The following is a 57,436-nucleotide window of genomic DNA, read 5'->3' as shown; positions in this document are numbered from 1 at the left end:
AGATCTTCGCGCACCGCGCGATAGTCCATCACCGCGTAGCCGCCGTCGTTGTCGCCCGGCCGCGGTCGAAGCAGCGGCATCAGATGCAGGTAGGTGACACCCAGATCGGTCAGGTGGTCCAGTCGTTCACCGACTCCGCGCAGCGTCTCGCCGTAACGGTCCACATAGCAGGCGTAGCCGAACATGTCCGGCTGCTGAAACCAATCGGGTTCGAGCAGTCGACGCTGATCGAGTCTGTGCAGATCCTCGGACCGCTCCGCGTACGCCCGGGCGGCGATCTCCACGAGCGTGGCAGCCACTGCATCAGGCTCGGGGTAGACCGCCGTGACGGCGTCGTGCAGATCGGGAAACCACTGTTCGAGGCGAAGCTCGAACGTCTCGCGTCGATGGGCGGGCAGTTCGGCGAGGATGTCGCGGGTGACGTCTGAGACCGTGGTGTGCGCCATGGACTCATCATGGCATCGAGCAGTCTCGGCCGACGCGCATACATCCGGACTGCCTGGGGTGCCGGCGCAGCATGTCATTGCCGAGCCGCCCGGTGGACACGATTCTCGACAGAGCCGTCGTGCGAGTCGACCGAAATCGAGATCTGACGTCGTTTACGGCTCGACTGCCGACCGCTTTCGCCCACCGACCACGTTCCGAACGAGCATCAGCAGAGTCAAGCTGGTACCCCAGCCCAGCATGCACAGAATGACGCCCACACCTGACTGCCCCGTGACGTCGGTGCTCGCGTCGACGCAGAACGCCGTCGAGAACCCAGCGGTCGTACCCAGCGCAGCGACGTGTCCGCCGGTATTCGCCCATCGCGACAGATGCGCGGCCAGCAGGCACAGCAACACCACCGTCGCCCCGCACGCCGCCACTTGCCAGGACGGGAACGCATTCGGGGCCGGGAGACCCGGCCCACGGAACTCGCCCCGGTAGTCGGCAGACCAACTCAGCCACCCTGCACACGCGACGAAACCCGCTGCGACAGCAATCGATCCGGTGGCCCATAACCCCATCGATCCCTTCCCCGGCCCCTCTCGCAGTCTCGAGAACAGAGCCCACAGAAGGAGCGCCCAGAAGGTCGACGGCACGCCCACGAAAACGAAGACTATCCACAGAAACTGAGACCAGGAAAAGTCGACTGCCATGACCCGACGCTATCCGACTCGGCGCGCGCCTGGCCGATGCGAGGATGCCGATCGACATCACAGACCCAACAGGTCGGCCGATCTGCGCAGTCGCATCAGAACCTGAAGATCGAGAGCATTGTCGGGGTCGCGCCAGTGCGTTCCGATCAGACGGTCGATCGCGTCGAGTCGTTGATAGAGCGTGTTGACATGCACCCCGAGAGCCGACGCGGTTGCCGAATGATGGCGTCCACGCGCCAGATACGTCGAGAGTGTCTCCATCAGCGGAACCCCGCGCTTGTTCTGCTCGGCCAACAGCGGACCCAACTTTTCCTGCGTGAGTTCGTCGAGATGTTCACGCGCCAAGTGGCTGAGCAGAATTCGATAGATTCCCAGCCCACGCGCCGAGCAGGCTTCCCCCTCGCGGCCGAGGGTGACCAACACGTCGACGGTCTGCCGCGCTTCCCGGTAGCCCTTTGCCAGCGCCTCGGGCCCGATGCCCGGCTCGGAGATTCCGACGGTGGCACCGCCGAGGAACATCGGCGTGACCGTCGCAGAATCCTGCGCAGGCACCACCACGATCAGGCTCGAACCTTGCTCCGCGACAACAGATCCTGCCGGAAATCGACCGAGTTTCGCTCTCGACGCACCCTGTGCGACGGCGACACAGTAGGACGTGTCGGGGGCAAGTCCGGCCAAATGGAGTTGTCGCCGTTCGGCGTCCGGAGTGGACGCCGGGTGCGAGAGCAGGTCCACCAGAAACGCATCCTGGGCGCGCCGCGCGGAATCGGCGGCGGCCCGCTCCTCGGCGAGTGACAGGGCCACTGCAGGCGCGGCTCGATCGAGCAGCAGACGCGTCCTGGCATCGTCCGGTCCGATCGAGATCAGCGCGCCGAGGAATTGACCGGCTGCTGCCACCCGATGAGCCGTCATCGACGTCAACGACACGGTGTCCTTGCCGTCGCCACACATGCGTAGCAGTTCGTCGACTTCCGCCGAGTGGACGGCCAGTGCCGCGGGAACCGCAGCGGCATCCGGAACGAAGTACGCCGGACGCTCGGTCAATACAGCAATCTCGCGAACCAGTGTTCGCACGCCGCCGCCGCGAAGGACCACCTGGGTCAACGTTCGGTCCCACTGCAGTGTCTGTTCGAGTTCGGCTGTGCGTTCGGATAATTCGGCATTCAGCGTCTCGAGCCGGTCGATGGTCCGTACGTTCTCGATGGCGATGGCCGCGTGCGCTGCCAGCGCCGAGAGCAGGGCGATCTCACTGTCTGCGAAGTCGCGTTCCTGGCGCTTGCATGCAAACAGTGCGCCGATCACTCGATCGCCCACTCGCAGCGGCACGCCCAGCAGACCGCGCATGTTCTCCGAGCGGGCCGCGCTGTCCGCACCGGTGATGTGCTGGAACGCCGGTTCGCTCTGGTAATCGGGAGTCCACGACGGCGACGCACTTCGCACGATGAGTCCGACGAGCCCCGCGTCCTGTTCGAGCCGGAGGCCGACGAGTCGGGGAGTCATGGCTCCGCTGGTGACGTCGATGACGAACTCGTCTCCCTGCACAGATCCCATGTAGGCGAGGTCGACACCGAGAAGCCTGCGTGCCTGATCGACGACCTCTTGGAGAAGAGCACGGTTGTCGCGCACCGTCGTCAGTCGCACGGCGATGTCGTTGAGTGCCGCCAACTCCGTGCTGCGTTGACGTCGCTGATCCAGCAGGGCGCGGAGCCGCAGAGCTGCGTGCGCCTCGGCACCCGGAAATGCCTTCCGGTGCTCGTCGAGACGATCGATCGACGCGTCGTCGAGCAGAAGTTCCATCCATGACTTCTCCGCAGACATAGAGAGAACCTACATTGGCCGAGACCCAGCTCACAGCTAGAGTCGAGAACATGACGCTCGTCGAACAACTGTCCGCGGCCTTGCCCACCGATCGCATCGTGGTCGACCCGGACGTCATCGCCTCCTACCAGCACGACGAGGCGGAGTGGGCCCCGTATTCTCTGCCCGTTGCCGTGGTGCGTCCCCGGACCGCCGAGGAGGTTCAGACCGTCGTTCGAGCCTGTCTCGCCCACGGAGCGCCCATCGTCACTCGCGGGGCGGGTACCGGTTTGTCCGGCGGAGCCAACGCCACCGAAGGCTGCGTCGTGCTCGCGCTCGACGGGATGGACACCATCAAGGAGATCGACCCACTCGAGCGCTATGCCGTCGTCGAACCCGGAGTCGTCAACGATCACCTCAGAGCAGCCGTCGCAGAGCAGGGCCTGTGGTATCCGCCGGATCCGGCCAGTGCACCGTGGTCGACGATCGGCGGAAACGTCGCCACCAACGCCGGTGGGCTGTGCTGCGTCAAATACGGCGTCACCCGCGACTACGTCATGGGAATGCAGATCGTCACCGGTACCGGAGAATTGGTACGACTCGGGCGTAAGACCGCGAAAGGCGTTGCCGGCTACGACCTTGCGGGTCTGATGGTCGGATCCGAAGGCACGCTCGGCATCATCACCGAGGTGACCCTGAAACTGCGTCCGCTGCAGGATCCGCAACGGACCGTTGCCGGGTACTTCGATTCGATCGTTGACGCCGGACGTGCCGTGGCCGCAGTGGCCGCCGCCGGATTGACGCCGTCCGCGCTCGAGCTGATCGACAAGCAGTGCCTCATCGCCGTCGACGCCTGGAAGAACATGGGGTTGTCCGTCGAGGCAAATGTGGTGTTGCTCGGGCGGATCGACGATCCGGGCCTGATCGGAGACCAGCAGGCCGAGAAGATGCTGACGTGCTTCGACGAGGCCGGAGCCACGTGGTCTGCGGTATCGACCGATCAGGAGGAGGCCGACGCCCTGTTCTCGGCTCGGAGGTTGGCCTACCCCGCGATGGAACGACTGGGACCGGTGTTGACCGAGGACGTCTGTGTGCCGAAGAAGCATGTGCCCGAAATGCTTGCGCGTATCGAACAGATCGGCCTGCGATACGAAACGACCATCGCCAACATCGCCCATGCGGGCGACGGAAACCTGCATCCGCTGCTCATCACGCCGCACGACGACATCCCGGCCCGCGAGCGTGCTCAGGCCGCCTTTGCCGAGATCATCGACGCTGCACTGGAACTCGGAGGAACCGTCACCGGCGAACACGGCGTGGGACTGCTCAAGATGGACGGACTGGCGCAAGAGCTGGACCCCGTTGTCCTGGACATGCACCGCTCTGTGAAAAAGGCACTCGATCCACACGGAATCCTGAACCCGGGCAAAGTATTCGCGTCCTGACATCGCTGGTTCCCAGCCCCTGGGACGATAGACCTATGACTACCAAGATGACCATGAACTTCGGCTCGAAGTTGCCCATCGGGTGGACCGAACTCGACCGAAGCGTGACATCGGAGCATTGGTCGCTGTTCGACCGCAAGTTCGGGTTTCGGCCCGGGACCGAACCTGATGCGTGGCCGGCCATTGCCGAGCCTGCCCCTTCGATGACATTCGACCTCGACGCACACTCCGTTCGCACGATGGCCTCATGGTCCGCGAGAGTCGACGCAGTCAATGCGGAAGCCCTGCGCTGCTTCGTCACCGAATTTGCGGACGACCCCACATTTGTGGTGCTGGACTGGCAACACCCTTGTTACAGCTTCGATGCCCAAGCGCACGCCGCCGCGGCCGAGAACGCCGAGTGGCGAGTACCCGTCTACCCGGACGGCGACTACTACATCTTCGCCCGCGACGAATTGACCGAGGGGACCTTCGGCCACCCGTGGGAACGCACCTTGTGTGTCTTCGGAACCCGCATGGTCGCCACCCTCGGGCGCACCTTGGCGACGTGGCTCCCCACGATCCGGGTCGACGGGCGACGGGTCGCGGATCGATAGCACGATTCGCTCGGCGTCGAGACGAGTTGCCGCCCCGGATCCACTCGGTCGTCAGTGCGAGACCGGTGCTGTCACATCACTGCTCGTGCTGTCGTCCACCGTGCGACGGTGCAGCGCCAGCACCAGCCCGACGGCCACCATCATGACGCCGCCGACGACCCACAGTCCGGCGCGGGCGTTTCCGGTTGCGTCGAGTAGCCAGCCCGTCACGTACGGCGCGCCGAAGCCGGACAGGTTGCCCACCGAATTGATGATCGCAATGCCCGCGGCCGCACCTGCCCCGGTGAGGAATGCACTGGGCAGATACCAGAACACCGGCAGCGCGCAGAACACTCCGACTGCATTGACCGTCACGGCGATCATCGTGGTGAACGGTGAATCCATATACAGCGCAACGGGGATGGAGACCGCGCCGATCAACGTGGGGATCGCGACATGCCAGGTGCGCTCACCGGTCCGATCCGAATGTCTGCTCCACAACACCATGGCAAGGGCACCCACGGCGAACGGAACCGCGACGATCAACCCGGTTGTCACGAGAGAGAAGTCGGTATCGAACGTCTTCTTGAAACCGGCGACGATGCTGGGCAGAAAGAAGCTCAGCGAGTACAGGCCGTAGGTGATCCCGAAGTACACCAGCCCGAGCATCCACACTCGTGCGTCGGTGAGAGCCCGCTTGACCGAGCCGGTGACGTGCGCGCTCTTCGACGACCCCTCGGACTCCAGTTCCGCTGTCAGCCAATTCTTCTCGTCGTCGTCCAGCCATGCGGCCTGCGACGGCCGATCGGTCAGGTAGAACCAGGTGATCACACCGAGAACGATTGCCGGCAGGCCCTCGAACAAGAACATCACGCGCCAGCCGGAGAGTCCGAACAGTCCGTCCCAGTACTGGATGATCGCGCTCGACAAAGGCGCACCCAGCGCCGAGGAGACCGGCAGAGCCAGCATGAACAAGCCCATCAGCCGAACTCGGTAAGCCCGCGGGAACCACATGGTCATGTACAGCAACACACCGGGGAAGAAGCCCGCTTCGGCGATGCCGAGAACGATGCGGAGTCCGTACAGCCAGCCCGCTGTGGGTACGAATGCCATGGCGGCGGCCACGATTCCCCACGAGACCATGATGCGTGCAATCCAGCGGCGCGCACCGAACTTGTGCAGGGCCAGGTTGCTCGGCACCTCGAACAGCAAATAGCCGATGAAGAACAGCCCGGACGCCAATCCGAACATCGTCTCGGTGAGCCCCAGCTCGTCGCTCATCGTGAGCTTGGCCAGACCGATGTTGGTGCGATCGAGATAGTTGACGAAGTAGGCCACTCCGAGGAACGGAATGATGCGTCGGGCGACCTTCTTGACCACCCTCGTTTCGATCTCGGGCTTCGTCGTGACTGCAGGCATGGGCTCGGCTTTCCCTCGAACGACGGTGACCTGTTTCACACTATGGACCCATCGGGCAACGGTCTATGGAGAAATCACCCATCGAGCGCGGATATTCGAGGGCCAAGTCTCCAATGCTCGCGAAGGGTTGCCGTGTTGCAGTCGAATGCCCACGCTGCGATCCTGTGCTTGTGCGAGTAGCTCTCATGGCCGATATTCACGGCAACATCGCGGCGCTCGACGCCGTCCTCGAAGACATCGAACGGCAACGCGCCGATTCCGTGGTGAACCTCGGCGATCTGCTCTCCGGCGGACTGCATCCGCGTCGAACAGCGGATCGATTGATGGCACTGGGTTTCCCCACCATCGCCGGCAATCACGATCGCTACCTCCTCGAGCAGGAGCCCGATTCCATGGGCAGTTGGGATCGGCACGCCCACGATCGACTCGACGACGAGCATCGACGTTGGCTGGGTTCGCTTCCTTTCTCGCTCGAGCTGGGTAACGGAATCCTCGCAGTACACGGAACACCCACCGATGATCAGCAGTACTTCCTGCACTCGGTGGACCCCCACGGCTCTCGCGAGGCAACCGAGGTCGAAATCATCGAAAGGGCAGCAGGTTTCACGGACCGATCTGTCATCGCCTGCGGCCACACCCATCTGCAGCGCCAGTGGACTCTCCCCAGCGGCACGCTCGTCGTGAATCCGGGTAGCGTCGGCGCGCCCGCGTACGACGACGATCAGCCCTACCCCCATGTCATGGAAGCGGGGTCTCCACACGCCCGGTACGCGGTGCTCGACGATCACGGCACAAACAGCTGGACGGTCTCCTTCGAGCGCGTCGAGTACGACCACGTCGGCGCCTCCGACGATGCCCGCGCACACGGAATGACCGATATCGCCGACGCCCTTCTCACCGGTTTCGTCGGCCCCGCTCCCCGCGAGCAGTCACACTGAGCCCGTGAAGATCACCGACGCCCAGCGGCGACAACGGCTCGTCGCGCAGCACTTGTCCGACGCCTCGAGTGCCGAAGGCGTGGTGTCGTCGTTGCTCGCGTTGCATGCCACCGATCCGGCCACGGTGTATCTCTCGGTGCTGGCACGCGCTCGATCGCTGGGACTGTCGGACGTTCGTGACGCGATGTACGAACGCCGTTCCTTGGTTCGCCTGATGGCGATGCGTCGCACGATGTTCGTCGTCGCGCACGACGACGTTCCGATGATCCACGCTGCCGCCAGCCTCGGAGTTGCCCGTACGATGCGAACCCGGTTGATCAAACAGGTGTCGACGCTGCCGACGGAACCGGTGATCGACGACGTCGAATCCTGGCTCACAGCAACCGAAACCGAGACCGATGCCGTGTTGCGCTCGATGGGCACGGCGACCGGGGCGGAGCTGTCCGCAGCAGTTCCCGGACTCAAAACCGCTCTGCTGCCGACCACCGACAAGGTGTACGACGTCAAGCGCTACGTGACCTCGGAAGTCTTGGTGATGATGGCCGCGGAGGGAAAACTGGTGCGGGTCGAGCCGCGCGGTGCATGGACGTCGCGCCGACACGCCTGGGCACCGATCGAACAGTGGTGGCCCAACGGGATTCCCGAGTTGGACGAGCCCTCCGCCCGAGCCGATGTGGCCCGGCGCTGGCTCGACGTGTTCGGACCGGCGACCTTGGACGACCTGCAATGGTGGACGGGATGGAACAAGACGCAGACCCGCGGGGCGGTCTCCGGGCTCGACACCGTGGCCGTCGAACTGGCTGAGGGTGACGGAATCATGTTGACCGACACAGTGTTCCACGACTCCCCATCTCGGGTGATGCTGCTTCCCGCCCTGGACCCCACGCCGATGGGCTGGAAGCACCGACACTGGTATCTCGGCGAACACAAGGCCCCACTGTTCGATACGTTCGGAAACATCGGTCCGACCATCTGGTGGGAGGGGCGCATCGTCGGCGGATGGGCCGTCGATTCCTCTGGTTCGGTGGTCACCGAATTACTCGAGGATGTCGGATCTGCGGTATCGAATGAGGTTGCAGCAGAGGCCGGTCGAATCACCGCCCTGCTCGACGGTACCTCGGTGGTCCCGTCGTTTCCGACGCCGTTGGAGAAGAGACTGCGCGGAAAGTCGTAGTCACATCGGTCGCGGGCCGACAGTCGAACTGTGTGTGTAAACGGCGGTGCCACACAACCCTTCGAGATACGTAACCCCCGCTCCTACGGTTGGGATGCCTGACCAAACAGCACTCGCATTTCGTTGTAGGGTCACAACGTGCCTATCAGTATGGTTTCCATCGTCCTCCCCGTGTACAACGGTTTGCCCGAACTGAACGAGCAGCTCCACGCGCTCGCTGCGCAGGACTACACAGGCGATGTCGAGCTCATCGTCAGCGACAACGGCTCGACCGACGGCCTCCGCGCACATCTCGAAGAACTGTCTCTACCTCTGACGATGCGTACTATCGACGCCTCCGCCAAGCGTGGCGTCTCCTACGCCCGCAACGTCGGCGTGGAAGCCGCGCGGGGCGACATCATCGCCTTCGTCGACCACGACGACGTCGCTGCTTCGACCTGGTTGTCTGCGATGGTGCGCGCGCTCGACAGCTACGACGCCGTGGGCGGCGCGATCGAACACGATTCCCTCAATCCGCCGGAGGTGACGGCGTGGCGAGACAGCCCGCCGCGCGGGACTCTGTTTCCCACTGGCTACCTGCCATATGCCCCGGGAAGCAACTTCGCGCTGTGGCGGCATGTCTTCGACAAGGTCGGGGGCTTCGACGAAGATCTCGTCGGCGGTGCCGAAGACGTCGACTACTCGTGGCGGCTCCAGCAGGCGGGATTCACCCTCGGTCATGCCCCGGATGCGTCGGTCGCGTACCGCATCAGAACTACGGTTCGTCGATCGTTCTTGCAAGGCCGCGCTTACGGACGCACGTCGTACCAACTGTCGACCAAGCACCGTGCAGCGGGCTGCCCTCATCCGTCGTCTCTCGCCCGGATTCCCGCGCACACGGGGGCCATCTTGTATCTTGCGACAGTTCGTAATCCGTGGCTGCCGAAGATACTACGACCGATGCCCAGCGGATTGTGGGCCCACTACATCGGAATCCACTACGGTGCACTGCGAATTCGAGTGGCCGCGCTCGGCCGACCACTGCGACGGAGCCCCCGATGACACGCGAGGTAGTCGACGCGATACGCGAAGAAACCATGGCCGTCCTGCGGCAACATGCGTCACCCGGAGATCGGGTGGCACACTTGGACTTTCCGAATCACTTCAATGCCGGCGACTCGCTCATCTACGCCGGTGAGGTCGAGTACCTGAAACAGTTGAACATGCAGGTCGACTACGTGTCCGATCCGTTCACCCACAACGACGATCTGCTCGAACGACGAGTCGGTGATGGGACCCTGTTTCTGCAGGGCGGAGGGAACTTCGGCGACCGCTGGCCGATGGACCAGAAGTTTCGTGAAGCAATTGTTGTGCGGTTTCCTCGCAACAAGATCGTGTGCCTTCCCCAAAGCATCGACTACTCCGACTCCGACGCCATGCACAGGACCGCGGCCCTCTACGCACAGCACCCGGACCTCACCCTCATGCTGCGTGAAAAGCGTTCGTACGAGCTGGCGCTCGCCCATTTCCCGAACAACCGCGTCGAATACTGTCCGGACATGGCTTTCGGTGCCGAGATCGCACACAGCGCCGAAGGCTCTGCAGTGGACGTCGTGAAACTCGTGCGCGAGGATTCCGAAAGCCTCGGTCATGCTTCGGTGAACGTCGACGCGTCGTCCGTCCAGTACGACTGGGGGTTGCACGGAAGGGATCTGGCGATCTCGAAGGTGGTGACGCTGCCGACCCGAATCGCATACAACTTCCCCAAAGCGAATCGTCTGCTGTACTCCGCTCTCGTTCGCTCGTACGAGCAGACAGCGAAGCTCAACCTCCTTGTGGCGCAGCGCATTCTGAATCTCGCGCCCGTCGTGCTCACCGATCGGCTGCATGCGGCCGTATTGGCCGCGATGATGGGTAAGCGCGTCGTGGCGATGGACAACGCGAACAGAAAAGTATCCGGCATCTACGACGCCTACCTGCACCGGTTCGACAACGTTCAGTTCGCAGCGACACCCGATGCGGCCGCCGACATGGTTCGGCAGGCCGTGTCCGACAGTCGACGATGAACGCTGGTCGACACCCCGTCCGTTTTCAGAAGGGGTAACGGCCCTCGGCCCAGGCACGCGCGGCGGGAGGAGTCACCGCGTCGACGGGTTCGCCGTCGCGAAAGTAGTTGGTGTGCAGGATCCGACCCGCGTCGACTGCCTCTTGCCAGGCCTGCGTCGGGCCTTCGCCGAACCAGAGCCACGGCGTGATGTCGTCCATGATGACGACCGATTCCGGGGTGGCGAGCGCACGGAGATCGTCGAGGTCTGCGCGGGCACCTTCCACAGAATGGTCACCGTCGATGAAGATGACATCGAAGCGCGCGTCCGGGTGTTGCTCGGCGTAAGCCTTGACGGTGGTGTGCGAGTCTCCCTGGATCAGGGTGTGTCGGCCCGGGAAGTGTTCGTCGACATGGGCTTTCGCGGCATCGCTGTAGGCATATGCGGCCAGATCGAAGGATACGACGGTCACGTCGGGAGAGGCTTCGAGGAACGCCCAGCTCGAGAAGCCGGCATTGAAACCGACCTCGCAGATCGACTTCGTGCCGGTCCTCGCGGCCAGTGCGGACAGGTATCCGAGTTCCGACTCGTCGGCTCCACGCTCGAAAGGCTCCCCCGCTGTGGCGGTTCGATGCACCAACGACTCGAGGTATTCCAGGCCCATCCATATCCTCCTGTTCGACTGCTTCGGAGCGTAGTCGACAGCCGATCGTGCGCGCAGACGACAACTGCCACCTGGCCGACACCGATACCTGTAGCGTTCGCACCGAATGACTTTCCGCACCTTGTTTTTCATACCGTGAACGGGGAACGAGTCGATGACCGTAGATCTCACCAAAGGTGACAACCGCGCAACCGAACCGGTCAACCCGTACGCTGTGATCTCACTGATCGCGGCGCTGCTGGGCTTGTTTCCCGTCGCGATAGTGTTCGGAATCCTGGCTTTCTGGCGACCTGCCGGTCGTGGAATTGCCATCGCGGGCTTGGTAATCGGAGTGATCGAACTGCTCGTGGTCGCAACTGTCGTCTACGGTTTCGGTTCTCTCACGCCGAGCAGGTCGGCATCCGTCGAGACACTTGTTCCGTACTCCTTACCGGCTACCGCACTCCTCACGGTTCCTCCCACTACGGAGCCACCGACTCCGGTCGAGACCACTGTCGACGCGACCGAGGCCCCCTCGGCCGCACTGCCCGAGGTGGACGGACCATGCGATCCGGGCGTCGACAATCACGGAACCTCCGCCGATGGCACGTTCCTGAAGTGCACCTATGCAGGGTCGACTCGCGCGCATTGGGTGCAGTCGGCACCGATCATCGACGGCAATGCGGAGGCGGGGTCGGAATGCGACCCCGCAGCGAGAGGAATTGCGTTGTCGCCGGACGGATTCGACATGTTCTGCGTCTCCGACGGCGCGAACGGTGGCGGCTATTGGTCACCCGGACCGTAGGCGGTTGATCGGTTCGCGTCGTCCCGCGAACCGGAGTCTCATCGATCGAGGACCAGACGGTCAGAAGCGGCTACGCACAGACGACGCGGCCGAATGGAAGTAGCTGCGGCGAATGGCCTTCCGCAAAGCCTTGCGCACGCCGGCGTCGAGATTGCCCGAGTTCTGCATCGCCGCAAGACCGTCCCGCAGTTGGCGTCGGTCCCAGACCATCAGTTTCATCCGACGCGCAGCGTCCTCGTCGATTGTGCCCGGGAGCGTCACGCTCTCGGCACCTGCAAGTGCCAACCCGACTTTCGTGCGAGTGCATTTGCCACAACGCCCGCAATTGAAGCTCCCGTCGGGGTTCTCCCAGCAGACCCGCAAGTGGTTCATCGCGGTCTCGTTCCCGCCGATGCGACGGATCTTTCCGTAGCGGTCTTGCTCGAGCTCATGATGCTCGAATGCAACGGCACCACTGGACCACAGGGGGTCGAGATCCGGATGGGACCCCCATGGATGTAACTGCCGGTAGCTGTAGGACGACGGGATGATGACCGTGCTCAGGTGCTCCGACAATGCCAGACCGACATGCGCCAGCGCGGGGCCGTGAAAGACCCCGCCCCATTCGAGCTGCAGGGGATCGCCCAGCGCCGACCTCACCGTGGTCTTTATTTCGATCAACGGTTTGCCCAGATCCGCAGCCGCTTCTCGGGCCCCTGCCAAGGCTTTCGACGCCAGCTCCTCGTCGTCGATGTGGATGTCGAATCCATGCACGAAGATCAGGTGGGTGATGCGTTCGGACTGGGTGATCGCCGAATAGAAGCTGTCGACGCCTCCGCTGAAGAAGCAACCGACGCCCTTAGCCTCGGAGACGCTGTGTACGGGTTCTGCCGCAATCGATATCTTGTGAAACCGCCTCGGGTACCAGCTGCGAAGAACACTCTGAGCCTTCGACGCATTGCGAAGTGCCACCGAGTCCACGGGAGCGTCGAAGTCGACGCCCCACTTGTGCCGCATACCTGCTGCCAACAGCGGAGGAAGCCAGGGAGTCACGGAATGGTCCAGGCTGTAGTTCGACTCGGTAGTCACGCAAATCTCAGCGCCGGATGGTGTCTTCATCCGCGCTGAGATGCAGTTGGGACCTGCGGCTTCGGCGTGGAGTGTCAGCGACCTGTTCACCGCCGAGAGTGTGCCACAAGCCGGGTTTGTCCCGATTAGAATCGAGCCACCACTCGAGCAGAGCTACACGTTGAAGCGGAACTCCACCACGTCGCCGTCGGTCATCACGTAGTCCTTACCCTCGATGCGCACCTTGCCGGCAGCCTTGGCCGATGCCATCGAACCCGCGGCGACGAGGTCGTCGAAGGACACGATTTCGGCCTTGATGAAGCCGCGCTCGAAGTCGGTGTGAATGACGCCTGCGGCCTGGGGTGCGGTGTCACCCTGATGAATTGTCCACGCGCGAGCCTCTTTCGGGCCTGCGGTGAGGTAGGTCTGCAAGCCCAGGGTGTGGAAGCCGGCGCGCGCCAACGCGTCGAGGCCGGGCTCGGTCTGACCGACGGATTCGAGCAGTTCTGCTGCTGATTCCTTGTCGAGTTCGAGCAGTTCCGACTCGATCTTCGCATCCAGGAACACCGCATCTGCTGGAGCGACCAGGCGAGCCAGTTCGCCGATCTTCGCGTCGTCGGTCAGCACCGACTCGTCGGCGTTGAACACGTACAGAAACGGCTTGGTGGTGAGCAGCTGGAATTCACCGAGCAGCTCGAAGTCGAGCTTGGCCTTCGCCGAGAACAGCGTCTTGCCGTCGTTCAGAACGGCCTGCGCAGCCAGAGCCGCGTCGAGCGCCGGCTTGCGGTCCTTCTTGATCCGCACCTCTTTCTCGAGGCGCGGGATCGCCTTCTCGAGGGTCTGCAGATCGGCGATCGCGAGTTCGGTCTCGATGACCTCGATGTCTGCGGTCGGGTCGACGCGACCGTCGACGTGGACCACGTCGTCGTCGGCGAACACGCGCACGACCTGGCAGATGGCGTCGGCCTCACGGATGTTGGCGAGGAACTTGTTGCCCAGGCCTGCGCCCTCCGACGCGCCCTTGACGATGCCGGCGATGTCGACGAACGACACCAGCGCAGGCACGAGCTTCTCCGAACCGAACACCTCGGCCAGCTTCTCGAGCCGGGGATCCGGCAGCGCGACCACGCCGACGTTGGGCTCGATGGTCGCGAACGGATAGTTCGCAGCCAGCACATCGTTGTTGGTCAGTGCGTTGAAGAGGGTGGACTTGCCGACGTTGGGCAGTCCGACGATTCCGAGGGTGAGGCTCACGGTCTATGGAGTCTACTTTGACAACACGGCCAGCTCGGACAGTGCCCGGCCAGCGTCTGCTCGACGGCGTGATCGGCCGTGCCGGTCATGTGGTGATCGCCGAATTCGGGTCCCAGCTGGCCAGGATCTGCAGGACGTGCGCGGTACTGGAATTCTCCTCGACTGTGTAGACGATCAGACTTTGATTCGGCGCGCTCGGCGAGGTCAGGAACTCGATTCCGAATTGCAGGGTCCCCGCCGCCGGGTGCTGAATGATTTTCGTTGCACCTGCGAATTCGGCGACCTCGTGATCTCTCCACCATTGCTCGAAACAGGGCTCGGTCGAACGCAATTCGTCGATCAGCGCCGTCAAATCCGAATCCCCTGGCCTTCGGGCAAGCTCGCGGCGCAGCGCGGCAACCGAGGCCGCCGCGAACTGCGACCAATTGACGATTCGCTCGCGCGCGATGGGATTGCGAAACAGATAGTGGAACAGCGAATCCCCAGCGGACGACTGCAGACTCAACACCGCACGAACCAGCGCATTGCTGGCCAAGATGGTTCCCGAGCGCCCGAGCAGTAGCACCGGCACGTGATCGAGCGCCCGCATCACCTGCAGCAATCCCGGATCCGGTCGCTCCGGGGCGCTGCCGACCGGCACAGCCGGAGATGCGAGATCGAGTAGATGCGCGGACTCCACCTGGTCGAGCTTCAACGCCCGGGCGATCGCTCGCAGCACCTCGGGTGAGACGTTGGCCTGGCGACCCTGTTCGAGCTTGCTGTAGTAATCCGGGCTCACTCCGGCCAGCGCTGCGAGCTCTTCGCGCCGCAGGCCCGGTACCCGTCGCGCACCGGGATAGGTCGGTACTCCAGCCTCGGCGGGAGTGATGCGGTCGCGTCGATCACGCAGAAACGCACTCAGCGCCGACCTGTCTTTGTTCACGAAATCCACAGTAGCCACGCGAGCGATCGCGAACCTGGTCATGACAGACCTAGGTCGAACGACGCCTGGTCCGCTCGATTCGGCGACCGTAGACATGGCGTCATGACATCTTCCAGTTCCACACATCTCCATGGACGCACCGCCGTCGTCACCGGATCGACCAGTGGGATCGGTGCGGCCATTGCCTCGACCCTCGCCACCCACGGGGCATCGGTGGTCGTCAGCGGCCGCGACGCCGAGCGCGGCAAAGCCCTGGCCGACCGCATCTCGGAAGCCGGCGGCACAGCGGCATTCGTCGACGTCGATCTCTCCGGCAGCTACGACGAGCTCCGTGAGTTCGCCGCCCGCACTACCGACGCCCTCGGCGGCCGCGTCGACATTCTCGTCAACAACGCCGGTATCTATCCGGCCACCGCGACAGCCGATCTTCCCGACGATCAGCTCGACGCCATGCTCGCCGTCAACGTCCGAGCGCCGCACGTGCTGGTCGGTGAGCTCGCACCGGCCATGGCCGAGCGCGGCAGCGGAGTCATCGTGAACATCGGGTCGTGGATGGCCAAGATGGGCAGTCCGTTCGCTGCGATGTACTCCGCCACCAAAGCCGCCGACGAGCAGCTCACCCGCAGCTGGGCCGCCGAATTCGGCCCACGCGGTGTGCGAGTGAACGCCCTCGCGCCCGGAGCCACTCTGACTCCGGGCAACGAGGATGCACGCCAGGTCCTCGACGCCATGACGGCCGGAACCCCGGCAGGCACGGTGCTGTCGCCGCAGAACATCGCCGACGGTGTGCTGTTCCTGGTCTCGGACGATGCCGCGATGGTGCACGGAACCACGCTCTACGTCGACGGCGGTATTTCGGTCACCCGCGGGTGAGCACACCTCCGTCGACCCGTCACATGTTCGAGACGACCAAGCCGATGAACGCCAGGTAGAGAACGATGAAAACGCCGAAGATGATGAGGGACAGCTTGCCGAAGAAGGCCGCACGCTGGGACGAGTACTGCGCGCCCTGGAGATCACCCATCGACCACAGAGGATGAACCTTCAGCGCGTGATTGAACGCGGGGATGGCCAGTGGCCAGAAGAAGATGACTGCAACCACTGCCCACCCTGCGTTCGACGCCGGCAGCACGGGTGCCTGCGCGAAGGGCTGCGCTGCGGGAAAGGTCTGCTGATGAGTTTGCTCGTACGGTCCCGACATGTGGTGTTCCCCCCGAATGAATGAAGTGATGACACCCGGTACGACGCACCCCGGGACCATCCGGTTCCAGGCCGCCACCACTCGGCGCACACGAATGACCGCCGGGCGCATCACGCAGTGTCGATTCGAGGACGTGCAAGTGCGTCACGCATAGGGTGATCGCAGTCACACCTGCGACCATGGAGACCCCACACATGTCACTGAAAGCGGCCGACGATCCACACGTCGAATTGCTGAAGACGGATCCCGACCTACCACCTGTCGGAGTCGTCGATTCCCATCCCATGACGCCGATCAAGCGTCTGATGCTCGTCGTGATCGGCCTGCTCGGCGGCGTCGCCTGGACGATCATCGCCATCGTGCGCGGGGAGAACCCCAACGCCGTCTGGTTCGTGATCGCCGCCGTCTGCACCTATATATTCGCGTTTCGCTTCTACGCCAGGCTGATCGAACGCAAGATCGTCTTTCCTCGCGACGACCGAGCCACGCCCGCCGAGATCTTGGAGAACGGCAAGGACTACATGCCGACGGACCGTCGGGTGCTGTTCGGCCATCACTTCGCCGCGATCGCCGGAGCGGGCCCCCTCGTCGGACCGGTTCTGGCTGCCCAGATGGGCTACCTGCCCGGCACGATGTGGATCATCATCGGCGTCGTGTTCGCCGGGGCCGTCCAGGATTTCCTGGTGCTGTGGATCTCGACGCGCCGCAACGGCCGCAGCCTCGGCCAGATGGCCCGTGACGAACTCGGAGCAGTCGGCGGAACCGCCGCGCTGATCGCGGTGTTCGTCATCATGATCATCCTGATCGCCGTTCTTGCTCTCGTCGTCGTCAACGCGCTCGCCGAAAGTCCGTGGGGCGTCTTCTCCATCGCGCTGACCATCCCCATCGCCCTGTTCATGGGTGTGTATCTGCGCTACCTGCGGCCGGGAAACGTCACCGAGGTCTCGCTCATCGGCGTCGTGCTGCTGCTGCTCGCTATCGTCGCCGGCGGCTGGGTCGCCGAAACCGAATGGGGCACAGACTGGTTCACCCTGTCCAAGGTGACGGTCGCCTGGCTGCTCATCGGCTACGGCCTGCTCGCCTGCATCCTGCCGGTGTGGTTGCTTCTGGCCCCGCGTGACTATCTTTCGACGTTCATGAAGGTCGGCACCATCGCCCTGTTGGCCGTCGGAATTCTCATCGCCCGCCCCGAGATTCAGATGCCCGCCATGACCACCTTCGCCACCGAAGGCAACGGACCGGCATTCGCAGGCTCACTGTTCCCGTTCCTGTTCATCACCATCGCCTGCGGTGCGCTCTCGGGTTTCCACGCTCTGATCTCCTCCGGCACCACGCCGAAGTTGCTCGAGAAGGAAAAGCAGATGCGCATGATCGGCTACGGCGGCATGCTCACCGAGTCGTTCGTCGCCATCATGGCGCTCATCACCGCCTGTGTTCTCGATCAGCACATCTACTTCGCACTCAACGCACCGGCGACGCTGACGGGCGGCACGCCCGAGACTGCTGCGGAGTACGTCAACGGTCTGGGACTCAGCGGCGGCGACATCTCGGCCGGCGAATTGAGCCAGGCCGCAGCCGATGTGGGCGAGGAATCGATCATCTCCCGCACCGGTGGCGCTCCGACGCTGGCGTTCGGCATGTCCGAGGTACTGCATCAGGTGTTCGGCGGCGAATCGCTCAAGTCGTTCTGGTACCACTTCGCGATCATGTTCGAGGCACTGTTCATCCTCACCACGGTCGATGCCGGCACCCGCGTCGCACGCTTCATGCTCTCCGACAGCATCGGCAACCTGCCCGGAGCCTCGGCCAAGAAGTTCAAGGACCCGTCGTGGCGTCCCGGTGCATGGATCTGCTCGCTCATCGTCGTCGCAGCCTGGGGCGCAATCCTTCTCATGGGAGTCACCGACCCGCTCGGCGGCATCAACACCCTGTTCCCGCTGTTCGGTATCGCCAATCAGTTGCTCGCCGCCATCGCCCTGACGGTGGTCATGGTGATCGTCGTCAAACGAGGCCTCTACAAGTGGGCATGGATCCCCGGCATTCCGCTTGCTTGGGACCTCATCGTCACGATGACGGCCTCGTACCAGAAGATCTTCTCCTCCACCCCGGCCATCGGTTACTGGACGCAGCATTCTCAGTTCCGTGACGCGAAGGAGCAGGGCCTGAGCAGCTTCGGCAGCGCGAAGACCCCCGAAGCCATCGATGCTGTCATTCGCAACACGTTCATCCAGGGCACGCTGTCGATCATCTTCGCGGTACTCGTCCTGGTCGTCGTCATCGCCGGAGTCATCGTGTGTGTCAGGGCCGTTCGCGGAGCAGACCTCCCGGACAACGAGGAACCGGAGGTGCCGTCGAAGATCTTCGGTCCCGCCGGATTCGTCCTCACCCCCGCCGAGAAGCAGATCCAGGCCGAGTGGGACGAACTGATCGATGCGGGCACCGTTCGACGCCCCGGGTCGGCGCACTAGATGCGCGGGCTGTGGTGGTGGATCACCTCGGTGATGGGTGATCACGATTACGACCGCTACGTCGCGCACCTGGCCCGGCACCACCCGGGCCAGGAGCCACCGACCGTGCGGCAGTACTGGAAAGACCGGCACGCGGAAGCGGACCGAAACCCAGGGGCTCGATGCTGTTAGGGCTTCGCCCTCGTGCGCGTTTTGCGTAGCTGGAGGTACGCAAAACGCGCACGAGGGGCGCAGCCCCGTCCGATTTCCGCTAGCACTGGCGGGATCGCGCTGACACAGTAGGAGCATGAGCAGCGAACGGCAGGTGCAAGAACTGGACTTCGATCGGTGTTATCGCGCGGTCTCCTCGCGTGATGCACGGTTCGACGGCCAGTTCTTCACCGCCGTCTCCACCACCGGCATCTACTGCCGACCCTCCTGCCCGGCGCGCACCCCCAAGCCCGGCAACGTCTCGTTCATGGCCACGGCAGCAGCGGCCCAGCAATCCGGCTACCGCGCCTGCCGACGTTGCCAGCCCGACGCCACTCCCGGTTCCCCACGATGGAACATCCACTCGGATCTCAGTTCTCGCGCGATGCGGCTGATCTCCGACGGAGCCGTCGAGCGCGGGGGCGTCGACGGCCTCGCGAGCACCCTCGGCTACTCGAGCCGCCAACTGACCCGCGTTCTGACGGCAGAAGTGGGTGCCGGACCGCTTGCGCTGGCTCGTGCCCATCGCGCGCACACCGCCCGCACGTTGATCCAGACCACCGATATGTCGATGGCCGACATCGCCTTCGCCGCGGGCTTCTCGAGCGTCCGCCAATTCAACGACACCATCAAAGAGGTCTTTTCCGTCGATCCGACGACCCTGCGGCGAGAAGCGCACCGCTCGGCCGTAGCGACTGCGGGTGGAACCGTCACGCTGCGACTGCCGTACCGCGCGCCGCTGGACCGCGGCTGGGTCGAGTGGTTCCTGCGAGGCCATGTGGTCGAGGGCATCGAATCGTTTTCCGACGACGGCGAATACGTGCGTTCCCTGCAGCTCCCGCACGCTGCCGGACTGGTGGCACTGCGCATCCTGGATGGATTCGTCAGCGCCGCACTGACTTTGCAGGACATGCGCGATCTCGCTCCCGCCGTGGCCAGGATCCGACATCTGCTCGATCTCGACGCCGACCCACTTGCCGTCGACGAGGCCCTGCGCGCCGACCCGCAGCTCGCACCGAGCGTCGGCGCCCATCCGGGTATCAGGGCCCTCGGGGTCGTCGACGGGGCGGAAATGTTGCTGCGCACCGTCATCGGGCAACAGATCTCGCTGAAGGCAGCGGCCACCCACACCGCCAGGCTCGTCGACGCGCTCGGGGCACCACTGGATTTCGGCGACGGACGCGTCGGACGGCTGTTCCCCGACGCTGCCGTCATCGCCGAACGCGGCCACGAGGTCCTCACCGGCCCGGCGGCTCGGGTCCAGACCGTCATCCGCGTCGCCGACGCCATCGCGTCGGGAACGGTGACATTGCACCCCGCGCGGGAGGGCCCGGATCTGGAACGAGAACTGCTCGCGCTCAAGGGAATCGGGCCGTGGACGGCCCGCTATGTCGTCATGCGACTGTTGGGTGACCCCGACGTTCTGCTCGACACCGATCTCGTTGTCCGCCAAGGCGCGCAGGCGCTGGACATTTCTTTGAAGAACTCCCAACGCTGGGCACCGTGGCGTTCCTACGTCTCGATGCACCTGTGGATCACCGCACTGGAAAGAAGGCAGGCATGATGGCCACCTCCGCAACGCAGGACACCCCTATCGGTCCGTTCACCACCATCGTCGACGCCGATCAGCGCGTGCTGGCGTCGGGCTGGACCGCCAATGTCGAGGAACTCCGAGTGTTGATCCATCCGACGTTGCGACCTACCGATGTCCGCTCGGCGGCCGACCTCGGTGCCGTCACCGCAGCTGTCGACTCCTACCACCGCGGCGACGTCGACCGCATCGACGACATCGACGTCGCACAACGATCGGGCGAATTCCTGATGCACGCCTGGGACGTGCTGCGCACTGTCGAACCCGGAGCGCCGGTGACGTACTCCGCGTTCGCGGAATTGTCCGGACGGCCGACGGCGATTCGCGGTGCCGCGTCGGCGTGCGCGCGCAATGCCGCCGCCCTGTTCGTACCGTGCCACCGAGTGGTTCGGATCGGCGGTGCGCTCGGTGGATTCCGTTGGGGACTGCCGACGAAGAAGTGGCTGTTGGCCCACGAGGCGCTCTGACCGACACCGCGTCGGAGTGGGACGTTAAGGTTCTTCACGAACCGCCACCCGCCGAATGTGAGGACCCACCGTGACCGAATCGGCAGTTCCCGGCAGTACTGCGAAGCCCGCGAAGTCCGGACGAGATCGCGGGGACCTCATCGGAATCGGTGGCCTCTGGCTGGCGAAATGGTCGCTCATCCTGATCTCCATCGCGGCCGGCGCGTGGGTGTTCGGTTGGCTGATCGGTCATCTCTGGGTGATTCTGCTACCGGTTCTACTCGCGGTGATCGTGGCCACGGTTCTGTGGCCACCGGCGAAATTGATGATGCGCCTTGGCTTTCCGCCTGCGCTGGCATCGTCCGTGTCGCTCGTGGTGTTCTTCGTCGTGATCGGCGGGGTCATCACGCTGATCATTCCGTCGGTGGCCGAGCAGGCTCCCGAGTTGGTCGATCAGGCGTCGGGCGGCATCGGTCAGGTGCAGGACTGGCTCAAGGGACCGCCGCTCAACATCGGCGACGACCAGATCGACAATGCGGTATCGGCCATCGTCTCGCGGCTGCAAGACAGCGGCGACGTCATCGCGACCGGCGTGTTCAGCGGCGTCTCGGCAGCCGGTTCCATCCTCGTGACCCTTGCCCTGGTGCTCGTGCTGTCGTTCTTCTTCGTCAAGGACGGCCCGAAGTTCCTGCCGTGGCTGCACGGATTCTCCGGCGGCCGCGCGGGACGCCATCTCGGCGAAGTCCTCTCCCGCATGTGGGTGACGCTGGGCGGTTTCATCCGGACCCAGGCCATCGTCAGCTTCATCGACGCGTTCTTCATCGGGCTCGGATTGGTGATCCTCGGTGTCCCGCTGGCATTGGTGCTCGCCACCCTGACGTTCCTCGGTGGCTTCATCCCCATCGTCGGTGCGTTCGTCGCGGGCGCTCTCGCTGTGCTCGTCGCATTGGTGGCCAACGGTCTGACGACCGCGTTGATCGTGCTCGCGATCATCCTCGCGGTGCAGCAGCTCGAAGGCAACGTGCTGCAGCCGATCCTGCAGAGCCGCAGCATGAATCTGCATCCAGCGATCGTGCTGCTGGCCGTCACCGGAGGCAGCTCGCTGTTCGGGATCATCGGCGCGTTCCTCGCAGTGCCCGCTGCCGCGGTGGCTGCTGTGCTGATTCGCTACGTCTCCGAACAGATCGACGAGCGATCGAACGAGCCCGATCAGGACGAGCTAGAGGATCAGATCCCCGCACCCGAGGGACTGACCGACGAACAGGCCGGCCTCGAAGATGAGGACGAGGACGAGGACGACAAGCAGGACGAGAAGGCTACGACGGAGAAGAAGTAGCCCCGATCAGGACGCGACGACCTGCAATGTCGAGCCCGCGCGTCCACGCTTGACGTAGAGGCGGCTCGGAATGCGCTGACGCATTTCGTCGACGTGACTGACGACTCCGACGACGCGGCCGCCCGCACGTAATTCGTCGAGCACGGCCATCACCGATTCCAGCGTGTCTGCATCCAGCGTGCCGAACCCCTCATCGATGAACATGGTGTCGAGCACGACCCCGCCGGATTCGGCGGCCACGACATCGGCGAGACCCAGCGCGAGCGAGAGCGACGCCAGAAACGCCTCGCCGCCCGACAACGTCTTGGCCGACCGCACCACACCGGTGTAGTCGTCGCGGATGTCGAGACCGAGTCCACCCCGCTTTCCGCGAACGCCGGCCTCGTCGGAGTGCACGAATTCGTAACGACCGGAGGACATCCGACGCAAGCGTGCCGATGCCGACTCGGCGACGTCCTCGAGACGGGACGCAAGCACGTAGGACCGCAGCGACATCTTGCGTGCATTCTGCCCACGCCCGGCGACCACATCCGCCAGGTTGGCGAGCTCGTCGAACTCGGCGCGTTGCGGCGCGATGGCCGCAGCCGCGACGAACAGTTCGGCGACCAACCGCTCGAGATCGTCCGCGCGTCGGCGACACTCGGCCACCTCCCCCGCGGCAACCTTCGCCGCGCCGTCCAGTTCGGCGAACCGGGCACGCAGCGGATCCAGGTCGATCGGCGGTTGCCCGCTCTGGGCGACGATGCCGGGTTCGAGCAGCACGTGTTCGGCGTGTGCCCGACGCTCCTCTGCCAGACGAAGCTCGGTCTCGATCTGCTCGACGCGGTCCTTTGTGAGAACGGCATCTGCTGCTGCATCGGCGGAATCGAAGTTCGATGCCGATACCCGTCGATCCAGTTCGCCGCGCAGCGCGGCATGCTGCTCGCTGGCGTCGAGCCAGGCGATTCGCGCTTCCTGCAGTCGGCGGGCACCGTCGATCAGCTTCTCGCACTCGGCAATTCGCTCGGTCAACGACGTGCCTTCGGCAATTTCCTCGGCTACCGACGCTCGCATCTGCGCCACCGATCGCTCGGTGGCTGCGATGCGTTCGTCGAGCGCGCTGCGCCTGGCGACGAGATCCTGCAGCGTGACCGCCAACGCATCCGACTCGGCGCGCAACCGGCGCAGCTCGGCCGTCGCCGGGTCGAAGTCGGCGACCCTCGCTCGAGCGTCTCGGACGGCACTCGTCGCCGCATCGAGGGTGTGAGCAAGCTCCGCGGCGGAAGCACCGCCCGTCCGGTCGTGCAGCAGATCCACCGCACGACTGGCGTCGGCAACGGCCGCGATCGACCGTTCCAACTCGGCAGCGCACTTTCGCTCCGCAGCGGCAGCCTTGTCCTCCTGCGCTTTCGTGACCGTCGACGTGGCGGCAGCCGCCGGATTCGGATGCTCGGCGGACCCGCACACGACACAGGGCGCACCCGGCTCGAGGCGGGCAGCCAGCTCTGCGGCCATACCGTCGATGCGGCGTTCGCGCAGCTCGAGCAAATGTTCCCAGGCGCTGTTGCGCGCGGTTGCGGCACGGTCCCTGACGCGTTCTGCCTCGACGAGAACGGCTCGGGTCCGCACCAATTCGAGGGCCGACTCGGCGACCGCCTGAGCGCGGGCGCACCGCTCGTCCAGTCCGGGCAGCTCGGCAGCGGCCGCAGCTGCGCGCGCCACCCGCGCTTCGACGGCGGCGAGGGTCTCGGGAAGTGTCGCCCGTTTCGACGCCGTGCGCTCGATGGCAGCAACGGTCTCGGCGCGCTGTGCGCGCTGTTCTTCGAGCTCGTCGTCCAGCCGGTCGGCCTCACGGGCGATTCCGAGCAGCGACTGCAGCCGTGCGACATCGGTGGTCCACGCTCGCACGAACTCGGCAACCACAGCTCGCTCGTCGACCGGATCGGTCTGTGCCGGCGGCCAATGCAAGGCGTCGTGGAAGCGCTTGCCCGCCGCGGATGTCGGCAGTGCCTGTTCCGCGGCGGTCAGCGCTGCGGTGGCCGCATCTGCGGTGGTGGCTGCAAGGCGCAGATCGGCAACGGCGTCGGCGATGGGACCCGCAGCAGCAGAGTCGGCAAGTTCGGCGCGTCGCGCTGCTCGGGTGGCCTCGCCGTCCCGGTACTGCGCGAGTTGCTCTTCCGCGATGGCGCGTCGGCGCTGCAGGTCCAGGGCGCTGGTGGCCTCGGCCAGCGCGGCGGACGCACGCCCGGCCGCCGCGTCGACCAGCACCGCACGACCCTGGGCGAGAGTTCTGTTCTGCCGTGCACCGTCCAGAACTCGTGCCGCCCATTCGAGGGGATCCGGGGCCTGCTCACCGGGCGCGGCGTCGGTGGACGGCTCGGGTACGCCAGCGGCCTGGGACACTCTGCCCAGCATGATGTCGATGGCCTGGTCGGCGTCGGCAAGACCGGCTGCCAATTCTCGACGGCGCTCGGCAAACCATTCCTCCACGTCGCCGAATCTGCCTGTGTCGAAAAGTCTTTCGAGTAGGTTTCCTCGCTCGTCGCTGTCTGCTCGCAGAAACTTCGCGAACTCGCCCTGCGGCAACAACACCACTTGAAAGAACTGGTCGGCACTCATTCCGAGCAACCCGTTGACCGCGTCGCCGATCTCGTTCAGCCGCGTCAGATTCTGCCCACGCCCGTCGAGCCAGGTGAGACTCGCCTTGGCATTCTGTTTGGTGGTGCCGGCAGTCCTGAGCTTGGGGCGCAGAAACTCCGGACTGCGCACGATGCGGATTCGTCGTCCGCCGAGCGTTGCTTCGAGGGTCACCTGGGGGACGGCACCTGTCGCCGCGTGGTCGGACAGCAGCCTCTTGCCCTCCCGCCGTGCTCCGGGAACGGTGCCGTAGAGCGCAAAGGCAACGGCGTCGAGCACCGTCGTCTTCCCGGCTCCGGTCTGGCCGTGCAACAGAAACAGCCCGTCGGCTCCCAGCGCGTCGAAATCGACCGTCTCCGTTCCCGCGAAGGGGCCGAAGGCGGTGATCTCGAGTGAATGCAGCCTCATGCAGCGCCGCGGTCAGCGGTGCTCGCCGGTGTGCGCGTGGATTCGGCCTCGCGCTGCACGGAAGCAAGAGCGCGCTCGAAGAGCGCGGACTCGGCTGCGGTGGGCGCGCTACGCATGTCCGTCAGGAACGACGTCGCGATCTCGAGGTCGCTGCGGCCGCGGACACGATCGCGATACCGAAGCCCCCCGCCGTCTTCGGGTCGACGCCACTCGAGATGGATCGCGTGCCGAAAACGCTGTTGCAGCAACCGCATTGCATCGACAGGACGTACCTCGTCGGTCAGCACCGCCGAGACGTAGTGATCCTCGTAGTCGGAAAAGGCTGCGTGAGTGGTCAATTCCTCGACCGTGCCCTCGATGCGGGCGAGACCGCGAACCACCGGCAAGTCCACTCGATCGACGCTGCCGAGCCCGTCGGCGTCGAGTTCGAGAATCCACACGGCCTTACGGTGCGAGCGTTCGCCGAACGAGTACGGCAACGGGGAGCCGGAGTACCGGACCCGCTCGGTGAGTGTCTGCGGAGAATGCAGGTGCCCCAGTGCCACGTAGTCGACACCGTCGAATGCCGATGCCGGTGCGGTTTCGATTCCCCCGGACGAAATCGATCGCTCCGAACCTGTCGCTTCGCCGCCGACGATGAACGCATGCGCGAGGACGACGGACCGAACAGGCTGCCCTGCTTCGTCTCTCGCTGCGAGGTCGGCGCGCACCAGGTCCATGGCAGCATCGAGCACCTCGGCGTGCGTCCGTGCCGCCGGAACGTCGAGTTCGACTCGGGTGGTCTCGGGCTCGAGGTACGGAATGCCGTAGAACGCAACCGATCCGTGCTCGTCCTCGACGACCACCGGGGTCGCGACGCTGCCGACCTTGGTCATCAGATGAAGTCCACCGGCCGAGGCGAACGCAGCTCCGGCACCCAACCGAGCAGGCGAATCGTGGTTCCCCGACGTCGCGACGATGACGGCTCCGGCGGCTCGGATCGCTTCGAGTCCGCGATTGCAGACCACTACGGCATCCGCGCTCGGCACAGCGCGATCGTAGATATCGCCCGGGACGACGACCACGTCGATCGACTGTGCGGCAACCAGTTCCGCGATGGACTCGAGCACTGCGCCCTGATCGGCCAACAGGTCGACACCGTGAAAGGTGCGACCTATGTGCCAGTCCGAGGTGTGCAGGATTCTCATGTCGACGACGCTATCGGCAACCACCGACAAACTATTCGAGGCTCGTCGGCCTGTCGGGCGTGAGCATCGACCCACAGCTCGCCTCGCCCGAACTTGTCGGTGGCGTACTGCATCATCGGCACCATGAACATTCTCACCGCGCTCGGCCTGCTCGTCGCCCTCGCCATCGGCGGCGTGGTGGGGTGGCTGTTGCATGCCTCTCGGGTGGGTGATCGGGCCGTACGAGCGGAGGCACAGCTGGCGGCTCTACGCCAGAACGAGGCGCTGCTGCGCCAGTCGCTGAGCGCGGTGAACGAGGATTCCGCGCGGCGCAATTCGACGGTCATCGGCCAACAGGTGTCCCATCTGGTGGAGCCACTGCACGACGCCGTCGACGCCCTGGCCGAGCACGTGCGAGAAGTCGAGCACCACCGCATCAGGGCGTACGCGGGGCTGTCGGAACAGGTCACCGGAATGCATCGCGCATCGATGCAGCTCTCCATGCAGACCGGACAACTGGTCACCGCACTGCGCGCACCGCAGATCCGAGGTCGGTGGGGCGAGATCCAGCTCGAACGGGTCGTCGAACTCGCCGGAATGGTCAAGCACTGCGACTTCGACACTCAGGTGAGCAAGGACGGCTTTCGACCCGACATGATCGTTCGCCTCGCCGGCGATCGGCAGATCGTCGTCGACGCCAAGGTGCCGTTCGCGGCCTACCTCGACGCCGCGCAGGACGAAGATCCCGGTGCTCGCGACAAGCATCTGCGCCGCCACGCCAAGCAGTTGCGCACCCACATCGATCAACTGGCCGACAAGGCCTACTGGGAGGCATTCGAGCCGACTCCGGAGTTCGTCGTCCTGTTCGTTCCCGGAGATCCTTTTCTCGACGCCGCGCTGACGTCGGATACGAGCCTGCTGGAGTACGCCTTCGGCCGGAACGTGATTCTTGCCACCCCGACCACTCTGGTCGCTCTGCTGCGTACCGTCGCGTACACCTGGAAGCAGGAGTCGATCGCCGAGGACGCGGCGCGGATCCACCAGCTGGGCCGCGAACTGTACGGCCGCATCGGAATCGTCTCGACACATCTCGACAAGCTCGGAGCCCACCTCGGCAAGGCCGTGGAGTCCTTCAACTCCACAGTCGGGTCGGTCGACAGCAGGGTGGGTGTCACCGCACGCAGGCTGCACGAGCTCGAGCTGTTCGACGCCGAACCGGTGGAGATCGCACGCGTGGACGAGCGCCCCAAGCTGTCCGATTCGTCCCGCTACCGGCACGACTTCGGTCATGTCAGCGATGCAGTGGGCTGAACTACGGCTAACCTCGAGGGGTGTCTACCTCCCAACGTGCCCGATCCGGGGTACCGCTGGATCACCGATCCATCCTCGCGACCCTGCCCGGCGTACCAGCGTGGGGTGCCGTTGCGATCGCCGCAGGGCTGACCTTTCTCGGATTCCTCATCGACGCCGCGCGTGGAACCGAGCTGACCGGTGCGTTCGCGTTCCTCTACATCCTCGGCTGCATCGCGGCGGTATTGCTGGTCCGCTACCGCGGACTGTTCACCGCGATGGTCCAAGCCCCGTTGATTCTGTTCGTGGCGGTGCCGCTGTCGTACCAGTACTTCACCGACAACGCGGGCACCAGCCTCAAGGACATCATCCTGAACGTGGCGATTCCGCTGGTCAACCGATTTCCGCTGATGCTGCTCGGCACCCTCGTGGCCGTCGGCCTCGGCGCGGTGCGCATCGTGCTGAAGCGGCAGAACACCCACGCGCCCGCAGTTCGACGCAGCACGAAGACCGCCGACACTGCTCGGCGTCGCACGAAATCGGAAGACACCCCGCGTCGAAGCACCAGAGTCGGCGAATCCGCTCGCCGAAGCCCCACCTCCGAGGACGACACACTCACCCGGGCACAACGGCGAGCGCAAGAAGAACGTCCTTCACGCGCACGTAGCCGTCGAGCTGCGGCGGACCGTGACGACGTGTCCGCGGTCGAGGCCACCGATATCGTGCCCGAGCCGTACGTGGGCCGACGAGGAGCCTCTCGCGCCGGAACCGACTCCGGTGTCGCGCCACGTCGGCCGGCCACAGCACCCGGAGCGACGCCCGGGTACGCACGGCCGGCGAGTCCGCAGCCCGAGTACCAGCGGCCCTCCCGCTCCCACGCCCAGTACCCGCAGGATCGCACGCCCCCGCCCGGCGTAGCGCGCCCATCGCGGCCGCAGCCGTCCGAGGCACCGTATTCGACGGAACCTCGCCGGGAGCGTTCACCTCGGGTTCAGCCGCCACGCGACGCCGTCGACCCGTACTCCACCGGCGGTCGGCCGACAACCGAACCGGTCGTCGACGATGCGCCTCGGAACGTGCGCCGTGACGACATTCCTCCGCATCCGGTGCCGCAGGTTCGATACCGCGACCGCCACGCAGACTGACCCTACCGACACCGGCCGGTCATGGACCGGTCAAAAAGCGTGCGGGGCGCAACTCGCGGGGCAGGGAGAAGACCAGGGTCTCGTTCGCGGTGGTGACGGGCTGCACGTCCGCGTATCCATGCTCGGCGAACAGGTCGATGACGCCCTGAACCAGGATCTCCGGCACGGACGCTCCCGACGTGATGCCGATGGTCTCGACGCCGTCGAGCCACGCCAGATCGATCTCTTTCGCGTAGTCCACCAGGTAGCTGGCCCGTGCGCCGGCACCGAGGGCGACCTCGACCAGACGCACCGAGTTCGACGAGTTCTTCGAGCCGACGACGATCACCAGATCGCACTCGGGTGCCATTGCTTTCACCGCGACCTGACGGTTCTGCGTGGCGTAGCAGATGTCGTCGCTCGGCGGATCCTGCAAGGTCGGGAACCGCTCACGCAGCTTCGCGACCGTCAACATGGTCTCGTCGACGCTCAGCGTCGTCTGCGAAAGCCAGATGACCTTGTTCTCGTCGCGCACCGTGACGCTGTCCACCGACTCCGGGCCGTCCACGAGCTGGATGTGCTCGGGTGCCTCACCTGCGGTGCCCTCGACCTCTTCGTGGCCCTCGTGTCCGATCAGCAGAATATCGTAGTCGTCCCGGGCGAACCGCTTGGCTTCCTGGTGCACCTTGGTCACCAACGGGCACGTGGCGTCGATCGTGCGCAGGTTCCGCTCGGCGGCAGAAGTGTGCACCGCAGGCGAAACACCGTGCGCCGAGAACACCAGCAGAGAACCCTCGGGCACCTCGTCGGTCTCCTCGACGAACACCGCGCCGCGATCGGACAGCGTCTCGACCACGTGCTTGTTGTGCACGATCTCTTTGCGTACGTACACCGGCGCACCGTGCTGTTCGAGTGCCTTCTCGACGGTCTCGACGGCGCGATCCACGCCCGCGCAGTAGCCGCGCGGCTCGGCGAGAAGCACCCGCTTACCCCCGGTATGCGCGGTCGTGTGCGAGCCGGCGGAGTGTGCGATACCAAGATTCAGAGGAACGGCCGAAGACATACCTCCTAGGATACGTGTACCGCAGCAACCGGGTCATTCCGCAGGCCCTGGCCTGTCGGCTACCCAAAGGCGACGACTTCGGGCAGTCTGGTGTGCATGACTCGACTCCCCTTTGCGGCGCGGGTGGCTGCAGGCGTCGCCGTGACCGTCGTGGAAGAGGCCCGCAAGCTTCCCGGTTCCGCGTTGATGTTGCCCATGACCGTCGTCAGCGAGGCGTTGGCACGCGGCATGCGGCTTCAGCAGCAGGTGACAGCCCTCGCCATCAAGGGCGATCTGGTCATTTCGGCTCTGCCGGTGATCGGAACTCCGCGCGAGGAGCAGCCGTCGTGGGCGAGTTTCGACGAGGACGAGGACGACGCGTACCCCGCCGCATCGAGGTTCGACTCCGCAGCAGTCACCGATGACGTAGATGTTCCCGACGCACCTGTGGCCGAGCCCATCGCAGCGAATGGACGATTCGCCCTGTACTCGACGCCTCCGCTGGACGAACCGGTGCAGGACACGTCGGCGAAGCCCGCAGCAGCTGCGACGAAGCCCGAGATCGTCGAGATGATCGACTTCGACACTCTTGCCCTGGCTCAGTTGCGCGCACGGCTGCGCACGCTGTCCATCGAGGACTTGGAAACCCTGCTCGAGTACGAGAAAGCGACGTCGGCTCGTGCACCGTTCCAGACCATGCTCGCCAACCGAATCACCACCGCCAAGGCGAAGTGAGCACTCCCCCCACTCAGTCCGGCCCCGCTCCATCCGGTGCGAGTACCGCCGAACAACCATGGCCGGTGCGCACCGTCGCGATGAAGGTGGCCGGTTGGATCGACAAACTCGGCAGCATCTGGGTCGAGGGGCAGCTGACGCAGATCAACGCCCGCCCCGGCACACGCACGGCATTTCTGACTCTGCGTGATCCGTCGGCAGACATGTCGTTGTCGGTGACGTGCTCGCCGCAGCTGCTGGATCGCTCGCCCGTCCCGCTGACCGAGGGCGCGCGCGTCATCCTCTACGGCAAGCTGTCGTTCTTCACCGGCCGCGGCACCATTTCGCTGCGCGCCACCGACATTCGCGCTGTGGGTGTCGGCGAACTACTGGCCCGCATCGAACGGCTCCGGGCTCTGCTGGCGGCCGAAGGACTGTTCGACCCGCGACTCAAGCGTCCGCTGCCGTTCCTGCCCGGCACCATCGGGCTCATCACCGCCCGCGCCAGCGCAGCCGAGAAGGACGTCCTCACCGTCGCGCAGAGGCGTTGGCCCGCAGTGCGATTCGAGGTACGGAACACTCCGGTTCAGGGTCCACAAGCGGTGCCGGCAATCCTGGACGCACTGAAGGATCTGAACGACGACCCGCGCGTCGACGTCATCGTCCTCGCCCGCGGCGGCGGTAGCGTCGAGGATCTGTTGCCGTTCTCCGACGAGGCACTGTGCCGAGCCATCTCACGTGCGACGACGCCGATCGTCAGCGCCATCGGACACGAGCCCGACAGTCCCCTCAGCGATCACGTCGCCGACCTACGTGCTGCCACCCCCACCGATGCCGCCAAGCTCGTGGTGCCCGACGCCGTCGCCGAACAAGCGTTGGTCGCGGAACTGAAAGCCAGAAGCGCTGCAGCGCTCCGCAATTGGGTGGAACGGGAGGCGCGCGGGCTGGAGATGCTGCGGCATCGACCCGTGTTGGCCGATCCGTTGGCGGCCCTCGAACAGCGTCGCGAGGAAGTTCGGCGACTCGCCGACGCAGCTCGACGCGACGTGCAGCGCGAGCTGACCACCCAGGACACGCTCGTCGAACATCTGCGGGCGAGGCTGTCGACGCTGGGGCCTGCTGCCACACTTGCTCGGGGCTATGCCGTCGTACAGCGGGTGGTGCCGGGCGCCGATCCCGAGGTATTGCGTTCGGTCGAGGACGCGCCGCCGGGTACACAGATCAGGGTGCGGGTGGCCGACGGTGCCGTCACCGCCGCAGTCATGGGCCGAGTGAAATGACGCCGAGTGAAAAGACAGAGGGAGATTCGATGAGCGAGAACGAAGACAAGCCGGTATCCGAACTGGGCTACGAGGAAGCCCGCGACGAGCTGGTCGGAGTGGTGAAGATCCTCGAGCAGGGCGGGCTCGATCTCGACGCATCCCTCGCTCTGTGGGAGCGCGGCGAACTGCTGGCGACGCGCTGCGAGGAACAACTGGCAGGTGCACGTAAGCGCATCGAGACCGCGCTGGCGAGCACCGAGAACGACAGCTAGGGCGCGAGCGGTTCGGTGGCCTCGACCGCAGCCGCGAGAGTGGTGAATTCCTCGGTGTTCGCCGTGCCGCCCAACAGAATTCGTACGTCACCGAAGTCCGAGACCCAGTAGATGCGCGAGCCTTCCTCGCCGTACACGACCCAGTCTCGACCCGAGACGTTCTGCGCGCCCGACGCGTACACCGTCTCCCCGGCCACGAACGGCACCACCAGTTCCTCGGACGCAGCCGTCTGAGTCAGCTGCAGGTACGCACCCGATCCGGTGATGTATCCGACAGTCGACGCCGCTCCACCGCTATCGCCGGAAATGGTCGCGCGACTCCCCGAATTGGGCGTCCATTCCTCGGGAACGACCGGATTGCGCACCGGGAAACCGATTTCCGCCGCGTCGTACTGCAGAGCGGAGTTCACGTCGAAGTTGGGAATGGGTCCCTGCTTGGGTCCGCCGGGGCTCAACGAGCACTGACTGGCTACGCCTGCGATCAACAAACACGCAATGACCAGCGGAATCAGCGACCAGACCATGTCGCGGTTGTTGTTGAGAATCCGAGGTTTGCTGTTTGCCACATCTCCAGTATCCCCTCTGCGGCGCAGTGCTCGGTCGGCGCGTACCTCACAGTCGACCCGACCCCACCGCGGGCATCACAGAAATGAGATAATCCTGCCTGGGTAACACCCCACCAACCAGGAGGCTACAAACCGATGACGGCCAGCACCGAGTCCACTCGCGCCATGGCGCCAGATCGCAACCTCGCACTCGAACTCGTCCGCGTCACCGAGGCCGGTGCGCTCGCCTCGGGTCGCTGGGTCGGTCGCGGCGACAAGGAAGGTGGCGACGGAGCAGCAGTCGACGCGATGCGTCAGTTGGTCAGCTCGGTCTCCATGCGCGGCGTCGTCGTCATCGGCGAAGGCGAGAAGGACGAAGCGCCGATGCTCTACAACGGCGAGCAGGTCGGCAACGGAAACGGACCCGAGGTGGACTTCGCCGTCGACCCCGTCGACGGAACCACCCTGATGGCCAAGGGCATGCCCAACGCCATCTCGGTACTCGCCGTCGCCGAACGTGGCGCGATGTTCGATCCCTCGGCCGTGTTCTACATGGAGAAGATCGCCGTCGGACCCGATTACGCCGACGTCATCGACATCACCGCCCCCGTCGCCGAGAACATCGCCCGCATCGCCAAGATCAAGAAGGGTTCCGCCTCCGACGTGACGGTGTGCATCCTCGATCGCCCCCGGCATGCCGAACTGATCCAGCAGGTACGCGACGCCGGGTCACGCATCCGGTTGATCTCCGACGGTGACGTCGCCGGTGCCATCGCCGCCGCCCGTCCCGACTCCGGTACCGACATGCTCATCGGCACCGGCGGAACACCCGAGGGCATCATTGCGGCCGCCGCGATGCGCTGCATGGACGGTGCCATCCTGGGCCGTCTGGCACCCACGGACGACACCGAGAAGCAGAAGGCCATCGACGCCGGCCACGACCTCGATCGCGTCCTCGACACCAAGGACCTCGTCTCGGGCGAGAACGTCTTCTTCACCGCCACCGGCGTCACCGACGGCGACCTGCTGCGCGGCGTTCGCTACGCGGGCGGCGGAGCCCACACCCAGTCCATCGTCATGCGCTCCAAGTCCGGCACCGTGCGCATGATCGACGCCTACCACCGCCTCGAGAAGCTGCGCGAGTACTCCTCGGTGGACTTCGACGCCGACGAATCCGGCCAGGCACCGTCCTTCTGATCCCCGAAACCACGACTGGCAAAGTAAGGCTCATGACGCAGACAGACGAACAGCAGTTCCGGATCGAACACGACACCATGGGAGAGGTTCGCGTCCCCATCGACGCACTCTGGCGTGCCCAAACGCAACGTGCGGTGGAGAACTTCCCCATCTCGGGCCGCCCGCTCGAGCGCACCCAGATCCGCGCGATGGGCCTGCTCAAGGCAGCCTGCGCGCAGGTCAACAAGGATCTCGGTCTGCTCGACGGCGCATTGGCCGATGCGATCATCGCCGCAGCCAACGAAATCGCCGAGGGCAAGCACGACGATCAGTTCCCGATCGACGTCTTCCAGACCGGCTCGGGCACCAGCTCCAACATGAATGCCAACGAGGTCATCGCGTCGATCGCCAAGGCCAACGGCGTCGAGGTGCACCCCAACGACCACGTGAACATGTCGCAGTCGTCCAACGACACGTTCCCGACGGCAACGCACGTCGCCGCCACCGAAGCAGCCGTCACCTCCCTGGTGCCTGCGCTTCGGCACCTGCACGAAGCTCTGGTGACCAAGGCCACCGAGTGGAAGCACGTCGTCAAGTCCGGACGCACCCACCTGATGGATGCCGTCCCCGTCACTCTCGGTCAGGAATTCGGCGGCTACGCCCGGCAGATCGAGGCCGGTATCGAGCGCGTCGAAGCCACCCTGCCGCGTCTGGGTGAACTGCCCATCGGCGGCACCGCCGTCGGCACCGGCCTCAACGCACCCGACGGCTTCGGCCCGAAAGTTGTTGCTGCTCTGGTGAAGTCGACGGGCATCGACGCCCTCACCGCTGCCAAGGATTCGTTCGAGGCGCAGGCCGCTCGCGACGGACTGGTCGAGGCATCCGGCGCGCTGCGCACCATCGCAGTGTCACTGACCAAGATCGCCAACGACATTCGCTGGATGGGATCGGGACCGCTCACCGGACTCGGCGAGATCGCACTCCCCGACCTGCAGCCCGGCAGCTCGATCATGCCCGGCAAGGTCAATCCCGTTCTCCCCGAAGCAGTCACACAGGTTGCCGCACAGGTCATCGGCAACGACGCGGCAGTGGCATTCGGCGGCGCATCGGGCGCATTCGAGCTCAACGTCTACATCCCGATGATGGCGCGCAACGTGCTCGAATCCTTCAAGCTGCTCGCCAACGTCTCGGTGCTGTTCGCCGACAAGTGCGTCGTGGGCCTCGAAGCCAACGTCGAGCACCTCAAGACCCTCGCCGAGTCCTCGCCGTCCATCGTGACGCCGCTGAACTCCGCAATCGGCTACGAGGAAGCGGCCGCAGTCGCCAAGCAGGCCCTGAAGGAAAAGAAGACAATCCGTCAGACCGTCATCGACCGCGGACTGATCGGCGACAAGCTCAGCGAAGCAGAACTGGACAAGCGCCTCGACGTCCTCGCCATGGCGAAGGTCAAGGACTAGCTTTCCCGTTCGCCCCGAAACGCGTGAATGGTCCATTGCACCGCCGAGACGTGTGCAATGGACCACTCACGCTTTCGAAAGGGGCCGAAACCTCAGGCCAGGTGCGCGAGTTCTTCGCGTGCCTTCAGGCCGTCCTCACCCAGATCGGTGCGGTCGAAGATCTTCCAGCCTGCGAGCAACGGCTTGAACACCTTGTCGCGTTCCTGGTCGGCGTCGTAGATGCCGGCTTCGGCGAGAGCGGCGACGCTGCTGCCGCGGTCGGGTAGCTCGATCTCGGGGATCTTGAATCCGTTGATGCGGTCGGCCACTGCGCGCGCAGCCTGATCGGGTACGACAGCGAATGCCTCGTCGATGATGTTGGCGTAGAACGTCGACTGCAGCTCGTCGTCGTCGGCAATTTTGCCGAGGATGGTTGCCAGTACCGGATCCTTGCCGAGGGCGATGGTGTTGCGATTACGAAGGGCGGCGGCAGCTTCCTCGATGGCGAAGTGCGCCAGGATGTCGAGCAGCCGCTGGCTGGGGGCGTCGAATCCGAGGGTCATGTGCTCCATCCGAACTCGCTCGAGGGCGACCGGATCGACAGCGCGGGTGAGCACGAGGAAGTTGCGCAGCACGATCGACTGTCGGTTCTCCTCCGACGTCCAGCGGCCCGTCCACTTCCACCAGGCACCGAGGCCGGTGAGGGCGTGGGCCAGTTCCCGGTGGTAGGCGGGGAGGTTGTCGGCTACCAAAACGCCCACCGTGGCGGACAGAATTTCGACGTCGCTCAGGTGCGACTGCTCGGGCGACCAGTCCTCGCCGCCGAGGAACGCGAAGTTCTTGCCGTCGTCGAACGGCGCGAGCTCATGGGGGTGCCAATCACTCGCTGCCTCGATATGGCGTCGTAGATTCTCTTCGACCGCGGGCTCCAAACGGACCAGCAGATCACCGTCGGACAGGTTCGTAGACATGTGGTAACCGTAGCGCCTGCCGCCGAGCGACCGACGCCGTGCCCCTGACCTCTGTGAATTCTCCCAACGGTTCGACATTTTGGCCGAGGCCAACCGGCCATCCAGGCGTTTTCACCCCGGGGACGGTGTCATGTTCGCGATCGAACCGTCCCGCGAGAGTGCATCCGACGTGCAATTCGGTCACACTCGGGTTCTTCGACGGGGATGGATGGAGCGAATCACCACATGACCGATACACAGCAGGCAACCGAGATCGTGGAAGAGCTGTTCGACGCGCTGAGATCTCGCGACACCGATCGTGCGATGACTCTTCTCGACGACCGCGTCGTCTGGCACAACGTGGGACTTCCGAAGGTGCGCGGCACCTCGAACGTCGGACGGTTCCTGGCGCTGCTCGCCAAGCCTGCGTTCGGGTTCGACGTTGTCGTGCACAACATCGCGGCCGACGGAGATGTCGTTCTCACCGAACGCACCGACGTCCTGATCTGGCGTCGGCTCCGCGTCGAGTTCTGGGTGTGCGGATCCTTCGAGCTGCGCGACGGCAAAGTAGCTGTGTGGCGCGACTACTTCGACAACGTCGACTTCCTGAAAGCCGTTGTGCGAGGGGCACTCGGGGCTGCGCTGGGCCGGTGACCCCATGTGAGTGGAACTTCGTAGTGGGCTACGAAGTTCCACTCACGAGGGGCGTCAGGCCCCTGACGGACCGAATTCTTCGAGCATTTCGGTCACCAGTGCGGCGATCGGTGAACGCTCACTGCGGGTGAGGGTGATGTGCGCGAAAAGTGGGTGCCCCTTGAGCTTTTCGATGACGGCAGCAACGCCGTCGTGTCGGCCGACCCGCAGGTTGTCTCGCTGCGCGACGTCGTGAGTGAGTACGACACGTGAACCGCTGCCGAGCCTGGAGAGCACCGTCAGCAGCACGTTGCGCTCGAGCGACTGCGCCTCGTCGACGATCACGAACGAATCGTGGAGCGAGCGACCGCGAATGTGCGTCAGCGGCAACACTTCCAGCATGCCGCGGGCGATGACCTCCTCCATGACCTCCGGGCTGGCCAGTCCTTCGAGGGTGTCGAAGACGGCCTGGCCCCACGGGCCCATCTTCTCGCTCTCACTACCGGGGAGGTAGCCGAGTTCCTGACCACCGACGGCGTAAAGAGGCCGGAAGACAACAACTTTGCGATGTGAGCGACGTTCGAGGACGGCCTCGAGTCCGGCAGTGAGAGCCAGAGCGGACTTACCAGTGCCGGCCTTGCCGCCGAGCGAGACGATGCCGATGCTCTCGTCGAGCAGAAGATCGAGCGCCACGCGCTGTTCCGCCGAACGGCCGTGCAGGCCGAACGCCTCACGCTCGCCGCGCACGAGCTGGAGCTGCTTGTCAGGGGTGACGCGACCCAGCGCACTCTGCCGTCCGGCAAGCAGTCGAACTCCGGTGTGGCACGGGAGGTCTCGGGCCTCGACGAGATCGATGACACCGTCGTTGAACAGGGTGTCCACGGCATCGGAGGGCACCTCGAGCTCGGTCATACCGGTCCATCCGGACGGAACGACGTCGTGAGCGTGGTACTCGTCGGCGGGGAGTCCGACGGCTCCGGCCTTGACGCGCAGCGGGATGTCTTTGCTGACCAACACCACGTCCTTGCCCTCGGCCGCCAGATTCAGGGCGCACGCGAGGATTCTGGAGTCGTTGGAGTCGGTACGAAAACCGACGGGAAGCACCGAAGGATCGGTGTGATTGAGCTCGACTTGCAGTGTGCCACCGGACGTTCCGATGGGAACCGGCTGATCGAGCCGGCCGAATTCGACGCGAAGGTCGTCGAGCATGCGCAAGGATTCCCGCGCGAACCATCCCAGTTCGTGATGGTGGCGTTTGCCCTCCAACTCGCTGATCACGATCAACGGAAGTACCACATTGTGCTCGGCGAACCGGATGACTGCCCAGGGATCCGACAGCAGGACCGAAGTATCGAGCACGAATGTCCGAAGAGGGGCGGAAACGGAGCGTGAAGTGGTCACGTGGGGCTCCTACGTCTGCGCGGCACCGCGCAAACTCTGTCGCTCGGCCGGTCGGGTCCGATGTGTCAGGTGACACGAGGACCGGGTACCGGCCCTCTCGCGCTCACTAGCTCAGTCACGTATCAGAACCTCCCGCACAGACAACTTCCCCGCTGCCTGTTACTGCCGACGGTACCGCCGAAACCCGGGTTCGGCTTGCTAAGAGTCTGGCGTGTCGGTGAACAACGCGTTACGGCCGATTCGGCCCAGGTCAGCGGAAGATCGTGTGCCGAAACGGCCCTCCCCCGTCGGATCGATGTGGCTTTGTTGCAGTCAGATCGACTGGAAGCCACATTGATCCGACCGGGGGCCAGCGTGAATGAACCACTGCATACGTCCGAGCGGTGCAATGGTCCATTGACGCGACCGGGGTGGGGCGGAGCCGCAACAACGGGGCCAGGGTCAGCCGAGCAATCCCCAGTCTTCGAGGCCCTCGTACAACGGCTTGCTCTGTGCCAGTTTCACGACGCGTTCTTTCAGGGCGTCGGTGGCCTGACCGGTGGCCAGGGCGGTCGCGATGATGTCTGCGACCTCGGTGAACTCGGCCTCGCCGAATCCGCGGGTGGCGAGTGCGCCGGTGCCGATGCGCAGGCCGGAGGTGACCATGGGCGGGCGTGGGTCGAAGGGGACGGCGTTGCGGTTGACGGTGATGCCGACCTCGTGCAGCAGGTCTTCGGCTTGCTGGCCGTCGAGCTCGGAGTTGCGCAGGTCGACGAGGACGAGGTGCACGTCGGTGCCGCCGGTGAGGACGGAGACGCCCTTGTCGGCGACGTCTGCACCGGTGAGCCGCTCGGCGAGCAGCGACGCACCGAGGAGGGTGCGCTCCTGGCGTTCCTTGAACTCGGGCGTCGCGGCGATCTTGAAGGCGACGGCCTTCGCGGCGATGGCGTGCATCAGCGGCCCGCCCTGCTGGCCGGGGAACACGGCGGAGTTGAGCTTCTTCGCCCATTCCTTCTTGGCGAGGATGATGCCGGAACGCGGTCCACCGAGGGTCTTGTGCACGGTGGAGGAGACGACGTCTGCGTAGGGCACGGGTGAGGGGTGCACGCCAGCGGCGACGAGTCCGGCGAAGTGCGCCATGTCGACCCAGAGCAGCGCGCCCACTTCGTCGGCGATGGAGCGGAACGCAGCGAAGTCCTGGTGCCGCGGGTAGGCGGACCAGCCGGCGATCAGCACCTGGGGCTTGGCGGCGATGGCCTGCTTGCGTACCTCGTCCATGTCGATCCGGTGGTCTTCCTTCGACACACCGTAGGACTCGACCTCGTAGAGCTTGCCCGAGAAGTTGAGCTTCATGCCGTGGGTGAGGTGGCCGCCGTGCGCGAGGTCGAGGCCCATGATCTTGTCGCCCGGGTTGATCAGTGCCATCAGTACCGCGGCGTTGGCCTGCGCACCGGCGTGCGGCTGCACGTTCGCGAACTCGGCACCGAACAGTTCCTTGGCGCGATTGCGCGCGAGGTCCTCGACGACGTCGACGTGCTCGCAGCCGCCGTAGTAGCGGCGTCCGGGGTAGCCCTCGGCGTACTTGTTGGTCAGGACGCTGCCCTGGGCCTGCAGGACCGCGCGGGGGACGAAGTTCTCCGACGCGATCATCTCGAGGGTGTCGCGCTGACGTCCCAGTTCACCTGCCATCGCCGCGGCGACCTCGGGATCGAGCTCGGCCAGTGACAGGTTGTTGACGTCAGTCATAACAGGAGTCTCCAAGGGACAGCAGAGTAAGGGGGCCAGGCCAGTTTACGAGACGCGTACTGCGCCCGGTGTCAGTGGCTCGTCGAGCAGTCTGCCGAACAGCTGTGCCCGCTCACTGGCGGTCTCACCCTGGTCCAACCAGCCGGCGAGAAGCTTGTAGCCCTCGACGTAGGTACTGATGTACGCCCGCCACAGCGGCGAGGACAGAAAGCGCAGACTGTGCCGTGCGCGCTGCGGCGAGGCCAGCGACCATCGTTCCAGGTAGGCGGCCACATCGTCCTCGCTCTTGTGCTGATCGTGCAGCAACAGCGCGGCGTCCTGGCGGACTCCCAGCAGCTGGCTCGACGCAGCCGAGAGTCGCTCGGCCTTGTCGCCGTCGAATCGCAGTCCGAGGTCGGCGTAGATTTCCTGCGCCCACGCACCCCAGCCTTCGCCGACGATCGCCCCGAGAGCGTGATCGGCCAGCCCCTCTGCCATCAGGCACTGCGGAGTGTTGACGACGAACAACGTCTGCTCGAGCTGCCCTGCGCCGACGAGCCCCGTCTCCTTGCGACAGTGCTCGGTGTGGTGGCCTGGATACGACTCGTGCGCAATCAGGTGCGGCAGATTGGCCATCTGCTGTTCGATGTCGGAGTTGATCGCGACGGTGGACTGAAAGTTGCCCAGGTAGTAGTTGAATCCCGACCACGGCTTGTCGCCGACTACCTCGTACGTCACCTTCTCGTTCTCGGGCAACGAGTATTCGGCGCGCACCCGGTCGCGTAGCGCGGACGAAAAGGCCTCGACGCAGTCCTGCAGTCGATCCGCTGGAATGATGTCGGAGCGGCGGTGGGCGATCAACCGTTCGCTCAGCGAGCCGGGTCCGGGGAGCACCTCGTCCATCTTGCGATGCGCCTGCAGGTACTGGTCCTGATCCCCCGGTGCGATTCGAACGTCGAAGTAGGCGTGGACCTCGTCGACGAAGCCGATGTTCTCGCCTGCGAACTTGCGCGCGGAGCATTCCAACGCCCGCAGGTGGACGTCGAGAAACGTCCGGCGTTCCGCTGTCAGTTCGACGTTGCCGAGCTCGGCGCGCAGTGTCTGCGCTCGGCGGATCAGCTCACGAGGCTCCGGCGCGGGGGCGTTCTCGGTGATTCGACGCAACTCGGGATCACCGGTGTACGCGTCGACGAAACCGTCTTCGAGTCGGTCGAAACTCAGGCCCAGCAACAGGTATTCGCGAACCAGGGAAGCAGCATCCATATCCGAACCCTAGTACGGCGAACGACCCCGCCCGTGCGCGGTGGACAGGCACCGAGCACAATCTGGAACCATGCGACTCGCGCCCGACAGGAGCACCGCCGAATCCTCAGCAGCTCCGATGCTCAGGTGGCGTGCGTGAGCGAGTCCAGTCCGTACGTCGAGTTCGACCGTGTGCAGTGGCGCACGCTGCGTCAATCCACACCGTTGGTACTCACCGAGGAAGAACTGGTCGGTCTGCGCGGTCTCGGTGAGCAGATCGATCTGGACGAGGTGGCCGAGGTCTATCTGCCGCTCGCCCGACTGATTCATCTCCAGGTGGCCGCGCGTCAGCGGTTGTTCGCGGCGACGGCAACGTTCCTCGGTGAGAAACATCCCGATCGACAGGTACCGTTCGTCATCGGCGTCGCGGGAAGCGTCGCGGTCGGCAAATCCACCACTGCCCGTGTGCTGCAAGCACTCCTGGCCCGGTGGGATCACCATCCGCGAGTGGACCTCGTCACCACGGACGGCTTCCTGTATCCGACGGCCGAGCTCATGCGCCGAGGGATATTGCACCGCAAAGGCTTTCCCGAGAGCTACGACCGGCGCAAGCTGCTCAGGTTCGTCACCGAGGTCAAGTCCGGAACCGAAGAAGTGGGCGCCCCGGTCTATTCGCATGTCTCGTACGACATCGTCAAGGGCCAGTACCACATGGTCCGCCAGCCCGACATCCTGATCGTGGAGGGACTCAACGTATTACAGACCGGACCGCGGCTGATGGTCTCGGATCTGTTCGATTTCTCGATCTACGTCGACGCTCGGATCGAGGACATCGAGAGTTGGTACGTCAAACGATTCCTGGCGCTACGCAAGACCTCGTTCACCGATCCGTCCTCGCATTTCCATCACTACGCAGGACTGTCCGACGATCACGCGCAGATCGCGGCCGAGGACCTGTGGCATTCGATCAACCTGCCGAACCTCGTGGAGAACATCCTGCCCACGCGACCCCGCGCAACCATGGTGCTGCGCAAGGACAACGACCATGCGATCAACCGGCTGCGCCTGCGAAAGTTGTAGACAGCAGGTCAGATACCGAACCGGCGGTGCCGTGCGGCGAAGTCTCGCAGGGCGCGCAGGAAGTCGACGCGACGGAATTCGGGCCAATAGGCCTCGGTGAACCAGATCTCCGAGTACGCGCTCTGCCACAGCAGGAAACCGGACAGGCGTTGCTCTCCCGAGGTGCGGATGACCAGATCGGGATCGGGCTGGCCCGAGGTGTACAGGTGACTGTCGATACCGTCGACGTTGATGGAGGCCACCAACTCGTCCCCGGTGATGCCCTCGGCGATTTTCTCGGTGACCAGCGACTGCACGGCGTCGGCGATTTCCTGACGCCCGCCGTATCCGACGGCGACATTGACGTGCGTTCCGGTTCGGCCCTCGGTGCGCGCAGCCGCCTCTTTGAGCCGGCGTGAGGTAGATGCAGGCAGCAGATCGAGAGTGCCGACGAGTTTGACGCCCCAGTTCATCTCGGGTCCGCAGATCTCCTCGACGACGTCGGTGATGATGTCGAGCAGCGAATCGAGTTCGTCGGCGTCCCGTCGGAGGTTCTCGGTCGAGAGCAGATAGATGGTGGCCATCTCGATTCCGGCAGCGTCGCACCAGCCGAGCATCTCGGCGATCTTGAGCGCCCCCATGCGGTGGCCGTGCGCGACATCGGTGAACCCGTTCTCCCGTGCCCACCGCCGGTTGCCGTCGCACATCACCGCGACGTGCCGCGGGTGCTGCACACCCTCGAGCTGACTCAACAGACGCCGCTCGTACACGTTGTAGAGAACGCCGCGCACCTTCTGCGGAATGATCACCACTACTTCGTCACCGCTGCTCTCATCACCACGGAGGATCACCTTACGCCGACGTCTTCGAGCGGGCGGCCGGTACAGTAGCGTCCGAACCTACGGTTGCGTAGGTTCACTAGGGCGGAACGGGAGGTCATCTTTCATGACGATGTTCGGACTGGACGAGATACCCGTCAAACCACGCATGCGTGGCTGGATTCACCTGTACGCCTTCGGCGTCGCAGTGGTGTGCGCGATCACCCTCGTCACCATGGCGTTCAGCCTGGTGTCGGTCAGCGCAGGCCTCGCGACGGGAATCTATTCGATCACCGTGTGCGGTGTGTTCGGCGTCAGCGCCACCTATCACCGCGTGCACTGGAAGACCACCGCGTCGCAGATCTGGATGAAACGCGCCGACCACTCCATGATCTTTCTGTTCATCGCCGGTAGCTACACCCCGTTCGCCGTACTGGGCCTACCTGCCGCGACCGGACGAACTCTGTTGATCGTCGTGTGGATCGGAGCGATCTGCGGGGTGGCTCTGAAGATGCTGTGGCCCACCGCTCCCCGCTGGGTCGGGGTACCGCTGTACCTCGTTCTCGGCTGGGCCATCGTGCCGGTTGCTCCCACGCTGATCGAGCACGTCGGCTTTGCACCGTTCCTGTTGTTACTGGTCGGCGGCATCTTCTACAGCGTCGGGGCGATCCTCTACGCGACCAAGTGGCCGAATCCATGGCCCACGACATTCGGCCATCACGAATTCTTCCACGCAGCAACGGTGTTGGCGGCTATCTGCCACCTCGTGGCAGTGTGGCTCGTCCTGTTCTGACGGCGCGTCGGAAGGACTCGGAACACCACGTCGGCGACGTCACTTCCGCAGAGCGACCGCCAGATCCTCGACCGACGTCACAGGGCGGTCGCAGACGAATCCGCGACACACGTACGCCGTTTCCAGCCCATCGACGGGCGGTCGGCCCGTCAGCAGTGCAGACGAATCGGCTGAGCCTGCGACCACCACGGAACCCCCGGGTGCGAGCGACCGCGCGGCGGCGAGCAACTCACCACCTGGCGCGAGCGACACGGCGACCTGAATCGGGCCGCGCACTGCCGCCTCGGCCACGGCCAGCCAGTGCCCACCCGATCTCGGGGCGCGTTCGAGGATGACGGCCGCCCGAGCGAGCGACGCGGCGGCCAGTTCGGCGTACCGTGCGGACGACTCGTGATCGACGAGTGTGGCGGCGGTGAGCAGCGCCTCCGCCATCGTCGACGCTCCCGACGGAGTCGCGCCGTCGATCGGATCCCGCGGCCGGGTCACCAGGGCCTCGGCATCGTCGGCGGTGTCGAACCAGCTGCCGGCGTCGTCGGGATCGGTGAAGTGCTCGATCGCAGCGTCGAGGATCGTCGTCATCCGTTGGGTCCAGACCGCGTCGCCGGTGGCCTGGAACAGGGTGGCAGCGGCGACGGCGAGGCAGGCGTAGTCCTCGAGCACTCCGGTGGCCTCACCCACCGCGCTACCGAGGGACGCACGCCGGACGCGTCCCGATTCGACATGCGTGGCGAACAGTTGCTCGCCGCATTCGACGGCCGCGTCGACCCAGGTCGGTTCGTTCGCTCCGCTTCCGGCCTCGGCCAACGCGGTGATGGCCAGTGCGTTCCATGCGGTGACCACCTTGTCGTCTCGACCGGGTTGCGGCCGCGACGCACGAGCCGCCGACAACGCGTCCCGTATGCGGGCGAACCGGTCGTAGTCCTCCGGCTCGGCGGGGAGCTGCAGCACCGACATACCGGCCTCGAACGTGCCGGCGGAGTTCACTGCGAACAGGCCTGCAGCCCACACTCCGTCCTCGAAGCCGAGGGTGTCGACGAGCTGCTCGGGCGTCCACACGTAGGTCAGACCCTCGACTCCTTCGGTGTCGGCATCGAGCGCCGACGCGAAACAGCCGTTGTCCGTGCGCAATTCACCGAGCAGGAATTCTGCGGTATCCGACGCCACCCGACGAATCAGAGGATCGTCGTCGACCCGGGCGGCGTGCGCGTAGAACCGCAGCAGCAGCGCATTGTCGTAGAGCATCTTCTCGAAGTGCGGGACGATCCACTCGGCATCGACGGAGTAACGCGCGAAACCGCCGCCGAGTTGGTCGTATATTCCCCCGCGCGCCATCGCCGACGCGGTCCTCAGAACGACGTCGCGAACCTCACCGTTGCCGGTGCGCTCGTAGTGCCGGAGCAGACCCTCCAGCAGTGCACCCGGTGGAAACTTCGGTGCCCGGCCGAAGCCGCCGTAGGTGGTGTCCTCGTCGGCGCAGACCGCCGCGACGGACGCGGCGAGAAAATCCGCGTCCATCGGTCGTCCGCCGGCCGGAATTCCGGCACTCTGTTTGCGCAGTTCGGTGACGATGGCCGCGGACGCGTCGAACACGTCCTGTCGCCGGGTGGACCAGGTGTCGGCGATTGCGGTCAGCAGTTGCTCGAAGGAGGGCATCCCCTGGCGCGGGGCCGGTGGGTAGTACGTCCCGCAGTAGAACGGTTCGGTCTCGGGTGTGAGAAAGCAGGTCATGGGCCAACCGCCCTGACCGGTCATCGCGACAGTGGCGTTCATGTACACCGCATCGAGGTCGGGGCGCTCTTCCCGATCGACCTTGATACACACGAAGCGCTCGTTCATCAGGGCCGCGGTGGCCTCGTCCTCGAACGATTCGTGTGCCATGACATGACACCAGTGGCACGCCGAGTACCCGATGGACAACAGGATCGGGACGTCGCGATCACGCGCGGACTGCAGTGCCTGCGGTCCCCACTGCTGCCAGTGCACCGGATTGTCGGCGTGCTGACGCAGATACGGACTGGTGGATTCGCCCAGCGTGTTCGCGTCGAGCATCAGGGTTCGTCGGGAACAGCGGGTTTCGGACGGCTGGTGTCCGGTTGTGGGCTCGGCGTGATGCCCCCACGATCGGTGCCCTCGTCGAGCGCCTGATCCAGCGTGGGATCTTCTTTCGCGAATGTCGCGGGCAGACGCTTGATCTTCTTGTTCATGGACCAGATCAGCAGTGCCGTTCCGACCAGCAACGCCACGAGGATCACCAGACCGATCGGCGACGACTTGCCGAACTCGGGCCCCGTGGGCTGCTGGGCGAGGATCGACACGATCATCGTTCGGTCTCTTCTATTCCCGCGAACAGGTCGGTCTCGGGCAGTGACGTGGTGACGCGGGTGCGGGCGAGCTCGAACTCCTCGGTGGGCCACAGCTTGCGTTGAACGTCCACCGGCACCGCGAAGAACGCTCCGTTGGGATCGATCTGTGTCGCGTGGGCTCGAAGTGCGTCGTCGCGCTGCTCGAACCAGTTGCCAACGTCGACCTGCGTGGTGATGCGACCCATGATCTCGTCGCGCTGACCGTCCCACCGCTTCAGCCAGTCGACGAACGGGCTCTCCTCGCCGCGGTCGATGAACCAGTCGTGGAAGAGCTGCATGCGCTTGCGCAGGAAACCGTGCGAGTAGTAGAGCTTGAGTGGCGTCCACGGCTCACCGGCATCGGGGAACTGCTCGGGATCGCCCGCGGCGTCCCACGCGGCCATCGAGACCTCGTGGCAGCGGATGTGATCGGGATGCGGGTAACCACCGCGTTCGTCGTAGGTGGTGATGACGTGGGGCTTGAAGTCCCGAACCACCTTCACGAGCGCCTCGGTGGACACCTCCAACGGCACCAGCGCGAAGCAGCCCTCGGGCAGCGGCGGCAGCGGATCGCCCTCGGGAAGTCCCGAGTCCTCGAATCCGAGCCACGTCTGCTGTACCCCGAGGATGCGCGCCGCCTCGGCCATCTCCTCGCGTCGAACCTCCCGGATGCGTTGGTGGACGCCCGGAATGTCCATCGCCGGATTGAGGATGTCCCCTCGCTCGCCGCCGGTGAGCGTGACGACCAGAACGTCGTGCCCTTCGGCCGCATAGCGGGCCGTGGTCGCAGCACCTTTGCTGGACTCGTCGTCGGGATGGGCATGCACTGCCATGAGCCGCAGTCCGGACACGTTCTTCCTCACCTCGGATTCGCCTTGTTCTTGCCTGCCCTATAGTTCCACCTGACGCCGACATGCCCCCAGCGGCACCCCCGATTTCACTCCGAGAGCTGACATGACCAACGCACTTCCCGCAGGTAGATACCCGTCGGGTTCCGGTCCGAGCGGCATTCGGCGAGCTCCGAAACGTGCGACGAAGATCGCACTGGTGGCACTGGTCCTGCTGGTCGGGCTCGGCGTGGCCTACTACGCGTACACGAAATTCTCGGTCAAGCCCGTCGAAGGCAGCCAGCTCTCGTTCGACATAGTCGACGAGAGCACGATGTCGATCCGGTTCAGCGTCACCCGGGAGAACCCGGAGCAGCCGGCGGTGTGCATCGTTCGCGCTCGTTCTCGCGACGGTTCCGAGACGGGACGGCGCGAGGTGTACATCCCGCCGGAGTCCTCCTCGGCCACGGTGGAGCTCACCACCGACGTGACGACGTCGTCCCCACCCGCCGTCGGAGACGTGTACGGCTGCAGCCTCGATGTTCCCGAGTATTTACGAGCCCGATAGGCGAAGAGCCTGTTCGTGGTAAGCTCGGGTCGTACACGGCTGCCGCACAGGTGCCGTGTATTGCTGCATTGCGGGCAGGGTTACCTGCGTCAACGATGTCGACGGCTCCAGGATGTGGGCCGACCAAGGGGATCCATCCATTGGAGTCCCCTCTTCGTTGCGTGCCCTACCGCCTAGAAACCGGAATCGAACTCGAGATTCCGACTACGAGGGAGTGATCGAGATGACCGAGACCCAGGTGACCTGGCTTACCCAGGAATCACACGACAGGCTCAAGAGCGAACTCGACCAGCTCATTTCCAATCGCCCCGTCATCGCCGCCGAGATCAACGAGCGTCGCGAAGAGGGCGATCTGAAGGAGAACGGCGGCTACCACGCTGCGCGCGAGGAGCAGGGCCAGCAGGAAGCACGCATTCGTCAACTGCAGGAACTGCTCAACAACGCGAAGGTCGGCGAGGCGCCCACCCAGTCGGGCGTGGCTCTGCCCGGATCCGTCGTCAAGGTCTACTACGACGGCGACGAGTCCGACACCGAGACCTTCCTGATCGCCACCCGCGAAGAGGGTGCCCGCGACAGCAAGCTCGAGGTGTACTCCCCCGCGTCCCCGCTGGGTGGATCGCTCATCGACGCGAAGGTCGGCGACACCCGCGAGTACACCCTGCCCAACGGCAAGACCATGAAGGTCACGCTGGTCAGCGCAGAGCCGTACCACACCTGATTCGAGTCTTTTCTCGAACAACACCCCCGGTCGCTCAGCGGCCGGGGGTGTTGTCGTTTCGGACGCCCCTCAGGCAGTCATCGTCTTCTGGTACTTGCGGACAGACAGCGGAACGAACACCACGAGCATCACCACTACCCAGATCAACGTGTACAGCACCGGGTTCTGCAACGGCCAGACCTCGGGCGGTGGGGCCATCGGATTGGTGTTGCCGAACTGCTCACGCACGGCCAGTGTCACCGACGAGATGGGGTTCCATTCCGCGATGGTCTTGAGCACGCTCGGGAAATTGTCGATCGGCACGAAGGTGTTCGCGATGAACGTGAGCGGGAAGATCACGATGAACGACGCGTTGTTGAAGATCTCCGGGGAGCGCACGATCAGTCCCACCAGAGCCATCACCCAGGAAATCGAGTACGCGAACAGCAGCAACAGCACGTAACCGAGCAGAGCGTCGAAGAACGACGACGTGATGCGCCAGCCCACGATGAGTCCGGTGATCGACATGATCGTGATGGTGACGACGTTGTTGCCGACGTCGGCCGCCGTCCTGCCGATGACGACGGCAGATCGTGCCATCGGCAGGGACCGGAAGCGATCCATGACGCCCTTCTGCAGATCCTCGGCCAACGAGGATCCGGTGATGGACGCACCGAAAATCATCGTCTGAACGAAGATGCCGCCCATCAGGAAGCTCTTGTAGTCGATGCCGGGTACGTCGATGGCACTGCCGAAGACATAGGCGAACAACAGCACGAACATGATCGGTGACAGCGTTGCGAAGAACAGCAGATCGGGAACTCGCTTGAGCTTGATCAGGTTTCGCTTGGTGATGATCGCCGAATCCAGGAGAACGTTGCTCATTTCTCTTCCTCCGCAGCCTCGGGCTCGCCGGTGGTCTGACCGGTCAGAGACAGGAACACATCGTCGAGGTTCGGTCGTCGCAGACCGACGTCGACCACCCCGATCCCCGCAGCTTCCAGACGGCTCAACGCCGTGGACAGATCCTTCGATCCACCGTTGACCGGCATGACGATCCGTCCCACCTGTTCGTCCAGGGTGGGCGGCTCGACGCCGATCGGGGTCAGGATCTCCTTGGCGCGATCGGCCTGAGATCGGTCCGTGAGTACGAATTCGATTCGCTCGCCGCCCGTTTGAGCCTTCAGCTCGTCGGCGGTGCCGCGCGCGATGATCTTGCCCTTGTTGAGGACGATGATCGAATCGGCGAGCCGGTCCGCCTCCTCGAGGTACTGCGTCGTCAACAGGATCGTCGTTCCGTCACGGACGAGATCCGCGATGAACTCCCACATCGTGATTCGGCTGCGGGGGTCGAGACCGGTGGTGGGTTCGTCGAGGAACACCACCCGTGGCCTGCCGATCAGACTGGCCGCGATGTCGAGTCGGCGACGCATACCTCCCGAGTACTGCTTGGCGGTGCGGTCGCGTGCATATTCGAGGTCGAATCTGCTCAGCAGCTCATCGGCGCGTTTCCTGGCCTCGGCCTTGCGCAGCCCGAACAGTCTGCCGACCATCTCCAGATTCTCGTACCCGGTCAGATACTCGTCCACAGCTGCGAACTGGCCCGTCAGGCCGATCGTCCCCCGAACCTCGTTGGCCTGCTTGGCCACATCGAGCCCGAACACCCGCGCCGAACCGGACGTTGCCTGCAGCAGAGTGGCCAGGATCCGCACCGCCGTCGTCTTGCCCGCGCCGTTCGGGCCGAGCACACCGAGCACCGTGCCCTCGGGAACCGTGAAATCGATCCCGTCGAGCGCAACGTTCTTCCCGTACCGAAGTACCAGGTTCTCTACTTCTATAGCGTTCGCCATGGCCCTCTCCCCGTTTCTTCCACTGTCGGTATAAGGACTTCCGAACGCGTAGAGATTAACCGGTCTTGATGGGACCGGGCGTCCACAGGCCGGACCGCTGGATCTCGGTGGCTGTGATCTTCGCCGGCTGAGCCGATCGGTCGTACGGTGTGTATTGCTCGATCGATCCCCAATCACGATCCCAGTCCCCGTCCAGGTACGACGGGATGGTGCGGGCCGAGGCAACGACATCGATCCATCCGAGCGGGCCGCCGCCGAAATGGTCCTGCCACGCGTTGGTGATGACGGCACCGCTTCGGTCCGGCAGCACTCGGTACCCCGGCACCTCGGCGACGCCGAAGCGATGATCGAACGGATGCTGACACGGGAAGTTGAAGCCCACCTCCCAGTCCAGCAGCACGGGAGTCTCCCGCCCGACCACCTCGTTCAACGTCTGCGTTCGCGGCACCCGCGGCGGGGTGACCGCAAGCCACTGGTCGGGGTCGCGGTCGGTGTCACTCAGCGCCAAGCGAATCATGTTGCTGCCGGCGGGAATCAGTTCCATCGGCACCCGCAGATTGCGCCAGGACGGCGTCGGGCCGATGTCGATGGGCGTCACCCGCCCCTGCGCCCGGCCGTCCACTCCGTACTCGAGTTCGAGGTTCTGGCCGTAGGTGACGATGCCGTCGGAGTTCACCGAGCGGATGCGTCCGGCCGCTGCGATGGAGACCAGCTGACCGGGATCGGCGGGCAGCGCGTACCAGCCGGTGGTCAGGGTGGCGGGAGTGTCCGATCCGAACGACCCCAGTACCGGCACGGTCGCTGGGTCGAGGCCGTACGGCAGTGCACTGCCCCCAGTTCCGGCTCCGGTGGTCGACGTCGGCTGTTGCTGATCCTCGGTGTCGACGGTGTTCGAGGTGCCCGACGCCGAGGATTCCTTGTCTGCGGTGAGGTCCCGCGCAACCCCGTCCGGGGTGAACCCGTCGTTCTCGGCCCCCAGCGCGGCGAAGGCGTCGCCGCTGATCGGTTGCAGCACATCGGCATTGGGGTTCGTCTCGAGCAGCACGTCGTTCGCGAGTCCACACGTGTTGCCGGCCAGCGCCGACAGGTTCGATTTCGCGACCGAGTACGACGGCCACTGAGCCACCGCGCCCTTGGCCATCGATGCGACGGCCAGCAGCACCATCAGACCTGCGGCCACGGCGATCGGTGGCACCGACCACCATCGCGCCATCGGCTTGTCGGCGCGAACGTACGGTGCACGCAGATGGAACCACACGGCGGCGAGCAACAGCAGTACCGTCAGGCCGAGGAACATCGTCGAGATACCGAGACCGGCCACCAGAATCGGCTTGTCCCAGAACGGGACTCCCCAGGCCGAGACGTACCAGTAGCCGTTGGTTCCGGTGAAGGCGACCGCCGTCAGGAACGACACCGCCGCCGCGAACAGCAACCGGTTGCGCCGCGAACGGAGCACCGCTGCGCCGGTTGCCACGGCCGCGAGCACCGCAACCGAGGCCGCGAGCCCGGCGAAGACACCGAAGTGATGGGTCCACTTGGTGGGGGTGATCATCATCAACGCCATGGCCCCGACGGTGATGCCGACGATGCGTCGGGCGGGTCCGGTGGCCGTGCCGGGAATCTTGCCGCCCTTGCGCAGCATCGCGATCACCACCGCAATGAGCGAGACGACCATGACGAACACCCCGAATCGGCGGGCGAGCGAGCCGTCGATGTCCATGTTCATCAGCCACTGGTAGCGCAGGTACTCCTCGAACCACGCCTGGCTCGGCCCGGCCGCAGTGTGCACCCGCTGCATCTCGAGCATGCCGGCCACGGTCTGATTCCCGAACGCGAAGACCAGCACCACGGTGCCCGACGCGATCAGCGGGGCGAGCAGTGTCAGTGCACCCCATGCTGTGTTGCCGAACGCGCGGGCGCGGCCGACGACGATCTGAATCACCGGCCGGGCACCGGCGATCAACGGCGCGAAACAGATGAAGCCCGACGGCGCGCACGTGACAGTCAACGCGGCGATCAGAATTGCCGCTGCCGCAGGCAGCAGTCGCTGCGTCGCGATGGACCGCTCCACCGAACACCACGTCAACAGCACTCCCAGAGCCACGAACGGCTCGGGGCGCAGACCGTTGTTGTACGGCAGCCAGAAGGCGAGCATCACCAGCCCGCCGGTCCACAGCGCAGTCTTCGACGCGCGAGCAGCGGCACCGAACCGCGGGATCACCTCACGACTGAGGACGAGCCAGACGACGACGCCGCAGATCAACGTCGGGATCCGCATCCACACGCTGGCCGTCGACACGTGCGAGAGCAGGGTGAACATGTCGTACAACGGTGTGCCGAACGGTGTTTCGGGCACCCCGAAGTAGCGGAAGTAGTTGGCCATGTACCCGGCGTGATCGGCCGTGCGTGCCATGCCGAGCTGATAACCGTCGTCGGAGGTGTTCGCGCCGATCACGTGCCACACCAGCAGCGTCCCGATCACCACCGCGTCGGCCGGCCCGAAGCTCCACCAGCGCCGCGGCAGGAATCGTCGGGCGCGACGACCGTCGGACAGATCGAGGCGGTGCAAAGCCACCAGCGAGATTCCCGTGGCGAGCACTCCGACGATCATCGCGAACCACTTGAGCGCACTCGGCGTGGACGAGAACCTACTGTCCAGCTCGGCCTGCAGCTGCAGACCGGGAACGTTGCCCTGCAGATCGCTGAACACTCCGACCAGCTGAGGCCGCACGTCGCCCTCGCGGGAAACGGTGTCGTCACCGGTCAGTCCGACCGTTGTCGCGGCGGCGTCGGAGGTGATCGTCAACGAGCAGTCGCCCGCAGTCGAAGGACTCAGTTCCGAGACCGGCTTCTCGAGTAGGACCGAATCGCGCAGCGTCACTTTCAGTTGCGACGCTTCGCCGCCGGTCACTTCAGCGACGAGACCGTAGCGATAGGCGTCGGGCGATCCCTCGGGCGAGGTGGACAGCAACAAGCCGCCGTCGGAGAGACCGGCCGCGGCTGCACAGGGAACGGTCGCGTCGACGCTGATCGGGGTGTAGCCGACGAGCGGAGCCTCGACATTACCGACGGTGTCGCTCTGCGGCCAGGTCAACGACGACTGTTGTTGTTCGATCGGCAACAGCGGTATCGAGATCGTCAGCAGGATTCCCACCAGTGCGGAAACGATCGCGACGAGCCGTGCCATGCAAACTTCTCCCACCGATGTCCTGGTCCAGGTCGCTGATCAAGGTACCAGTGCGACCTGTGTGAACCCGGCCGTCAGTTCTCGACCTGCACCGCATATCCCGCTGCGCCCAGGGCGTCGAGCACCGTGCCGCGGTGATCGGGTCCGCGTGTCTCGACGGTCAACATGACGTCGACTTCCTCGAGGCCCAGGCGTCCGCCGGTGCGGGAATGCACGACGTCGACGACACTCGCACCGGCGTCGCGCACGACCCCCAGGACGCCGGTGAGCCCGCCGGGCTTGTCCGAAATCGTCACCCGCACGGCCAGATAACGTCCGCCGGCCCGAAGTCCGTGGGTGATGACATGTGTGAGCAGCAGCGGATCGATGTTTCCGCCGGACAGCACCGCGCACACCGATCCGGTCAGGCCCAATTCCTCGGCCGAGTGCGTCATCAGCGCTGCCACCGCAGCGGCACCGGCCGGTTCGACGATGAGCTTCGCTCGTTCGATGCACAGCACCAAGGCACGGGACAGCGCGTCCTCACTGACGGTGACGACGTCGTCGACCCAGCCCTGCACGTGATCGAACGGCACCGATCCTGGGAGACCGACGGCGATGCCGTCGGCCATCGTCGACATCGACGTCAGCGCGATCGGGTGGCCTGCCTTCAACGACGCCGGCCACGCGGCCGCGCCCTCGGCCTGAACGCCGATAACCCTGACGTCAGGTCTCGTCAGCTTCACCGCTGCGGCGACACCCGCCAACAGTCCCCCGCCGCCGGTGGGAATCACGATGGTGCCGACGTCCGGCATCTGCTGCAGCAGTTCGGTTCCGAGCGTCGCCTGCCCGGCCACGATATCGAGATGATCGAACGGGTGGATGAGCGTGGCACCGGTACGGTCGGCGAATTCCCGTGCCGACGTCAGAGCCTCGTCGACGGTATTGCCCACCAGATGAACCGTCGCGCCGTACGCCTTGGTGGCGACCAGTTTGGGCAGCGACACTCCGACCGGCATGAACACCGTCGAGGTGATCCCCACCTGCGACGCGGCCCACGCGACACCTTGAGCGTGGTTGCCTGCGCTGGCCGCCACCACGCCTCGGGCTCGCTGGTCGGCGTCGAGTCGGGCGATGCGGTTGTACGCCCCGCGCGGCTTGAACGATCCGGTGCGCTGCAGGTTCTCGCATTTGAGGCGCACCTCGTGACCGGTCAGGTCGGACAGAATCCGTGACGCGACCACCGGAGTCCGGCGCATGACCGGCTCCAGCAACGCCTCGGCCGAGGCAATATCCGACGTGGTAACCCGAACGATTTCCGACACAACCGCAGTATGCCAGGAATAATTGCGCCGCCGATCCGGCCGAGGTGCACCGCGTCACTACAGTTGTGGAGTGCAACCCCACAGTGCCCGAGACGAGCTGCGCGGAAGTCTGGAGATCAAACACCGTGCGCTGTCGAGGACGGCCATCGCGGCGGCATCGAAGGACCCTCGGGTCACCCGCACCACCGGCGGCATGTCGCGTTTGACCGGCCGCGAACTTCCCCGAGCCGACGTCACCCTCGGAGAGGACACCGTCTCGGTCAACCTCTACATCGGAGTGCGCTGGCCCTCGCAGATCACCGACGTGACCGAGTCGGTTCACCGCACCGTCGAGGCCGCACTGGCGACGATGACCGGTGTGCACGTGCATCGGGTGAACGTGCTGGTATCGGATACCGCGCTGGACCGTTCGGCGCGCGGGCCCGACGTTGCCGCCGATGATGTTGCTGCTGCGGTGGTTTCACCTCGACCACCCACGGCCGGTCCCGCGGCGATGCCGGTGGCGCTGGTGTTCGGGTTCGCCCTCCTCGCCGTGGCGTTCGTAGCCGGCCGCGAATTCTTCATCGCTCAGGGACACATCGTCGGCAGCCCATGGATTGCCGATGCCGTGCACTGGGTTTCGCAACTGCACTGGCAGGGGTGGATGATCGCTCCCGCCGTCGGATCGATCGTCGTCGGTGCACTCTTCGTCTTTGCGGGCGTCAAACCTCGGACGAGAACTCATTCGGGATTGGGCGGCCCGACGCCCACCGTCTGGGCCACACCGACCGACATCGCTCGATTGTGCAGTGCTGCAGCACAGTCCACCCGCGGAGTCGTGGACGCGCACACCGTCGTCACACGCAGGAAGATCGAGGTCCGGGTGCAGCGAGATCGAGCTGTTTCTCCGGACAGTGCCGACGCTGCCGTGCGCACTGCCCTCGGTCCGGTACTGTCCGTGGCCGCGGGTGGGCGGCGTCTGACGGTGCAGCACTCGGTGTCGCAACCGACACGGGTGTCGTAGTGAAAACCTTTGTCGCAGGGGTGGATCGACTCGTTGCCGTCATCGCGGGAGCCACTCTCCTCGCCGGTGGCGGCTTCGCACTTGCGTGGCACTACGACGTTCCGTGGGCACGGGAGACGCTCTCTCGCTTCGAGCGTGCTCGTATTGCCGAACTGCCGCAGCAGGGTTGGTGGGTACCGACTCTGGCAATCGTCGTCGCGGTGGCCGTCGTCGCGGCGCTGGTGTTGTTGATCGGCAACTTCTCACCACGCACGACCGGAACGGCGAGCGTCATCGAGGAGCCACACTTCTCGGCGCATGTGGACCTGAGTGCGATCGCGTCGGGCGTGGCGGCGGAGTTGGCGCAGTTCCCTGGTGTCAGACGGGCCAGGGGAACTGCCATCGACGACCGAGGTATGCCCACCATCACCGTATCGGTCTATGCTGCAGCCGATTTCGACGTAGTCGGCTTCATTGCGGAAGCCGAGTCTCGCGCTGCGTTCGTGGCACGGTCTCTGGGCGGCGCGAATGTGGCGACACGCGTCCAACTGCACATCGACAAACGGACCTGACGTCACGTTACGGTGAATCCATGACGGCATCGACGCGTAGCAGATTCGAGCGATGGTCCGGCGGAATGCCCCTCTCTGTCCCGGTGGCATTCGGAGCGGTACTGGTGATTGCCGCGGTCGCCTCGAAACTCGGTGACAGTTCTCTCTACTTCTACGTCCCCCTGGTGTTCGCGACGACCGGGACGATGATCTGGCTCAACGCCCGTCGTACCCCCGATCGAACCGGCCTGCTCCACGCCGCTGTCGGATCAGCACTGCTGATCGGATGCGGCATCGTGATTGCGGTCTGCGGACTCGCCGGCGGTCTGATGCTGGACTCGACCACCTTCTGGGCATCCATAGCGGTGAGTGCGGCAATCGCAGCACCCATCGGTGCTGGAATCACTCCGTTCTCGTCGCCGCGGGCCTGAGTGCGGCTTCGCCGCAGTGGTGTGGATATGTGCCCCAGATGGCGCATAGCTACACCACTGCCGCAGGCACCTACAACCGCGGGTCCACCGGCTCCGATTCCAGTGCGAGTACCGCGAACACTGCCTGGTGGATGCGATACAACGGTTCACCACGCACCGATCGGTCCAACGCCTCCATGCCGAGCGCATATTCGCGCAGAGCCATCGACTGCTTGTGTCCCACGTTTCGGTTACGCAGTGCAGTGAGTCGATTCGGGTCGGTGTAATCCGCACCGTAGATCAGCCGCAGGTACTCCCGGCCACGAACCTTCAAGCCGGGCTGCATCTTTCCGCGCGGCAAGTTGGCCGCCGGTTTGACGACCATGCCCTCACCGCCCTGTGCCGTCAACTCCTCCCACCATGTCTCCCCTGCCGCAACCGAATCCGACGACGACAGATCGACCTCGATTCGACGCGTCGTCGTGAACAGCTTCGGTGCAGTGGCCACCAGTCGATCGGCCAGTGCAAGGTGCCATTCGTGCGGGCGGTCCGCATACGTGCCGGCGTCGGAGGCCAGCAGCTGGAACGGGGCAAGACTGACGCCTGCCAGTCCATCCGTCGGCCAGCTGTACCGCCGATACGCAGCAGTGAACT

The 57,436-nt window shown here is 65.0% G+C and carries 54 protein-coding genes (2 of these 54 only partly in view); 28 read left to right on the top strand and 26 right to left on the bottom strand.

Going from position 1 to position 57,436, the window contains the following annotated elements; all coding sequences use genetic code 11:
• From QM588_RS15655 to QM588_RS15645, 3 genes are all read right to left on the bottom strand, one after another.
• A protein-coding gene (locus QM588_RS15655; protein WP_283314583.1) for an alpha-amylase family protein crosses the window boundary here: on the bottom strand, positions 1-446 show its 5' end (the start). Its footprint begins 1,468 nt before the window's first position; only the first 446 of its 1,914 coding nucleotides appear in the window; its start codon is at positions 444-446; its stop codon lies off the left edge, out of view.
• A gap of 153 nt (positions 447-599) precedes the next feature.
• Positions 600-1,139: a hypothetical protein gene (locus tag QM588_RS15650; RefSeq protein WP_283314581.1), complete on the bottom strand. Its 540-nt coding sequence runs from the start codon at positions 1,137-1,139 to the stop codon at positions 600-602.
• Positions 1,140-1,196: 57 nt separating this feature from the next.
• Positions 1,197-2,936 carry a helix-turn-helix domain-containing protein gene (locus QM588_RS15645; protein WP_283314833.1) on the bottom strand — a complete coding sequence of 580 codons (1,740 nt, stop codon included), beginning with the start codon at positions 2,934-2,936 and terminating at the stop codon, positions 1,197-1,199.
• Positions 2,937-3,007: 71 nt separating this feature from the next.
• Between QM588_RS15645 and QM588_RS15640 the strand changes: the two genes are divergently transcribed.
• Positions 3,008-4,381, top strand: coding sequence for an FAD-binding oxidoreductase (locus tag QM588_RS15640; protein ID WP_283314578.1), 1,374 nt, complete (start codon positions 3,008-3,010; stop codon positions 4,379-4,381).
• 35 nt (positions 4,382-4,416) lie between these two features.
• Complete coding sequence (locus QM588_RS15635; protein ID WP_283314577.1) at positions 4,417-4,977, top strand: DUF2716 domain-containing protein; 561 nt, start codon at positions 4,417-4,419, stop codon at positions 4,975-4,977.
• A 51-nt stretch (positions 4,978-5,028) separates the two neighbouring features.
• Here QM588_RS15635 and QM588_RS15630 read toward each other — a convergent pair whose 3' ends face one another.
• A complete protein-coding gene (locus tag QM588_RS15630; RefSeq protein WP_283314576.1) occupies positions 5,029-6,375 on the bottom strand; it encodes an MFS transporter in 1,347 nt (448 codons plus the stop codon).
• 185 nt (positions 6,376-6,560) lie between these two features.
• Here QM588_RS15630 and QM588_RS15625 point away from each other — a divergent pair, with 185 nt between their 5' ends.
• From QM588_RS15625 to QM588_RS15610, 4 genes are all read left to right on the top strand, one after another.
• A complete protein-coding gene (locus QM588_RS15625; RefSeq protein ID WP_283314573.1) occupies positions 6,561-7,313 on the top strand; it encodes a metallophosphoesterase family protein in 753 nt (250 codons plus the stop codon).
• 4 nt (positions 7,314-7,317) lie between these two features.
• The gene (locus QM588_RS15620; RefSeq protein ID WP_283314569.1) at positions 7,318-8,487 is read left to right on the top strand and encodes a winged helix DNA-binding domain-containing protein; all 1,170 of its coding nucleotides are present in this window, start codon (positions 7,318-7,320) and stop codon (positions 8,485-8,487) included.
• 138 nt (positions 8,488-8,625) lie between these two features.
• On the top strand, positions 8,626-9,528 hold the full coding sequence (locus tag QM588_RS15615) for a glycosyltransferase family 2 protein (protein ID WP_283314557.1): 903 nt from the start codon (positions 8,626-8,628) through the stop codon (positions 9,526-9,528).
• Positions 9,525-10,532, top strand: coding sequence for a polysaccharide pyruvyl transferase family protein (locus QM588_RS15610; RefSeq protein ID WP_283314555.1), 1,008 nt, complete (start codon positions 9,525-9,527; stop codon positions 10,530-10,532). Before QM588_RS15615 ends, QM588_RS15610 begins: the two co-directional genes overlap by 4 nt.
• A gap of 25 nt (positions 10,533-10,557) precedes the next feature.
• On the opposite strand, the gene QM588_RS15605 is transcribed toward QM588_RS15610, so the two are convergent.
• Entirely contained in the window at positions 10,558-11,175 is a 618-nt protein-coding gene (locus tag QM588_RS15605) for an O-methyltransferase (protein ID WP_283314553.1), read from the bottom strand.
• 154 nt (positions 11,176-11,329) lie between these two features.
• Between QM588_RS15605 and QM588_RS15600 the strand changes: the two genes are divergently transcribed.
• The gene (locus QM588_RS15600) at positions 11,330-11,959 is read left to right on the top strand and encodes a DUF4190 domain-containing protein (RefSeq protein ID WP_283314551.1); all 630 of its coding nucleotides are present in this window, start codon (positions 11,330-11,332) and stop codon (positions 11,957-11,959) included.
• A gap of 60 nt (positions 11,960-12,019) precedes the next feature.
• On the opposite strand, the gene QM588_RS15595 is transcribed toward QM588_RS15600, so the two are convergent.
• From QM588_RS15595 to QM588_RS15585, 3 genes are all read right to left on the bottom strand, one after another.
• Positions 12,020-13,027 (bottom strand): hypothetical protein, encoded by a 1,008-nt coding sequence (locus tag QM588_RS15595; protein WP_283314550.1) that lies wholly within the window; start codon positions 13,025-13,027, stop codon positions 12,020-12,022.
• A 153-nt stretch (positions 13,028-13,180) separates the two neighbouring features.
• Positions 13,181-14,260 carry a redox-regulated ATPase YchF gene (gene ychF, locus QM588_RS15590; protein ID WP_283314549.1) on the bottom strand — a complete coding sequence of 360 codons (1,080 nt, stop codon included), beginning with the start codon at positions 14,258-14,260 and terminating at the stop codon, positions 13,181-13,183.
• An 85-nt stretch (positions 14,261-14,345) separates the two neighbouring features.
• Positions 14,346-15,182: a helix-turn-helix transcriptional regulator gene (locus QM588_RS15585; RefSeq protein ID WP_283314548.1), complete on the bottom strand. Its 837-nt coding sequence runs from the start codon at positions 15,180-15,182 to the stop codon at positions 14,346-14,348.
• A 102-nt stretch (positions 15,183-15,284) separates the two neighbouring features.
• Between QM588_RS15585 and QM588_RS15580 the strand changes: the two genes are divergently transcribed.
• Positions 15,285-16,055 (top strand): SDR family NAD(P)-dependent oxidoreductase, encoded by a 771-nt coding sequence (locus QM588_RS15580; RefSeq protein ID WP_283314547.1) that lies wholly within the window; start codon positions 15,285-15,287, stop codon positions 16,053-16,055.
• Positions 16,056-16,074: 19 nt separating this feature from the next.
• Here the strand turns inward: QM588_RS15580 and QM588_RS15575 are convergent, their stop codons facing one another.
• A complete protein-coding gene (locus tag QM588_RS15575; RefSeq protein WP_222084386.1) occupies positions 16,075-16,383 on the bottom strand; it encodes a CD225/dispanin family protein in 309 nt (102 codons plus the stop codon).
• A gap of 194 nt (positions 16,384-16,577) precedes the next feature.
• Between QM588_RS15575 and QM588_RS15570 the strand changes: the two genes are divergently transcribed.
• From QM588_RS15570 to QM588_RS15550, 5 genes are all read left to right on the top strand, one after another.
• Positions 16,578-18,851, top strand: coding sequence for a carbon starvation CstA family protein (locus tag QM588_RS15570; RefSeq protein ID WP_283314544.1), 2,274 nt, complete (start codon positions 16,578-16,580; stop codon positions 18,849-18,851).
• Positions 18,852-19,022: a YbdD/YjiX family protein gene (locus tag QM588_RS15565; protein WP_072692145.1), complete on the top strand. Its 171-nt coding sequence runs from the start codon at positions 18,852-18,854 to the stop codon at positions 19,020-19,022. It begins immediately after the preceding gene.
• Between the two features lie 115 nt (positions 19,023-19,137).
• On the top strand, positions 19,138-20,604 hold the full coding sequence (locus QM588_RS15560; RefSeq protein WP_283314541.1) for an AlkA N-terminal domain-containing protein: 1,467 nt from the start codon (positions 19,138-19,140) through the stop codon (positions 20,602-20,604).
• Positions 20,604-21,098 (top strand): methylated-DNA--[protein]-cysteine S-methyltransferase, encoded by a 495-nt coding sequence (locus tag QM588_RS15555; RefSeq protein ID WP_283314832.1) that lies wholly within the window; start codon positions 20,604-20,606, stop codon positions 21,096-21,098. Before QM588_RS15560 ends, QM588_RS15555 begins: the two co-directional genes overlap by 1 nt.
• A gap of 70 nt (positions 21,099-21,168) precedes the next feature.
• Positions 21,169-22,413 (top strand): AI-2E family transporter, encoded by a 1,245-nt coding sequence (locus QM588_RS15550; RefSeq protein WP_283314539.1) that lies wholly within the window; start codon positions 21,169-21,171, stop codon positions 22,411-22,413.
• Positions 22,414-22,419: 6 nt separating this feature from the next.
• Here the strand turns inward: QM588_RS15550 and QM588_RS15545 are convergent, their stop codons facing one another.
• Together QM588_RS15545 and QM588_RS15540 are read right to left on the bottom strand one after the other, a co-directional pair.
• The gene (locus QM588_RS15545) at positions 22,420-25,437 is read right to left on the bottom strand and encodes an AAA family ATPase (protein WP_283314537.1); all 3,018 of its coding nucleotides are present in this window, start codon (positions 25,435-25,437) and stop codon (positions 22,420-22,422) included.
• Positions 25,434-26,624, bottom strand: a complete 1,191-nt coding sequence (locus tag QM588_RS15540; protein WP_283314535.1) for an exonuclease SbcCD subunit D — start codon at positions 26,622-26,624, stop codon at positions 25,434-25,436. Before QM588_RS15540 ends, QM588_RS15545 begins: the two co-directional genes overlap by 4 nt.
• Before the next feature lie 123 nt (positions 26,625-26,747).
• Here QM588_RS15540 and QM588_RS15535 point away from each other — a divergent pair, with 123 nt between their 5' ends.
• Both QM588_RS15535 and QM588_RS15530 read left to right on the top strand, forming a co-directional pair.
• On the top strand, positions 26,748-27,914 hold the full coding sequence (locus tag QM588_RS15535) for a DNA recombination protein RmuC (protein ID WP_283314533.1): 1,167 nt from the start codon (positions 26,748-26,750) through the stop codon (positions 27,912-27,914).
• Between the two features lie 20 nt (positions 27,915-27,934).
• Positions 27,935-29,038, top strand: coding sequence for a DUF6542 domain-containing protein (locus QM588_RS15530; RefSeq protein WP_283314530.1), 1,104 nt, complete (start codon positions 27,935-27,937; stop codon positions 29,036-29,038).
• 19 nt (positions 29,039-29,057) lie between these two features.
• On the opposite strand, the gene QM588_RS15525 is transcribed toward QM588_RS15530, so the two are convergent.
• Positions 29,058-30,080 (bottom strand): 4-hydroxy-3-methylbut-2-enyl diphosphate reductase, encoded by a 1,023-nt coding sequence (locus QM588_RS15525; protein ID WP_283314529.1) that lies wholly within the window; start codon positions 30,078-30,080, stop codon positions 29,058-29,060.
• Between the two features lie 96 nt (positions 30,081-30,176).
• Between QM588_RS15525 and QM588_RS15520 the strand changes: the two genes are divergently transcribed.
• Genes QM588_RS15520 through QM588_RS15510 form a run of 3 tightly spaced genes read left to right on the top strand, consistent with a single transcriptional unit; the run spans position 30,177 to position 32,307 of the window.
• Positions 30,177-30,794 carry a lipid droplet-associated protein gene (locus QM588_RS15520; protein ID WP_283314528.1) on the top strand — a complete coding sequence of 206 codons (618 nt, stop codon included), beginning with the start codon at positions 30,177-30,179 and terminating at the stop codon, positions 30,792-30,794.
• A complete protein-coding gene (gene xseA / locus QM588_RS15515; RefSeq protein ID WP_027498132.1) occupies positions 30,791-32,053 on the top strand; it encodes an exodeoxyribonuclease VII large subunit in 1,263 nt (420 codons plus the stop codon). The genes QM588_RS15520 and xseA overlap by 4 nt, the downstream gene beginning before the upstream one ends.
• 29 nt (positions 32,054-32,082) lie before the next feature.
• Positions 32,083-32,307 carry an exodeoxyribonuclease VII small subunit gene (locus tag QM588_RS15510; RefSeq protein WP_283314524.1) on the top strand — a complete coding sequence of 75 codons (225 nt, stop codon included), beginning with the start codon at positions 32,083-32,085 and terminating at the stop codon, positions 32,305-32,307.
• Here QM588_RS15510 and QM588_RS15505 read toward each other — a convergent pair.
• Entirely contained in the window at positions 32,304-32,873 is a 570-nt protein-coding gene (locus tag QM588_RS15505; RefSeq protein ID WP_283314522.1) for a DUF4245 domain-containing protein, read from the bottom strand. The two genes, QM588_RS15510 and QM588_RS15505, sit on opposite strands and share 4 nt — an antisense overlap.
• Positions 32,874-33,008: 135 nt before the next feature.
• Between QM588_RS15505 and glpX the strand changes: the two genes are divergently transcribed.
• Both glpX and QM588_RS15495 read left to right on the top strand, forming a co-directional pair.
• A complete protein-coding gene (glpX, locus tag QM588_RS15500) occupies positions 33,009-34,049 on the top strand; it encodes a class II fructose-bisphosphatase (protein WP_222093703.1) in 1,041 nt (346 codons plus the stop codon).
• Between the two features lie 32 nt (positions 34,050-34,081).
• Positions 34,082-35,485, top strand: a complete 1,404-nt coding sequence (locus tag QM588_RS15495) for a class II fumarate hydratase (RefSeq protein WP_027498136.1) — start codon at positions 34,082-34,084, stop codon at positions 35,483-35,485.
• A gap of 92 nt (positions 35,486-35,577) precedes the next feature.
• On the opposite strand, the gene QM588_RS15490 is transcribed toward QM588_RS15495, so the two are convergent.
• Positions 35,578-36,435, bottom strand: a complete 858-nt coding sequence (locus QM588_RS15490) for an acyl-ACP desaturase (RefSeq protein ID WP_283314519.1) — start codon at positions 36,433-36,435, stop codon at positions 35,578-35,580.
• A 225-nt stretch (positions 36,436-36,660) separates the two neighbouring features.
• Between QM588_RS15490 and QM588_RS15485 the strand changes: the two genes are divergently transcribed.
• Positions 36,661-37,068, top strand: a complete 408-nt coding sequence (locus QM588_RS15485) for a limonene-1,2-epoxide hydrolase family protein (RefSeq protein ID WP_283314517.1) — start codon at positions 36,661-36,663, stop codon at positions 37,066-37,068.
• Positions 37,069-37,122: 54 nt separating this feature from the next.
• On the opposite strand, the gene QM588_RS15480 is transcribed toward QM588_RS15485, so the two are convergent.
• The 3 genes from QM588_RS15480 to QM588_RS15470 form a co-directional block, all read right to left on the bottom strand.
• Entirely contained in the window at positions 37,123-38,448 is a 1,326-nt protein-coding gene (locus tag QM588_RS15480; protein ID WP_027498140.1) for a PhoH family protein, read from the bottom strand.
• A gap of 441 nt (positions 38,449-38,889) precedes the next feature.
• Positions 38,890-40,173 (bottom strand): serine hydroxymethyltransferase, encoded by a 1,284-nt coding sequence (gene glyA / locus QM588_RS15475; protein WP_032365324.1) that lies wholly within the window; start codon positions 40,171-40,173, stop codon positions 38,890-38,892.
• A 45-nt stretch (positions 40,174-40,218) separates the two neighbouring features.
• On the bottom strand, positions 40,219-41,415 hold the full coding sequence (locus QM588_RS15470) for a DUF885 domain-containing protein (protein WP_283314513.1): 1,197 nt from the start codon (positions 41,413-41,415) through the stop codon (positions 40,219-40,221).
• Positions 41,416-41,541: 126 nt separating this feature from the next.
• Here QM588_RS15470 and coaA point away from each other — a divergent pair, with 126 nt between their 5' ends.
• Positions 41,542-42,474: a type I pantothenate kinase gene (gene coaA / locus QM588_RS15465; protein WP_027498143.1), complete on the top strand. Its 933-nt coding sequence runs from the start codon at positions 41,542-41,544 to the stop codon at positions 42,472-42,474.
• Between the two features lie 8 nt (positions 42,475-42,482).
• Here the strand turns inward: coaA and QM588_RS15460 are convergent, their stop codons facing one another.
• The gene (locus QM588_RS15460; protein ID WP_027498144.1) at positions 42,483-43,265 is read right to left on the bottom strand and encodes an isoprenyl transferase; all 783 of its coding nucleotides are present in this window, start codon (positions 43,263-43,265) and stop codon (positions 42,483-42,485) included.
• A 133-nt stretch (positions 43,266-43,398) separates the two neighbouring features.
• Here QM588_RS15460 and trhA point away from each other — a divergent pair, with 133 nt between their 5' ends.
• Positions 43,399-44,064, top strand: coding sequence for a PAQR family membrane homeostasis protein TrhA (trhA, locus tag QM588_RS15455; protein ID WP_032369683.1), 666 nt, complete (start codon positions 43,399-43,401; stop codon positions 44,062-44,064).
• A 39-nt stretch (positions 44,065-44,103) separates the two neighbouring features.
• On the opposite strand, the gene QM588_RS15450 is transcribed toward trhA, so the two are convergent.
• The 3 genes from QM588_RS15450 to mca are packed head-to-tail and all read right to left on the bottom strand — an operon-like array spanning position 44,104 to position 47,257.
• Positions 44,104-46,113: a thioredoxin domain-containing protein gene (locus QM588_RS15450; RefSeq protein ID WP_283314512.1), complete on the bottom strand. Its 2,010-nt coding sequence runs from the start codon at positions 46,111-46,113 to the stop codon at positions 44,104-44,106.
• Entirely contained in the window at positions 46,113-46,385 is a 273-nt protein-coding gene (locus QM588_RS15445) for a hypothetical protein (RefSeq protein WP_283314511.1), read from the bottom strand. Before QM588_RS15445 ends, QM588_RS15450 begins: the two co-directional genes overlap by 1 nt.
• Positions 46,382-47,257 carry a mycothiol conjugate amidase Mca gene (gene mca / locus QM588_RS15440; protein ID WP_283314829.1) on the bottom strand — a complete coding sequence of 292 codons (876 nt, stop codon included), beginning with the start codon at positions 47,255-47,257 and terminating at the stop codon, positions 46,382-46,384. The genes QM588_RS15445 and mca overlap by 4 nt, the downstream gene beginning before the upstream one ends.
• A 103-nt stretch (positions 47,258-47,360) precedes the next feature.
• Here mca and QM588_RS15435 point away from each other — a divergent pair, with 103 nt between their 5' ends.
• Together QM588_RS15435 and greA are read left to right on the top strand one after the other, a co-directional pair.
• On the top strand, positions 47,361-47,801 hold the full coding sequence (locus tag QM588_RS15435) for a DUF4307 domain-containing protein (RefSeq protein WP_283314509.1): 441 nt from the start codon (positions 47,361-47,363) through the stop codon (positions 47,799-47,801).
• A 223-nt stretch (positions 47,802-48,024) separates the two neighbouring features.
• Positions 48,025-48,519 carry a transcription elongation factor GreA gene (gene greA, locus QM588_RS15430; RefSeq protein WP_027498150.1) on the top strand — a complete coding sequence of 165 codons (495 nt, stop codon included), beginning with the start codon at positions 48,025-48,027 and terminating at the stop codon, positions 48,517-48,519.
• 69 nt (positions 48,520-48,588) lie between these two features.
• Here greA and QM588_RS15425 read toward each other — a convergent pair whose 3' ends face one another.
• The 4 genes from QM588_RS15425 to ilvA all read right to left on the bottom strand — a co-directional run bounded on the left by QM588_RS15425 (position 48,589) and on the right by ilvA (position 54,773).
• On the bottom strand, positions 48,589-49,383 hold the full coding sequence (locus QM588_RS15425; RefSeq protein WP_027498151.1) for an ABC transporter permease: 795 nt from the start codon (positions 49,381-49,383) through the stop codon (positions 48,589-48,591).
• Positions 49,380-50,348: a daunorubicin resistance protein DrrA family ABC transporter ATP-binding protein gene (locus tag QM588_RS15420; protein WP_027498152.1), complete on the bottom strand. Its 969-nt coding sequence runs from the start codon at positions 50,346-50,348 to the stop codon at positions 49,380-49,382. The genes QM588_RS15425 and QM588_RS15420 overlap by 4 nt, the downstream gene beginning before the upstream one ends.
• 55 nt (positions 50,349-50,403) lie before the next feature.
• Entirely contained in the window at positions 50,404-53,535 is a 3,132-nt protein-coding gene (locus QM588_RS15415; RefSeq protein WP_283314505.1) for an arabinosyltransferase domain-containing protein, read from the bottom strand.
• Between the two features lie 74 nt (positions 53,536-53,609).
• Positions 53,610-54,773 carry a threonine ammonia-lyase gene (ilvA, locus tag QM588_RS15410; RefSeq protein ID WP_217900928.1) on the bottom strand — a complete coding sequence of 388 codons (1,164 nt, stop codon included), beginning with the start codon at positions 54,771-54,773 and terminating at the stop codon, positions 53,610-53,612.
• 136 nt (positions 54,774-54,909) lie between these two features.
• On the opposite strand from ilvA, the gene QM588_RS15405 reads away from it, so the two are divergent.
• From QM588_RS15405 to QM588_RS15395, 3 genes are read left to right on the top strand one after another with little or no spacing between them, the layout of a single operon-like run.
• Positions 54,910-55,842 (top strand): DUF6286 domain-containing Asp23/Gls24 family envelope stress response protein, encoded by a 933-nt coding sequence (locus tag QM588_RS15405; protein WP_283314504.1) that lies wholly within the window; start codon positions 54,910-54,912, stop codon positions 55,840-55,842.
• The gene (locus QM588_RS15400) at positions 55,842-56,393 is read left to right on the top strand and encodes a hypothetical protein (protein WP_094692769.1); all 552 of its coding nucleotides are present in this window, start codon (positions 55,842-55,844) and stop codon (positions 56,391-56,393) included. Before QM588_RS15405 ends, QM588_RS15400 begins: the two co-directional genes overlap by 1 nt.
• A 20-nt stretch (positions 56,394-56,413) precedes the next feature.
• Complete coding sequence (locus QM588_RS15395) at positions 56,414-56,803, top strand: hypothetical protein (RefSeq protein ID WP_283314502.1); 390 nt, start codon at positions 56,414-56,416, stop codon at positions 56,801-56,803.
• A gap of 70 nt (positions 56,804-56,873) precedes the next feature.
• Here the strand turns inward: QM588_RS15395 and QM588_RS15390 are convergent, their stop codons facing one another.
• Positions 56,874-57,436: the end of a polynucleotide kinase-phosphatase gene (locus QM588_RS15390; protein ID WP_283314500.1), read on the bottom strand. Its footprint extends 1,963 nt past the window's final position; 563 of the gene's 2,526 nt are visible here — the last part of the coding sequence; the start codon falls outside the window, past its right edge — the gene reads right to left on this strand; the stop codon is at positions 56,874-56,876.

It is taken from the genome of Rhodococcus sp. IEGM 1354, assembly GCF_030056855.1.
Classification (GTDB): domain Bacteria; phylum Actinomycetota; class Actinomycetes; order Mycobacteriales; family Mycobacteriaceae; genus Rhodococcoides.
This window is presented reverse-complemented; position numbering and strand designations above follow the sequence as displayed.

Coding starts and splice junctions, on each gene's coding strand:
- QM588_RS15650 (WP_283314581.1), bottom strand. CDS start 1,139: ATGGCAGTCGACTTTTCCTGGTCTCAGTTTCTGTGGATAGTCTTCGTT.
- QM588_RS15645 (WP_283314833.1), bottom strand. CDS start 2,936: ATGGAACTTCTGCTCGACGACGCGTCGATCGATCGTCTCGACGAGCAC.
- QM588_RS15640 (WP_283314578.1), top strand. CDS start 3,008: ATGACGCTCGTCGAACAACTGTCCGCGGCCTTGCCCACCGATCGCATC.
- QM588_RS15635 (WP_283314577.1), top strand. CDS start 4,417: ATGACTACCAAGATGACCATGAACTTCGGCTCGAAGTTGCCCATCGGG.
- QM588_RS15630 (WP_283314576.1), bottom strand. CDS start 6,375: ATGCCTGCAGTCACGACGAAGCCCGAGATCGAAACGAGGGTGGTCAAG.
- QM588_RS15625 (WP_283314573.1), top strand. CDS start 6,561: ATGGCCGATATTCACGGCAACATCGCGGCGCTCGACGCCGTCCTCGAA.
- QM588_RS15610 (WP_283314555.1), top strand. CDS start 9,525: ATGACACGCGAGGTAGTCGACGCGATACGCGAAGAAACCATGGCCGTC.
- QM588_RS15605 (WP_283314553.1), bottom strand. CDS start 11,175: ATGGGCCTGGAATACCTCGAGTCGTTGGTGCATCGAACCGCCACAGCG.
- QM588_RS15600 (WP_283314551.1), top strand. CDS start 11,330: ATGACCGTAGATCTCACCAAAGGTGACAACCGCGCAACCGAACCGGTC.
- QM588_RS15580 (WP_283314547.1), top strand. CDS start 15,285: ATGACATCTTCCAGTTCCACACATCTCCATGGACGCACCGCCGTCGTC.
- QM588_RS15575 (WP_222084386.1), bottom strand. CDS start 16,383: ATGTCGGGACCGTACGAGCAAACTCATCAGCAGACCTTTCCCGCAGCG.
- QM588_RS15570 (WP_283314544.1), top strand. CDS start 16,578: ATGTCACTGAAAGCGGCCGACGATCCACACGTCGAATTGCTGAAGACG.
- QM588_RS15565 (WP_072692145.1), top strand. CDS start 18,852: ATGCGCGGGCTGTGGTGGTGGATCACCTCGGTGATGGGTGATCACGAT.
- QM588_RS15560 (WP_283314541.1), top strand. CDS start 19,138: ATGAGCAGCGAACGGCAGGTGCAAGAACTGGACTTCGATCGGTGTTAT.
- QM588_RS15555 (WP_283314832.1), top strand. CDS start 20,604: ATGGCCACCTCCGCAACGCAGGACACCCCTATCGGTCCGTTCACCACC.
- QM588_RS15545 (WP_283314537.1), bottom strand. CDS start 25,437: ATGAGGCTGCATTCACTCGAGATCACCGCCTTCGGCCCCTTCGCGGGA.
- QM588_RS15540 (WP_283314535.1), bottom strand. CDS start 26,624: ATGAGAATCCTGCACACCTCGGACTGGCACATAGGTCGCACCTTTCAC.
- QM588_RS15535 (WP_283314533.1), top strand. CDS start 26,748: ATGAACATTCTCACCGCGCTCGGCCTGCTCGTCGCCCTCGCCATCGGC.
- QM588_RS15525 (WP_283314529.1), bottom strand. CDS start 30,080: ATGTCTTCGGCCGTTCCTCTGAATCTTGGTATCGCACACTCCGCCGGC.
- QM588_RS15520 (WP_283314528.1), top strand. CDS start 30,177: ATGACTCGACTCCCCTTTGCGGCGCGGGTGGCTGCAGGCGTCGCCGTG.
- QM588_RS15510 (WP_283314524.1), top strand. CDS start 32,083: ATGAGCGAGAACGAAGACAAGCCGGTATCCGAACTGGGCTACGAGGAA.
- glpX (WP_222093703.1), top strand. CDS start 33,009: ATGACGGCCAGCACCGAGTCCACTCGCGCCATGGCGCCAGATCGCAAC.
- QM588_RS15495 (WP_027498136.1), top strand. CDS start 34,082: ATGACGCAGACAGACGAACAGCAGTTCCGGATCGAACACGACACCATG.
- QM588_RS15490 (WP_283314519.1), bottom strand. CDS start 36,435: ATGTCTACGAACCTGTCCGACGGTGATCTGCTGGTCCGTTTGGAGCCC.
- QM588_RS15485 (WP_283314517.1), top strand. CDS start 36,661: ATGACCGATACACAGCAGGCAACCGAGATCGTGGAAGAGCTGTTCGAC.
- glyA (WP_032365324.1), bottom strand. CDS start 40,173: ATGACTGACGTCAACAACCTGTCACTGGCCGAGCTCGATCCCGAGGTC.
- QM588_RS15470 (WP_283314513.1), bottom strand. CDS start 41,415: ATGGATGCTGCTTCCCTGGTTCGCGAATACCTGTTGCTGGGCCTGAGT.
- trhA (WP_032369683.1), top strand. CDS start 43,399: ATGACGATGTTCGGACTGGACGAGATACCCGTCAAACCACGCATGCGT.
- QM588_RS15450 (WP_283314512.1), bottom strand. CDS start 46,113: ATGCTCGACGCGAACACGCTGGGCGAATCCACCAGTCCGTATCTGCGT.
- QM588_RS15445 (WP_283314511.1), bottom strand. CDS start 46,385: ATGATCGTGTCGATCCTCGCCCAGCAGCCCACGGGGCCCGAGTTCGGC.
- QM588_RS15435 (WP_283314509.1), top strand. CDS start 47,361: ATGACCAACGCACTTCCCGCAGGTAGATACCCGTCGGGTTCCGGTCCG.
- greA (WP_027498150.1), top strand. CDS start 48,025: ATGACCGAGACCCAGGTGACCTGGCTTACCCAGGAATCACACGACAGG.
- QM588_RS15425 (WP_027498151.1), bottom strand. CDS start 49,383: ATGAGCAACGTTCTCCTGGATTCGGCGATCATCACCAAGCGAAACCTG.
- QM588_RS15420 (WP_027498152.1), bottom strand. CDS start 50,348: ATGGCGAACGCTATAGAAGTAGAGAACCTGGTACTTCGGTACGGGAAG.
- QM588_RS15415 (WP_283314505.1), bottom strand. CDS start 53,535: ATGGCACGGCTCGTCGCGATCGTTTCCGCACTGGTGGGAATCCTGCTG.
- ilvA (WP_217900928.1), bottom strand. CDS start 54,773: ATGCGCCGGACTCCGGTGGTCGCGTCACGGATTCTGTCCGACCTGACC.
- QM588_RS15395 (WP_283314502.1), top strand. CDS start 56,414: ATGACGGCATCGACGCGTAGCAGATTCGAGCGATGGTCCGGCGGAATG.